The organism is Streptococcus sp. 400_SSPC (assembly GCF_001072745.1).
GTDB lineage: Bacteria > Bacillota > Bacilli > Lactobacillales > Streptococcaceae > Streptococcus > Streptococcus xiaochunlingii.
Genome location: NZ_JVIQ01000001.1, coordinates 1 through 42,844 on the forward strand (window position 1 = coordinate 1; position 42,844 = coordinate 42,844).

Below are 42,844 nucleotides of genomic sequence, written 5' to 3' on the forward strand. Positions count from 1 at the left end.
AACTTTCCTTAGGTGAGTACGGACGTTAGGTGAAATTATCCAGTGGATGATTTCAGCAATCCAAGAAGTTCCATGGCTAAATAAAGATACAAAGGGCGTCTGCGGATAAAGTCAAAATAGGAAGTTTGACGTAGAATCTTTCGATTCTAGGAGAATTTATCTTTTTGACACAATCCGCAGACCGTGTTCAATTAGTTTTGAGCCCCTTCGTTCTTTAATTTCTAGGCTCAGGCTAAAACAGTTCCCCAAACTGTGTTACTCTCAAAACTCCCGAGTGCCTGAAACAATTAGGTTTCATGCACTTTTCTCACATCGGAAAGTTTTAGATCTGCTTAAATGACTCAAAAAATAGAATCCTTTTTTGAAGAATCGTTTAGTTGTTTTCTGTAAAAAGTTTGTCTACATACTAAAGCAGGCTTTTTCTGATGAGACAGGAAGAAGAGGTAAATTAAATCGTCAGACTTTTTACAGATTATCTCTTTTCCGTTGAAATTCTATCTAAAGATAGGGATTTATGATAAAATAAAGTGTTACAACTAAAGGTATGAATAAAGGAAGACTATGCGCAAAGAAATATCCCCTGAATTATTTAATTATAATAAATATCCTGGACCGGAATTTCGTCTGGTTGGCAATCAAGTGCTAGCAGAACAATTGACATTTGAGCTAGTTGAGAACCAAAATGATGCCTTTGATGCGACGGTCTTTGGTCAGCGCTTTTCAGAGGTTTTAACCAAATTTGATTATATTGTCGGTGATTGGAGCAATGAACAGTTGCGTCTACGTGGCTTCTATAAGGACGACCGTCCGGTCACAGATACAGAGAAAATCAGTCGCTTGGAAGATTATTTATTAGAATACTGTAGCTATGGCTGTGCTTATTTTGTCCTGGAAAATGCAGAACCACGTCGAGCATCCTTTGACAAGAAATCTTCTCCAAAGCAACAGGAAGAGGGCAATCGTTCTGCTAAGCGTGGCGGTCGTCAAAATCGCCGCAATCGCTCCAAAAATCAGCCACGAGAACGTGAACAAGAGCAAAAACAAAAGGCTTCTCAACCAAAGAAAAAGAACCGTCAGCGGTCTAGAAAAAAAGATGCACAGGGTGAGCAAGAACGCCACTTTGTCATCCGTCAAAAGTAAAGAGAGAAAAGAGATAAGATGAAACCTTCAATTTATGGTCTGACTCGACAAGAACTGATCGAGTGGGCAGAAGAACATGGTGAAAAGAAATTCCGAGCAACCCAAATCTGGGAATGGCTTTATCGGAAACGCGTTCAGTCATTTGAAGAAATGACCAACCTATCGAAGGACTTGATCGAAACCTTGAATGACCAGTTCGTGATCAATCCTTTGAAACAACGGATCGTTCAAGAATCAGCAGATGGAACCGTCAAATACCTCTTTGAGTTGCCAGACGGCATGTTGATCGAGACGGTATTGATGCGCCAACATTATGGCTTGTCGGTCTGTGTCACCACTCAGGTAGGGTGCAACATCGGCTGTACCTTCTGTGCATCTGGTTTGATCAAGAAACAACGCGACTTGAACAGTGGGGAAATCGTTGCCCAAATCATGTTGGTTCAAAAATACTTTGACGAACGTGGACAAGATGAACGCGTCAGCCACATCGTTGTGATGGGAATTGGTGAGCCATTTGATAACTACAAGAATGTCTTGAGCTTTGTCCGTACGGTCAATGATGACAAGGGGCTGGCTATCGGTGCGCGCCACATTACCGTTTCAACGTCTGGCTTAGCCCATAAGATTCGTGATTTTGCTAATGAAGGGGTTCAGGTCAATTTGGCAGTATCCCTGCATGCTCCAAACAATGACTTGCGTTCTAGCATCATGAAAATCAACCGAGCTTTCCCAATTGAGAAACTGTTTGCGGCGATTGAGTACTATATCGAAACGACCAACCGCCGGGTGACCTTCGAGTACATCATGCTTAATGAAGTCAATGATGGTGTCGAACAAGCCTTGGAATTGGCAGAACTCCTTAAAAAGATCAAGAAGCTATCTTATGTCAACTTGATTCCTTACAACCCAGTTAGTGAGCATGACCAATATAGCCGGAGTCCAAGAGAGCGCGTGATGGCCTTCTATGACACCTTGAAGAAAAACGGAGTCAACTGTGTGGTTCGTCAAGAGCATGGTACGGATATCGATGCTGCTTGTGGACAATTGCGTTCCAATACGATGAAGAGAGATCGGGAGAAAGCCATTGTTGAAGAAGCTCAACCGTAACAACTGGCTGATAGAAGAAGGGCAATTAACAAAAAAAGGAAGACAACTGCTACTAGGTGGCAGTTTCTTCTATTTTGTCCTGCTCTGTCTCATGTGTTTTCTTCCCCAGCGGCCTGAACCAGGGATGGAAACACCTGGGATTCAACATTTTGGTCGTGTAGTCGTATTACTGATTCCCTTTAATTCTCTCATCAACCTAGGTCAAATGACCAGTCTGCTCCAGCTGATCAAGGTGTTTGTACAGAATATAGCCAATATCTTTCTCTTATCTCCTTTGGTCTTTCAACTGCTGTGGCTCTGGTCCTGGCTAGGCACTCGGAAACGCGTCCTTTGCTTTAGTCTAGGGATGAGTGTGTGGATTGAGCTTAGTCAGATCGTACTAGACCACTTGTTTGATTTCAATCGGGTGTTTGAGATAGATGATCTGTGGACCAATACTCTGGGAGGCTACCTGGCCTATTTGTGTTTTAAATGGCTGCAAGCTTCAATGGGGAAGGACAATCTATTTTAGTTTGGACTAAAATCCGAACGATTGAATACGATTTCAAATTTTGGGTTGACAAAGTCAGAAGCGGGAGCTATAATAGCTTCAAGACATCAGAAAAGTAGAGGTTTTTCTCACTTCCAGGGAGCTTGTGGTGATTGCGAACAAGCAGTGGTCAATCTTGAAATGGGCTGATGCGTTTATGATGATGAATTTGAAACAATAAAAATTCGGTGAGCACACCTTATCGTGCACCCTGTTGTTAGACAGGTCAGAGATGTAGGAGAAAGAATGTCTCCCTACAATTGAGGTGGCACCGCGGTATCGAATCGTCCTCACACAGATTTTTCTGTGTGAGGTTTTTTGTATCTCAAAGGAATCCAGTGAGACTGCAGCTCAAAGGGCCAGCGAGAGAAAAAATCATAAACAAGATTGAAAATATAGAAAAGAGGACACAATCATGACAGAAACAAAAGGCTATTTCGGACAATTTGGTGGATCTTTCGTACCAGAACCTATTCAAAACTTGCTGGATCAATTAGAGGCAACCTTTGAACAGTACAAAAATGACCCAGAATTTATCGCAGAATACAAACATTATTTGAAAGATTACTCTGGTCGGGAAACACCGCTCTACTTTGCGGAAAGTTTGACAGATCATTTAGGTGGGGCAAAAATTTATTTGAAGCGCGAAGATTTGAATCACCTAGGTTCGCATAAATTGAATAACGTCTTGGGGCAAATCCTCTTAGCCAAACGCATGGGCAAAACGCGCGTGATTGCTGAAACAGGAGCCGGTCAACACGGTGTGGCTACAGCGGCTGCAGCAGCTAAGTTCGGCATGGCCTGTGATGTCTACATGGGAGCAGAAGACGTGGAGCGTCAACGTCTCAATGTCTTCCGCATGGAAATGATGGGGGCAACCGTTCATGCGGTTGAAACAGGAACAAAAACCTTGAAAGACGCCGTAGATGCTGCGTTTGGAGCATGGATGGCGGATCTCGATGCCTTTTACGTTTTGGGTTCTGCTGTTGGTCCTCACCCTTACCCAACCATTGTGCATGAATTCCAAAAGGTGATCAGTGAAGAATCTAAACGCCAAATCTTGGAAAAAGAAGGTCGTTTGCCAGACTATGTGATTGCCTGTGTTGGTGGTGGATCCAATGCCATCGGTGCCTTCTCCCAATATGTAGGCGATGAGGAAGTCAAATTGGTCGGTGTTGAAGCAGCTGGTCATGGTTTGGACACAGACCAGCACGCAGCGACCATGACTAAGGGGACTGTAGGAGTTGTCGATGGGATGAAGACCTACGCTGTCTTTGGCGAAGATGGAAAAGTAGCGCCAGTGTACTCGATCTCTGCTGGTTTGGACTACCCAGGGGTTGGTCCAGAGCATGCCTTCTTTAAAGATTCTGGTCGTGTTGAATATGTAGCAGCGACAGATGATGAAGCGGTTCAAGCTCTTCTTCTACTCAGTAAGACAGAAGGGATCCTCCCAGCCATTGAAAGCTCACACGCGATTGCAGAAGCTGTCAAACGTGCTCCACAATTGGACAAGGACAAGATTATTATTATCAATGTCTCTGGACGTGGGGATAAGGACGTGGCTGCCATTGCAGATTATCTAGAAGCGAAAGCTACAAAATAAGAAATCTTATCTGCTTAAAATTGTAAAAAACAGTAAAGCATGATAACTCAGAAAAAGACAGGGAACAAAAGGAATCCGGTCTTTTTCTTTTTTAAAGAGAAAGGCAAGGAGACCAATGAGGGAAGCCCCTTGCATGACTAGGAGGACTTGGACGGCCGAGAGGGTCAAAGAAAAAGTAGCCAGCAAGAGAAAATCCCCTGCTCCAATGCCGATGGAGTAAACAGCTGACAGGACTCCTAAGAAGAGAAAGACTCCCATCAAGAGGGTAGGACTGGTGAAAAACAGGCAAAGAGCGTGGAGCACTAGCCAGAGGAGGAGCGGGTACTCCATGGATCGAAAATCATAGATGGCCAAAACGCAACTGCCAAGAAGAACCAGGAGATGAGGAATGGGAAGAAGACCCTGATAGCACAGTAAAAAAAGGAGACCACTCCAGGCTTCAAAGAGGGCATACCAATAAGGAAGAGAGCTCTGGCAGTAGCGGCAACGGAATCGAAAAAGGCATTGCGAAAGAATAGGAATCAAGTCTAGAAATCCCAAGGTCTGTTGACATTGGTCGCAATGGCTTCTTGGACGAATGATGGAGCTTTCTGGAAAACGGTCGATGACGAGACCTAAAAAGGAGGCCATACAGGCGCCGACTGTAAAAAAATAGAAGTTGATCATACTTATAGTATTCGTAAAAAAGATGACTAATGAGGATTAGAAATGAAACAATTTTCTAACTTTTCTTATTTGAGCATTTTCTCTTGCATTTCTTAATTAGAAGGATTATAATATAACTAAATTAGAATAATTCTAAAAAAGGAGAACTCATTTATGACAACAATCAAAAAAGAAGCAGCAAAAGATGTAGCAACATTTGCAACTATTAGCGAAGTAAGCAAGAGCTTAACCGATACAAAAGCGGTTTTGAATCAAGTGGTGGCAGACCTTTATGTCGCTCATATTGCCTTGCACCAAGTACATTGGTATATGCGTGGTCGTGGCTTCCTCGTATGGCATCCAAAAATGGATGAGTATATGGAAAGCTTGGATGCGACTCTTGATGAAGTAAGTGAACGCTTGATTACCTTGGGTGGTGCTCCGTACGCTAGCATGGTTGAGTTCTTGGAACATAGCAACATCCAAGAAGAAAAAGGTTCATTCGAACGCTCTATGGAAGAAAATTTTGGACGTGTCCTTTCTATCTTCCGCTACTTGGTAAGTCTTTATCAAAAAGCCTTGGATATCACAGATGCTGAAGGAGATGACGTGACCAACGATATCTTTGTTGGTGCAAAAGCTGAATTGGAAAAACATATCTGGATGATTGCCGCTGAATTAGGACAAGCACCAGGTTTATAATCTGAAATTAAACAAACGAGCCTTCCTTGCTTGGGAGGCTCGTTTTTGGGAGGAGATTTTTCCTGTAAATAAAACAGGGGCCATCTTGAAAATACTTGAAAGATTTGATAGAATAAGCACATGAAAACCCTGTACGATGTTCAACAATTTCTGAAAAAATTTGGAATCATTATTTATGTCGGAAAACGGCTTTACGACATTGAATTGATGAAGATTGAATTGAAAAGGATCTATGACGCTGGGCTGATGGAAAAATTGGATTATCTAGAAGCAGAAGCTGTCTTACGTAGAGAACACGCACAGGAATTACGTTATTTAGAAGAGGAGAAAGAAAAGTGAATGTAACAAGTGTTTTAGTATGGTTGATTGTTTTAGGGATGTTTGGCTGGATGGGCTACAATTACTTCCGTATCCGTCGTGCTGCAAAAATTGTGGACAATGTAGAGTTTGAAGAATTGATCCGCAAAGGCCAATTAGTGGACTTGCGTGATCCGAATGAATTCCACGCTAAGCATATTTTGGGAGCTCGGAACATTCCATCCAACCAATTAAAAGTGAGCTTGGCTGCCCTTCGCAAAGATAAGCCAGTCTTGCTCTATGAGAACAGTCGTGGGTCCCGTGTGACCAATGCGGCCCTCTTCTTGAAAAAACAGGGTTACAAAGATATCTATATCTTGTCCTATGGTTTGGATTCTTGGGATGGAAAGGTAAAAACGAACTAAGATTAAAACTCCAGAAGTATGAGCTTCTGGAGTTTTTTAGCGGGTTTCTTCTAAAAAAGAGCGAATCGCGTCACATTCAACTGATGTGAGGGGGCGATAATGCCCCTCTTTCAGCTCATCCTCTAAAGTAAAAGGCCCAAAGCGAACTCGTTTTAAAGTAGTGACTTTGACCCCAATGGATAAAAACATCTTTTTCACCTGATGAAATTTTCCTTCAGACAGGGTGACCAGGGCCTGGCTTTCGGTAAGGCTGGAGTTAAGGATTTTTAGTTTGGCAGGCTTGCATGTTGTCCCGTCTAAGAAGGTGATTCCTTCTTGAAATTCCTCTATATGAGCGGGTTCAAGAGGGCCGTTGACTGTTACCGCGTATTCTTTTTCAATATGGTATTGGGGATGAAGGAGTTGGAAACCTAGAGGTCCATTGTCTGTGAGTAGGAGGAGCCCGGTCGTATCCCGATCCAGTCGACCGATAGGATAGGTCTTGGGGGTCCGGTCTTCTGCTCGGAGGAGGTCCAATACTGTAGGATGTTGGGCATCCTTGGTAGCCGTCACTAGTCCTTGAGGTTTATGAAGAAGAAAATAGTGGTGGGAACAGTCGGTAAGAATCCGATCCTTCCAGCGAACTTCTTGGAGACCTGTATCGACATTTTGGGATAATTTTGTTGCAGCAAGTCCGTCGACTAGGATCTGCTTTTTGGCTAGGCACTGTTTGATTTCTTTGCGGGGAATTTGGTAGTGGGCCAGTAATTGATCTAATCTCATAAAAGACAGGATAGCATGAAATGGAGAGAATCACAAGTATTCGGAAAAAGGATGAAGAAAAGGGATAAAGAGGTGAAAGATTTTCATGAATAGAGTGGTTAGGAGTGGGAATGAGAAAGAAGGTTTTCGAAAGAAAGCATGAAAACATTTACACTTACTTGAGTTAAGTCATTTGCTTAAAATTGTGGTATAATCGTTCAGTTAGAAAATAAATTTTTGAATACAATAGAGGAAATCATGACAAAATTAAGAGAAGATATCCGTAATATCGCGATTATCGCCCACGTCGACCACGGTAAAACAACCCTCGTTGACGAATTGTTGAAACAATCTGAAACTCTTGACGCGCGTACAGAGTTGGCAGAGCGTGCAATGGACTCAAACGATATCGAAAAAGAGCGTGGAATCACCATCCTTGCGAAAAATACAGCCGTTGCTTACAACGGGACTCGTATCAACATCATGGACACACCAGGACACGCGGACTTCGGTGGAGAAGTTGAGCGGATCATGAAAATGGTTGATGGTGTTGTTTTGGTAGTAGATGCCTACGAAGGAACCATGCCACAGACTCGTTTCGTATTGAAAAAAGCCTTGGAACAAGACCTTGTGCCGATCGTTGTAGTTAACAAAATCGATAAGCCATCTGCTCGTCCAGCAGAAGTAGTAGACGAAGTCTTGGAACTCTTCATCGAGCTTGGTGCGGATGATGACCAACTTGACTTCCCAGTTGTTTATGCGTCAGCGATCAACGGAACATCTTCCTTGTCAGATGATCCAGCAGATCAAGAAAAGACCATGGCGCCAATATTTGACACCATTATCGACCACATCCCAGCTCCAGTTGATAACTCAGATGAGCCCCTTCAATTCCAAGTGTCTCTTCTTGACTACAATGACTTCGTAGGACGTATCGGTATTGGACGTGTCTTCCGTGGTAGTGTGAAAGTTGGGGACCAAGTAACCCTTTCTAAACTTGATGGTACAACCAAGAACTTCCGTGTCACAAAACTCTTCGGTTTCTTTGGTTTGGAACGTCGTGAAATCCAAGAAGCCAAGGCTGGTGACTTGATTGCCGTATCAGGTATGGAAGATATCTTCGTTGGTGAAACCATCACTCCTACAGACGCAGTTGAAGCTCTTCCAGTTCTTCATATCGATGAGCCAACCCTTCAAATGACCTTCTTAGTTAACAACTCACCTTTTGCTGGTCGTGAAGGGAAATGGGTGACTTCACGTAAGGTCGAAGAGCGCCTTCAAGCAGAATTGCAAACAGACGTATCTCTTCGTGTAGATCCAACGGACTCACCAGATAAATGGACCGTTTCAGGACGTGGGGAATTGCACTTGTCAATCTTGATCGAAACCATGCGCCGTGAAGGCTATGAGCTTCAAGTATCTCGTCCAGAAGTTATCGTAAAAGAAATTGATGGTGTGAAGTGCGAGCCATTTGAGCGTGTGCAAATCGATACTCCGGAAGAATACCAAGGGTCTGTCATCCAAAGCCTTTCTGAACGTAAGGGTGAAATGTTGGATATGATTGCAACAGGTAATGGTCAAACTCGTTTGGTCTTCCTAGTTCCTGCGCGTGGTTTGATTGGATATTCAACTGAATTCTTGTCAATGACTCGTGGATACGGGATCATGAACCATACCTTCGACCAATACTTGCCATTGATTCCAGGTGAAATTGGCGGTCGTCACCGTGGTGCCCTTGTTTCTATCGATGCTGGTAAGGCAACAACCTACTCTATCATGTCTATCGAAGAACGTGGTACTATCTTTGTCAACCCTGGTACTGAGGTTTACGAAGGAATGATCATCGGTGAAAACTCTCGTGAAAATGACTTGACTGTTAACATCACGAAGGCTAAACAAATGACCAACGTTCGCTCCGCTACTAAGGACCAAACAGCGGTTATCAAGACTCCTCGTATCTTGACGCTTGAAGAATCACTCGAGTTCTTGAACGACGATGAGTACATGGAAGTAACGCCTGAATCAATCCGTCTACGTAAACAAATCTTGAATAAGGCAGAACGCGAAAAAGCAAACAAAAAGAAAAAATCAGCTGCAGCTGAATAAAAAATAAGAAAGGAGTGACAAAATGGTTTATTTAATTATAGGTATTTTGATCCTCCTTTTTTACCTTTTTGCAGCTCCAAAGAGCATCAGAGGAACTCTGAATGTAGTTACCCTAGTCGTATTGCTGGTCTCTTTGGTCATTCTACTTTGCTTAGCGATTTTCCAAATTTTCCAAATGCCTTCAGAATTTTTTGTGGGCGCCTTCCTTGCTTTTGTAGGCTACCTGGCCCTCGTTGATATTTCGCGATTGCCGACCAAGTCTTCTAAACGCTTGGATAAATCAGAATAAACTGGAGATCTTGTCTCCATAAAAAAGAGTTGTTGTGATAGAAAATCATGGCGACTCTTTTTTATGAAAGATGCTGAAGCGGTCATTTTTATACGTGTTGCTTCTTTTGCTGTCTTAAGGCTTTTTAATTTGTCTAAAAAAGGGTAAAATAGAAGGTGAACAAATTGGAGAGAAAAAAGCTATGAACGTCATTGAAACATTTAAAAATAAAAAAGTCCTTGTTTTAGGATTGGCTAAGTCTGGAGAATCTGCAGCGCGACTACTCGATCGCTTAGGAGCTATCGTAACGGTGAATGATGGCAAAGCCTTTGAAGAAAATCCTGCAGCCCAAAGTTTACTGGAAGAAGGAATCAAAGTCGTGACAGGAGGACATCCTCTGGAACTCTTGGATGAAGACTTTGCAGTGATGGTGAAGAATCCTGGAATTCCTTACACGAATCCTATGGTTGAACGGGCCCTTGAAAAAGGCATCCCTGTTTTGACCGAAGTTGAATTGGCCTACCTCATTTCAGAAGCGCCAATCATCGGAATCACTGGTTCAAACGGAAAAACAACCACCACTACCATGATTGGAGAAGTATTAACTGCCGCTGGACAAAACGGTCTCTTGTCTGGAAATATTGGTTTTCCAGCTAGTCAAGTCGCTCAAACAGCGACAGCTAAAGACACATTGGTGATGGAATTGTCTTCTTTCCAATTGATGGGGATTGAAGCCTTCCATCCAGAAATTGCAGTCATTACCAATCTGATGCCGACCCACTTGGATTACCATGGATCTTTCGAAGGCTATGTAGCTGCAAAATGGGCAATCCAAAAGAATATGACTACCAAGGATTTTGTGGTACTAAACTTTAACCAAGATCTAGCCAAAGACTTGGCGCAGCAAACAGAGGCTACTGTGGTGCCATTTTCAACCCAAGAAAAGGTAGACGGAGCATATTTAGAGGACGGTGTCCTTTACTTCCGAGGTGAAGCCGTCATGCGAGCAGACCAAATTGGAGTACCAGGCAGCCACAATGTAGAAAATGCTTTAGCTACCATTGCAGTGGCCAAACTTCGTGGTGTTGACAATCAAACTATCCAAGAAATCTTATCAGCCTTTGGCGGGGTGAAGCACCGCTTGCAGTATGTAGCTGAGATTGAAGGGGTGAAATTCTACAATGATAGTAAGTCTACCAACATCTTAGCAACCCAAAAAGCCTTGTCTGGCTTTGATAACGCTCATGTCATATTAATCGCTGGTGGCTTGGACCGAGGCAATGAGTTTGACGAATTGGTGCCAGATATTACTGGTCTTAAAAAGATGGTCATCCTTGGAGAGTCTGCTGAACGGGTGAAACGAGCAGCGGATCAAGCGGGTGTGGCTTATCTAGATGCGACGGATGTGGCAGATGCAACGCGCAAAGCCTTTGAAATAGCTGAGCCAGGTGATATCGTCTTGCTTAGTCCAGCCAATGCCAGCTGGGATATGTACGCGAATTTCGAAGTACGGGGCGATGAGTTCCTTAAAACAGTAGAAGAGTTGAAAAAATAATATGAAAAAAATAGTATTTACAGGGGGAGGTACAGTTGGGCATGTGACCTTGAACCTTCTCCTCATCCCTCGCTTCATCGAGGACGGTTGGGAAGTTCATTATATTGGGGACAAGAAGGGGATTGAACACCAAGAGATTTTGAAGTCTGGCTTGGACATCCATTTCCATTCGATTGCAACGGGCAAGTTGCGCCGTTATTTTTCTTGGCAAAATATGTTGGATATTTTCAAGGTCTTCTGGGGGATTCTCCAATCGATTTGGATCATGCTTCGTGTACGGCCGCAGGTTTTGTTTTCTAAAGGAGGCTTCGTTTCAGTTCCTCCGGTAGTGGCTGCGCGACTTTGCTTCGTTCCTGTATTGGTCCACGAATCTGACCGTTCCATGGGCTTGGCCAATAAAATTGCCTATAAGTTTGCAACGAAAATGTTCACAACCTTTGAACAGCCAAAAAGCCTAGTGAAAGCCCAACATGTGGGAGCTGTGACCAAGGTTCGTCAGGAACAACTTCCAATCCCACAAGAATTGGAAGCAGTATTTGCTCAATTTGATCCACAGTTGCCAACCCTTCTCTTTGTGGGTGGTTCTGCTGGTGCACGAGTGTTCAATGAGTTTGTCACAAAAAATCGAGAAACCTTGCTAGCAAGATACAATGTCATTAATTTGACAGGGGACTCCTCTTTGAATGAACAAGCACCTCATCTTTATCGCGTGGACTACGTGACGGATCACTATCTTCCTTTGCTCCAAAAGGCAGACCTAGTAGTGACTCGTGGAGGTGCCAATACGATTTTTGAACTCTTGGCCATGAATAAGCTCCATATCATCGTTCCCCTAGGGAAAGAGGCTAGTCGGGGAGATCAGATTGAAAATGCTCAATACTTTGTGGAAAAAGGCTATGCAGAAACCATCGCTGAGCCAGATTTGAGCATGGATCGTTTGCAAGAAACGATGGATAAAATATTCCAAGGGGCAGAAAGCTATCATCAAGCGATGAAGGATTCGAATGAATTGCTTTCCTTGGATGAATTTTATAACCTAGTCCATCAAGAAATTAATAAAAGGAAAAAATGACGGATAAGAAGAACCAAAAAACTCCTAAGGAAGTCACGAAGCTCTCTGAATGGCAGAGACGGAACCAGGAGTATCAAAAGAAAAAACAAATAGAAGAGCAAGAAGAAAAAGAAAAGAAGGCACAAGAAGAGAAGGAAAGACAGGAACTTCTGAATCAAAAAATTCCTTCTGAAGATCCAGAAGCAGGTGGGCAAGATGGCGAGTCTGCAGAAGTAGAGGAAGATGAGAACGTAGCTGGTGTAGCTGAGGAGGGATTGCAAGAAACACTTCCTGACGGAATAGACGAAGAGAATGAAGAAGAAAAAATCATCTACCTAACAGAGCCTTCAGAAGATAGATTCGAAGAAGAGGAACTAGCGAAGAAGGCCAAAAAGGAAGGTCAGATTGCGAGACGTCACATCTATCGAGCTATTCCTGTTTTGGTGATCAGTACCTTGATTGCAGTCTTTTCTGTCTATCTTTTAACACCCTTAGCTAAGCAAAAAATCATCGAATTCTCAGGGAATAAAAATGCGGATCAGACTTTGTTGTTTGAAAAGAGTCAGATCCAAGATCGGGATTATACCTTGACAACTTTTTTGAATCGGGATCGCTATCTTGCCAATATGAAGGCAGCGAGTCCGTGGGTCAAAGATATTTCGATGACTTATGCCTTCCCTACGACTTTTAAGGTTCAGGTTGAGGAACACCAGGTCTTTGGTTACTATGTGACGGAGGAAGATCATTATCCTATTTTAGAAAATGGGGAAGTGGTAGAGACACCAGTTGTTGCTGATCAGCTTCCCAAGGCTTACCTGACTGTTCGTTTTTCTGATCGTGAATTGGTCCGACAATTTGTGAAACAACTGGGGAAAATACCATCTTCTGTGCGCGATGAAATTGAGTCAGTGGACTTGACACCGAGCAAGGTGACTAAGGATTTAGTGACGCTGACCATGAAGGATGGCACAAAGGTTTTAGTGCCTGTATCTCAGATCAAGCGTAAATTGCCTTATTACAATCAAATTCGCAAGCTAATTGAAGATGACAGTGTCATTGACATGGAAGCAGGTATATACAGTTACAATGCAGAAACAATGGCTACTTTAGCTCAGGAAAAGAAAGAAAAAGAAGAAGGGGAAGGGAACAAAACAGAAGAAGCTGATGCTAACTCGACAGATTCTGATGAGAGTGCAGTCGTAACCGAGCAACACGAAGAAGTTCCCGCTGAGTAAACCCTCATAAATTATCTGAAATAAATAAAGAAAATATGCCCACTATGGGCATTTTTGTGTTATAATGAAATTTGGATAGTTCTAACTAAAATGGAGCTATTAATTGACGTATAGGAAAACAAAAGAGAGAGGACTGGTGTAATGGCTAGAAACGGCTTTTTTACAGGTTTAGATATCGGTACTAGTTCAATAAAAGTATTGGTGGCAGAACATGTCAATGGAGAAATGAATGTAATTGGAGTCAGCAATGCGAAAAGTGCTGGCGTCAAAGATGGAATTATTGTTGATATTGAGGCTGCTTCTAATGCGATTAAAAGTGCAGTAAGCCAAGCAGAAGAAAAAGCAGGAATTTCAATCAATCTTGTGAACGTTGGGTTGCCAGCGAACCTTCTTCAAATTGAAGCAACTCAAGGAATGATTCCTGTAACCAGTGATTCAAAAGAAATTACGGATGCAGATGTTGAAAATGTTGTCAGATCTGCTTTGACAAAGAGTATGACTCCAGACCGTGAAGTCATTACCTTTATTCCAGAAGAGTTCACAGTTGATGGTTTCCAAGGAATCCGCGATCCACGTGGAATGATGGGAATCCGTTTGGAAATGCGTGGTCTCTTGTATACTGGTCCTAGAACTGTCCTCCATAATTTACGGAAAACAGTTGAACGTGCTGGTTTGCAAGTTGAGAACATCATTATTTCACCACTTGCAATGATTAAGTCTGTATTGAACGAAGGAGAACGTGAGTTTGGTGCGACCGTCATTGATTTAGGTGGAGGTCAAACGACAGTAGCTTCTGTTCGGAATCAAGAGCTTCAATTTACAAATATCTACCAAGAAGGTGGCGATTACGTTACTAAAGATATTTCTAAAGTATTGAAGACTTCTCAAAAATTAGCAGAAGGCTTGAAGTTCAACTATGGAGAAGCTTATGTTCCATCAGTTGGCGACGAAGTCTTCCATGTTGAGGTGATTGGTGAAGTAGAACCTGTCCAAGTATCTGAAAAATATTTGGCAGAAATTATTTCAGCTCGGATCAAACACATCTTCGACCAAATTAAACAAGATCTTGAAAGAAGACATTTGCTTGATTTGCCTGGAGGAATTGTCATCATCGGTGGTGGCGCTATTCTCCCTGGTATTGAAGAATTGGCGCAAGAAGTCTTTGGTGTAAATGTGAAATTGTACGTTCCAAATCAAATTGGAATCCGCAATCCAGCTTTTGCCCACGTGATTAGCTTGTCTGAATATGCAGGAAACCTTACAGATGTAGATATTCTTGCTCAGGCTGCTGTACATGGGGACCAACGTCTTCGTCAGCAACCAATTCAGTTTGAACGACCAGTACAGCAACCAGTTGTTCCGGAAGAAATTGAACCATTAGTAAACGTCGAGCAACAACATCCGGTTGAAGAACAAAATAGAGAAGAGAAAACTAGCCTTACAAACCGAATGAAGAATTTAATCGGTAATATGTTTGATTAAGGAGTGTAAGCATTTATGACATTTTCATTTGACACAGCAGCGACACAAGGCGCAGTTATTAAAGTAATCGGTGTCGGAGGTGGTGGTGGCAATGCCATCAACCGCATGATTGACGAAGGAGTTGCTGGTGTAGAATTCATCGCAGCAAACACAGACGTACAAGCACTTTCAAGTGCAAAAGCAGAAACAGTTATCCAATTGGGTCCTAAATTGACTCGTGGTTTGGGTGCTGGAGGTCAACCTGAGGTTGGTCGCAAAGCCGCAGAAGAAAGTGAAGAAGTATTGACAGAAGCTTTGCAAGGTGCAGACATGGTCTTTATCACTGCAGGAATGGGTGGAGGATCTGGTACAGGTGCTGCACCAGTTATCGCTCGTATTGCTAAAGCTGTTGGTGCTTTGACAGTAGCCGTTGTGACACGTCCTTTTGGATTTGAAGGAACTAAACGCGGAAACTTTGCGATCGAAGGGATCAATGAACTTCGCGAGCATGTGGATACTTTGTTGATCATTTCTAACAACAACTTGTTAGAAATTGTAGATAAGAAAACACCACTTCTTGAAGCATTGAGTGAAGCAGATAATGTCCTTCGACAAGGGGTTCAAGGGATCACTGACTTGATCACAAGCCCAGGCTTGATTAACCTTGACTTCGCTGACGTGAAGACTGTTATGGAAAATAAAGGAAATGCCTTGATGGGTATTGGTGTAGGTAATGGTGAAGAGCGTGTCATTGAAGCAGCTCGTAAAGCTATCTACTCACCACTCCTTGAAACAACCATTGACGGTGCTGAAGACGTGATCGTCAACGTTACTGGTGGTTTGGATATGACCTTGATTGAAGCAGAAGAAGCTTCTGAAATTGTTAACCAAGCAGCTGGTCATGGCGTAAACATTTGGCTTGGTACATCTATTGATGAATCAATGAAAGATGAAATCCGCGTAACGGTTGTCGCAACTGGTGTTCGTCAGGACAAAGTTGAAAGAGTTAGTGGAATTGCATCTCATGCACCAAGTTCAGCACGTTACTATCAAACTGGACCACGTGAACAACGTCCACAAAATCCACAGTTTGATCGTGACTTCGATTTGAAGGAAGAGATCGAAATGCCTACTCCTCAATCACGTGCCAAACAAGAAACACCTCGTGGATCTGCGTTTGGAGATTGGGACATTCGTCGTGAAAACATTGTACGTCAGTCTGATACTAGCGCTGGTCGTCAAGTTGAACGCTATGTGGATTCTTCTTCAGAAGATGATGAGTTGGAAACACCACCATTTTTCCGTAATCGTTAAGAATGAATCTGATTGAAAATAAAGAGCGTATATTCTCGCAGGTTGCACAAGCAATGGAAACAGCAAACCGCACGGATCAGGTGAATGTAATTGCTGTTACTAAGTATGTTGGTATCGACCAAGCTAAGGCTCTGGTTGATACAGGAGTCCGTCATATCGGTGAAAACCGTGTTGATAAATTTCTAGAAAAATACCAAGCTCTAAAAGATGAGGAACTGATCTGGCATTTGATCGGTAGTCTCCAACGTCGTAAAGTAAAAGAAGTTATCAATTTTGTAGATTACTTCCATGCTTTAGATTCTATGAAGCTTGCCCAAGAAATTCAAAAAAGGGCGAGTCACCCAATTAAATGTTTTATACAAGTCAATATTTCTGGAGAAGAAAGCAAGCATGGATTTGCTCCTGAAGAGCTAGATGCGGTTCTTCCTGAACTAGAAGGCTTGGATAACCTACGGATTGTTGGCTTAATGACGATGGCTCCTTTTGAGGCAAGTCAGGACGAGTTGCAAGCCATATTTGCAGCAACTCACCAACTTCAAAAAGAATTACAAAAGAAACAGTTGAAAAATATGTCCTTTACAGAGTTAAGCATGGGAATGAGTCGTGATTATGATCTGGCGATTGCTAACGGTGCGACTTTTGTGCGAATTGGGACCTCGTTTTTCAAATAGGAAAGAATTATGTCATTTAAAGATAGATTTGATCGATTGATTGATTATTTTACTGAAGATGGAGATGAGTACGATGTGCAAGAAGCGCCTGCTCAAGCAGTCGGTGCTAGCCAACCTGTACCATCATCTAAACCAGTACAACCATCATCAAAACCACGTCAAAAAGCTATGGTAGCTGCCAAGGAGCAGAAATCTACTCCTGTTGCAGTAAGTCGTCCACAAGTAGCTTCTACAGCAGTGGTTGAATCAGCTTCATCTCAAAAATCATCTTCTGAAAATATTACTCGACTTCATCAACGGCAACAAGAGTTGGCAAAAAATCGTTCTGCTGCAGATGAGAAGATTACGATTGATGTACGCTACCCTCGTAAATATGAAGAAGCAACTGAAATTGTTGACTTGTTGTTGGCAAACGAAAGTATTCTTATCGATTTCCAATACATGACAGAAGTTCAAGCAAGAAGATGTTTGGATTATTTGGATGGTGCTCGCTATGTATTAGCCGGGAATCTACGTCGTGTTGCAAGTACTATGTACTTATTAACACCAATCAATGTCGTTGTGAACATTGAAGATATTCGCCTTCCAAATGATGTCGAAGTTGCTGAGTACGACTTTGATATGAAACGAAATCGTTAATATGTTTGTCCTACAATTAGTTAGAAATTTCTTTCAGGTTTTTGAGCTAGTACTAATCATCTATGCTTTGCTTAGTTGGTTTCCAAATGCATCAGAATCGGCTTTAGCTAAAATGGTTCAACGGATCGTCGAACCATTTTTGAGCCTATTTAGAAAGATTCCTTTGCAATTTGGTGGGTTAGACTTTACAGTCATGTTTGCCTTACTTGCTCTATCCGTAGTGGAACGATTTGTCCTTCAATTTTTGGTGCAGTTCATATGACCAAGGGATTTTATCAACACTATAGTCCAGAAGACCACGTCTTTATCGATCGAGTTCTAGAATTAGTAGCTCGGGTGGAGCAACAGTATAGTTTTGAACTGACATCCTTTTTAAATCCACATCAGGTTGATATTTTACGACAAATTGGTGCCCACCACGGTTTGCAGGTGTTTTCAAGTGCAGAAATCTATCCTACAGAATATGCACGAGTGATTCTAGCTCCTAGCTACTATCAGTTAGAGGCATCTGATTTTGAAATTAGCCTGTTAGAAGTTCTCTATCCGGATAAGTTTTATCGGTTAAGTCACTCTCAAGTTTTGGGTTCGCTTCTCCATCAATTAGGCATAGAAAGAAAGTCTTTTGGAGATATTCTAGTTGGACAAGGGAAGATTCATATCTATGTGGATCAACGTTTCTCCTCCTATTTCAAAGAGAATCTTAAGAAGATCGCAAAAGTATCTGTCAAGATTCGTGAGGTTGACTGTAGAGAACGGATCAGCGTAGACGAACCATCCAAACTTAAAGACCTATTGGTTACTAGTGTTCGACTTGATAAACTAGTAGCTTCTACCTTTAAGCTTGCTCGGTCTGTAGCTGTTCAATTAGTTCAGTCTGGCCAGGTAAAGGTAAACTATGCCACAATTGACAATCCTAGTCGGATGATCCAAGTAGCAGATTTAATTAGTGTTCGAAAGTATGGCCGATTTAAAATACTATCAGAAAATGGCCTATCAAAAAGTGGAAAATACAAATTAACGGTTGAAGTATTTTCCAGTAGAAAATAAGGAGGAACTATGGCACTTACAGCTTTAGAAATCAAAGATAAACGCTTTTATGTAAAATTTAGAGGCTACGATGCTAAAGAAGTTGAAGAGTTTCAAGACATGGTCTACCGAGACTATGAAAAATTAGTTCGTGAAAATCATGAATTGGAAACAAAAATTAGTGCGTTGGAAGAGCGCTTGAACTACTTTGACGAAATGAAAGACTCTTTGAGTCAATCAGTATTGATCGCTCAAGATACAGCAGAACGTGTAAAACATGCGGCAAATGAACGCTCAGAAACAATTGTTCGTCAAGCGGAGCAAGATGCTCACCATTTAGTTGAAGAAGCAAAAGCAAAAGCAAATGAAATTCTCCGTCATGCTACAGACAATGCCAAAAAAGTTGCTGTAGAAACGGAAGAATTGAAGAACAAGACACGCGTCTTCCACCAACGTTTGAAATCAACTATCGAAAGTCAATTGAGCATTATTGATACGCCAGAATGGGATGAAATTCTTCGCCCAACTGCTATGTATATCCAAACAAGTGATGAAGCATTTCGTGAAATTGTTGAGAAAGCTTTGGGTGAATCTGTTCATCATTATTCAGAAGATGCTAACATTGATTTGACACGTCAATTTACTTCAGCTGAAATTGAAGAATTGCAAAAACGTATTGAGGCAGCTAACTTAGAGTTAGGCGCAACTCAAGCTTTTCAAGGATTGAATGAAAAAGTGAAAGAAGCATTGGAAGAAGCAGAAAAAAATCATGAAGATCAAGATTCTATTGATGTTGTCTTAGAAACTCCTGAAGTTGATGATATCGATGCTCCAGAAGAAGGACAACGTGAATCTGTTTCAATCTTATAATCTGTAAAAACAGTGACCTTATCAAATAGTTTTAGCGAGCAGGTGATGGTGGAAGACTTGCACTTCCTTTGTTAAGGTTGATCCTTTTACAAATTTTAGTGGTGAAATTAGTAACCACTAACGCTGGTCAGCGTTAGCGACAAAAGAGGAGAAAGAGAGTACTCTCTTTCTTGAATGAAGGTGGTACCACGACTTGTCGTCCTTTTTGGCGAGGTCGTGGTCTTTTATTTTGTAGAATTATTTTTTTAGAGGAGACACCATGAAACTCAAAGAAACACTGAATTTAGGGAAGACAGAGTTCCCGATGCGGGCTGGTCTGCCTACAAAAGAGCCAGTTTGGCAAAAAGAATGGGAAGAAGCAAAGCTTTATCAACGCCGTCAAGAATTGAACCAAGGAAAACCACATTTCACCTTGCATGATGGCCCTCCGTATGCCAACGGAAATATCCACGTAGGACACGCTATGAACAAGATCTCAAAAGATATCATTGTTCGTTCTAAGTCTATGTCAGGTTTTTATGCACCGTATATCCCAGGTTGGGATACTCACGGTTTGCCAATCGAGCAAGTCTTGGCCAAACAAGGTGTCAAACGCAAAGAAATGGACTTGGTTGAGTACTTGAAACTTTGCCGCGACTACGCTCTTTCTCAAGTAGATAAACAACGTGAAGACTTCAAACGTTTGGGTGTTTCAGGTGACTGGGAAAATCCTTATGTAACTTTGACGCCTGACTATGAAGCAGCGCAAATCCGTGTCTTTGGTGAAATGGCTAACAAAGGCTATATCTACCGTGGAGCGAAGCCAGTTTACTGGTCTTGGTCTTCTGAGTCAGCTCTTGCTGAAGCGGAAATTGAATACCATGATTTGGTTTCAACATCTCTTTACTATGCCAACAAGGTCAAAGATGGTAAAGGTGTCCTTGATACAGATACTTACATCGTTGTTTGGACAACAACTCCATTTACCATCACAGCTTCTCGCGGGTTGACTGTTGGTGCTGATATTGATTATGTCTTGGTGCAACCAGCTGGCGAAGCTCGTAAGTTTGTGGTCGCTTCAGAATTGTTAAATAGCCTGTCTGAAAAATTTGGCTGGGTGGATGTTCAAGTGTTGGCAACTTACCGTGGTCAAGAATTGAACCACATCGTGACAGAGCACCCATGGGATACTGCAGTAGATGAACTTGTTATCCTGGGTGATCACGTTACAACAGACTCCGGTACTGGTATCGTCCATACAGCCCCTGGTTTTGGTGAGGATGACTACAATGTCGGTGTTGCCAATGGTCTCGAAGTTGCTGTAACTGTCAACGAACGCGGTATCATGATGGCCAACGCGGGTGAGGAATTCGAAGGTCAATTCTATGACAAGGTTATTCCAACAGTTATTGAAAAACTTGGTAGCTTGCTCCTTGCTCAAGAAGAAATCTCTCACTCCTACCCATTTGACTGGCGTACGAAAAAACCAATCATCTGGCGTGCTGTGCCACAATGGTTTGCTTCAGTATCTAAATTCCGTCAAGAAATCTTGGACGAAATTGAAAAAGTCAAGTTCCACTCAGAGTGGGGTAAAGTCCGTCTGTACAACATGATCCGTGACCGTGGCGATTGGGTTATCTCTCGTCAACGTGCTTGGGGTGTCCCACTCCCAATCTTCTACGCTGAAGATGGCACACCAATCATGACAGCTGAAACCATCGAGCATGTGGCTCAACTCTTTGAAGAACATGGTTCCATCATCTGGTGGGAACGGGATGCCAATGACCTCTTGCCAGAAGGATTTACCCATCCAGGTTCACCAAATGGTGAGTTCAAGAAAGAAACAGACATCATGGATGTATGGTTCGACTCAGGTTCGTCTTGGAATGGAGTTGTGGTCAACCGTCCAGAACTCAAATACCCAGCTGACCTCTATTTAGAAGGTTCAGACCAATACCGTGGTTGGTTCAACTCATCTCTTATCACATCTGTGGCGAACCATGGTGTCGCACCATACAAGCAAATCTTGTCACAAGGTTTTGCCCTTGACGGTAAAGGTGAGAAGATGTCTAAATCTCTTGGAAACACTATTGCTCCAAGCGATGTTGAAAAACAATTTGGTGCAGAAATCTTGCGTCTCTGGGTTACCAGTGTAGACTCAAGCAACGACGTGCGTATCTCTATGGATATCTTGAGCCAAGTTTCTGAAACTTACCGCAAGATCCGTAACACGCTTCGTTTCTTGATTGCCAACACATCTGACTTTAACCCAGCTGAGGATGAAGTCGCTTACGAAGAACTTCGTCCCGTTGACAAGTATATGACCATCCGTTTTAACCAGCTTGTCAAGACCATTCGTGATGCTTATGCAGACTTTGAATTCTTGACAATCTATAAAGCCCTAGTGAACTTTATCAACGTTGATTTGTCTGCCTTCTACCTTGACTTTGCCAAAGATGTTGTTTACATCGAAGGAGCTAAGTCACTTGAACGCCGTCAAATGCAAACAGTCTTTTATGATATCCTTGTGAAAATCACCAAACTCTTGACACCGATCCTTCCTCACACAGCAGAGGAAATCTGGTCTTATCTTGAGTTTGAAGCGGAAGAATTCGTTCAATTGTCAGAATTACCGGAAGCTCAAACATTTGCCAACCAAGAAGAAATATTGGATACCTGGTCAGCCTTCATGGACTTCCGTGGCCAAGCTCAAAAAGCCTTGGAAGAAGCGCGTAATGAAAAAGTGATCGGTAAATCTCTTGAAGCTCACTTGACCGTTTATCCAAATGAAGTTGTGAAGACTCTTCTTGGGGCAGTAGATAGTAATGTTGCTCAACTCTTGATTGTCTCAGAATTGACCATCGCTGAAGGACCAGCTCCAGAAGCTGCTGTGGCCTTTGAAGATGTAGCTTTCACAGTTGACCGTGCAGCTGGTGAAGTTTGTGACCGTTGTCGTCGTATCGATCCAACAACGGCTGAGCGTCGCTACCATGCAAACATCTGTGATCACTGTGCAATCATTATAGAAGAAAACTTTGCAGACGCAGTTGCAGAAGGTTTTGAAGCCAAATAAAAGATATCAAAAGAAGTTCCGATTTGGAACTTCTTTTTTGGTGGCTAGAATAGTGTATCATGTCCATCGTCAGGGCAATAAAAAAGTAAGGTAGAAACACCTTACTTAGCAATTGGGAAAGAAATTTCAATTAGTTTATCAGAGTAGAGGGTCTTAATAGCAGATTGGTCAATGATTTGAAGATCAATCTTGCGTTTTAAAAAGAACTCACGAATTTTTTCAACTTCTGTTTCACGAATGGCACGGTGTTTGTTACTAATCAGCAATTCGTAATGAGTAGGAGCTTTGGTAAAGATAACGTCGGTGTTACCGGCTGAATAGACCTCAACAAGGGTAGCATCGGTACTTTCTAATTGACTTTTGACCAGAGTAGCATGACTATTTGTTGTATTCATAAGCTTCATGTGAGATCCTCCTAAGCTCTTTCTCCGTTTATTATAGCACTTTTTTTTATTTTGTGAAAGAAGTCGCTTACAATTTTTGGGCAGATTTCCACATTTTGATTCCCCATTTATGGCTTCCTCTTTTTAACTTTTCAATGGCTTCGTCAATCGGGAACCAGGCAATGTTATTGAAATCCTCTAGAGGTTTTTGAGTTTCTACAAAGTCAGTTACTTCATAGATATAAGCAGGGTTATAGTAGTGGGTGTCGCGGTGACTGGAGTAAAAGTACTCATCTGCTTGGCCATAATACTCGCCGATCGTCGCAGTAAAGCCCAATTCTTCAATCAGTTCGCGCTCTAGTGCCAAGAAATGATCTTCTCCTGCCTCGATTTCACCACCTGGTAGGAACCAAGCTCCATTAGGTGCTTGGACTAGGATGATTTTATCCTTGGCTGGATTTGGAATCACCGCATAGACTCCATAACGATTGACATAGTCAACATTTTCTTCTTTTGTTCCAAAAGTTGCAACAGTCATAATGATACTCGCTTCTTATTTTTTTATCATTATAACATAGATGGACATAAAAAGCAGTAGGAGATAAAAATAAGAGAGATTCCTGGTAGCTACTAGGAATCTCTCTGTGGATTGCGATTATTCTGTTCCTTTTTCTGCCTCGTTAGCAGGTTTGTTCTTTCCTTTAATGCAAATCTTTCCATTGCTGGTCATGACAGCCTTCAGATCTTTTTCACTAGGATTTTCTAAGTAGTAATCTGTAATGGCATCTTCGATATAGTCTTGAATGGTACGACGAAGTGGACGAGCTCCCATTTTTGGATCGTAGCCCAAATCAACCAATTTTTCCTTGACTTTATCGGTAACATCGAGGTGGATATCATTGTGGGCTAGGCGTTGATTGACATCATCGAGCATAAGAGTAACAATTTGAAGGAGGTTTTCTTTAGACAAGGATTTAAATTCAATAATACCATCAAACCGGTTCATGAATTCTGGACTAAAGAAGTTTCCAAGTTCACCTAGGATAGAATTGGTACGTCCTTCACGAGCTGCCCCAAAACCAACGTTAGCCTCCGCTTTTCCAGTTCCCGCATTGGAAGTCATGATGATGATGGTATCTTTGAAGCTCACTGTTCGTCCTTGACCATCTGTCAAGCGACCATCATCCAAGACTTGGAGGAACATATGCATGACATCAGGATGGGCCTTTTCTACCTCATCCAAGAGAATGAGAGAGTAAGGGTTGCGACGCACCTTTTCAGTCAGCTGGCCAGCTTCTTCGTAACCAACATATCCTGGAGGGGCGCCGACCAGTTTAGCAACAGCATGTTTCTCCATGTATTCGCTCATATCAAAGCGAATCATACTGTCAGCAGAACCGAAGAGTTCGATAGCCAATTGTTTGGACAACTCTGTCTTCCCGACACCGGTTGGTCCAACAAAGAGGAAGCTACCGATTGGACGGTTGGGCGTTCCAAGTCCTATCCGGTTGCGACGGATGGCCTTAGCAATTTTTTCAACAGCCTCATCTTGGCCGATGACATGAGCTTTCAAATCAGCTGCCAAATTGATCAATTGGGATTGTTCTTTTTCTTTCAAATCGCCGACTGGAATATTGGTCTTTTGCTCAACGATGTGTTCGATGGTCTTTCCGCTAATAACTGGCGTATCTTGATCAGTGACCTGTTGCCCTTGCATTTCTTTGTACTTAGCGATTTGGTCACGGAAGTAGGCAGCTTTTTCGAAATCTTCATCACGCGTCGCCTGGGCTTTGAGATTTTCAGCTTCAATTAAGCGTTGGTCAATGACCTTTGGATCAACGAAATTGAGGGTTAAATTCATCTTAGAGCCAGCTTCATCCAAGAGGTCAATGGCCTTGTCGGGCAAGAAGCGGTCTTGGATATAGCGATTGGAGAGGAGTGTTGCAGCTTCGATGGCACCATCTGTGTAGTGGACGTGGTGGTAGTCCTCATATTTCTTTTGAATCCCTTTGAGGATGGTGATAGTTTCTTCAACCGTTGGCTCATCGACCTTAACGGGTTGCATCCGGCGTTCAAGTGCTGCATCCTTCTCGATAATCCGGTATTCATTAAGTGTTGTCGCACCGACTAATTGCAATTCGCCACGAGCGAGGGCTGGTTTGAGGATATTTCCAGCATCCATGTTGCCGTCTCCAGCAGATCCAGCACCGACGATTTCATGAATTTCGTCGATGAATAAAATCACATCTTCACGGCGACGGATTTCCTCCATTAATTGTTGCATACGCTCTTCAAATTGGCCTCGGATCCCAGTTCCTTGAACAAGACTAACAACGTCTAAGCGAATAACTTGCTTGCCTTGCAATTTATGAGGGACATCCCCATCGACAATCTTTTGAGCTAGCCCTTCTACGACAGCAGTTTTTCCGACACCAGGTTCACCGATCAAGACAGGGTTGTTTTTGGTACGACGGTTGAGAATTTCGATGACACGGAGAATCTCTTCATCACGACCAATGACCGGATCGATATCGCCGCGACGAGCAATTTCTGTGACATTGATTCCGAACTCTTCTAAGAGGCCTTTTGGTTGTTGTTTGGCTTGGGCTCTATTCGGTCCTAAAGAACGACCGTTCCCATTTGAACTGTAGCCATTTCCGCCTCCATAGCCCCCTCCAGATTGAGTTGGTGGCGTTTGAGGTTCTTGGGGGGATTGGAAGTTGCCCAGTTGATTGAAGAAATCTTCAAAAGGATCCCGCCCTCCGCGATTTTGTTGGTTTAATCCTGCCAGGAGACTATTGTTAGGATCCGTTTTCATAATTTGATAGCAGTTCTGGCAAAGGTCTACTTGTTGTTGGTGGCCATTCACATTTGTATAAAGATGAATGGTTGAATCGTTGATTTTACAGTTTTGACAAAGCATTCTCTTACCTCTTTCTCTAGGGTAAAAAGTGTAAAAACTATTGGTCAGAAATAGTCAAACTTTTATAGTTTCATTATAGCAGTATTCTAAAAGTTTGCAAGAATTTAGTATGAAGTCCGGTTTTAGGCATGGAATAAAGAGGAAAATAGCGGAAAAGTTGATTTTTATTGGAATTTCCTCCTTCTTTTATGATAAAATAGGAGAGTAGAAAGTAAATAGGAGAATCAAAATGGAATCACATTTGGTACGAATTATCAGCCGTTTGGAAGCAATGACAAAAGACGGTGGAAACTTAAAACGTAATTTTGAACGTGAAGGAGTTGTAGTCGCTGAAGTGGCCTACAACCATGATGAAGAAAATGGATCAGTATTTACTCTTCGTGATGTAGAAGCGCGTGAGACCTATACATTCGATAGCATTGACTTAATTGCAATGGAAATCTACGAATTGTTGTACTAAGAAGTATCAATCAAGAGTCTAGATCATCTAGTCTCTTTTTTGTTGGAAGAAAATGGTTATAGTTTCTTCTTATAACCTTGTCTAATCAAGAAGTGTTAGGAGCAGGTTCACAAATCTGATATAATAGAGAAGATATTGAATAGAAAAGAGATTGAGATGACACATGTGATTGATGGGAAGGCCTTGGCAGTAAAATTGCAAGGGGAATTAGCAGAAAAAACTGCTTGCTTAAAGGCCGAAACTGGTCAGGTTCCAGGCTTAGTAGTGATTTTGGTGGGAGAAAACCCAGCTAGCCAGGTTTATGTCCGCAATAAAGAACGGTCAGCTTTGGCAGCAGGATTTCGAAGTGAAGTGGTTCGACTGCCAGAAAGTATTTCCCAGGAGGACTTGTTGGCCCTCATTGACCGCTATAATCAGGATCCGCTTTGGCATGGAATTTTAGTCCAGTTGCCTCTACCAGCCCATATCGACGATGAGGCAGTTTTGTTAGCCATTGATCCTGCTAAGGATGTCGATGGCTTCCATCCTCTCAATATGGGACATCTTTGGGCAGGAAATCCGATCATGGTTCCCTCTACACCAGCAGGGATCATGGAAATGTTTCGGGAATACGATATTGATGTGGAAGGGAAAAATGCAGTCGTCATTGGTCGTTCTAATATTGTTGGAAAACCGATGGCCCAGCTTCTTCTGGCAAAAAATGCGACGGTGACCTTGACCCATTCGCGGACTCATCATTTGGCAAAAATCGCAAGAAAAGCCGATATCTTAGTGGTGGCAATAGGTCGTGCAAAATTTGTTACAGCTGACTTTGTTAAAGAGGGAGCTGTCGTTATTGATGTCGGTATGAACCGTGACGAAAATGGGAAGCTCTGTGGAGATGTGGACTATGAACAGGTAGCTCCTCTAGCGAGCTACATCACTCCAGTACCAGGTGGCGTTGGTCCTATGACGATTACCATGCTCATGTCTCAGACCTATGAGGCAGCTGTTCGGGCCTTGAAAAAATAAACAAGCTTGGATGAAGTCGGGACAGTGTTTGTAGCTGTAGAATGATTAGAATGATTTTTAAGGTAGGAACTTCGCTTCCTGCCTTTTTTTAGCCTAAACGTGGTAAAATAGAGAGAGAAAGAAGGAAAGCGTATGTTAAGAGTTGACCAAAACTTGCTGCAACAAGTTATCCTTAGCCGTCAGTCAGACTCCTATAAGGGAGACTATGGGCGTCTACTCTTGGTGGGAGGGACCTATCCCTATGGAGGTGCGATTATCATGGCAGCCCTCGCAGCGGTTCATAGTGGAGCGGGTCTCGTCACGGTTGCGACAGACCGCGAGAATATCCCTGCCCTCCATAGTCAGCTACCTGAAGCCATGGCTTTTGCTGTGACGGACCAAGAATTATTGGCTGAGCAAATCGCAAAAGCAGGCGTCATTTTATTGGGACCAGGACTCAATGCCAATGAGCTAGGGGTACACCTTGTAGAACTTGTTTTTGAAAGAGTTCAACCTCATCAAGTACTCATTCTAGATGGTGGAGCCATTAGCCTCTATACTCGCTTAGGACTTTCTCTTCCTCCAGCTCAACTGGTCTTTACTCCGCATCAAAAAGAATGGGAGGCCATGTCAGGTCTAGCAATCGCAGACCAAGGGGAAGAAGCAACAAGGCAGTCTCTGTCCCAACTTCCTCCAGCAAGTATTCTGGTCCAAAAGGGTCCCCAGACCAAGATTTGGCAACAAGGGCAAGCCGATTATTACCAACTATCGGTTGGAGGCCCCTATCAAGCAACGGGTGGTATGGGCGATACTTTAGCAGGCATGATTGCAGGTTTTGCGGGACAATTTCCACAAGTTGGTCTCTATGAGCGCGTGGTAGTTGCCAGTCACCTTCACTCAGCTATTGCAGAAGACTTGAGCAAGAATGCCTATGTGGTTTTACCGACAGCGATTAGTCGAGAAATTCCAAAATGGATGAGGGAAATTTGCCTTTTCAAAGGCCAATAAACAATCAAGTCTCAGATGATGAAATCTGGGGCTTTTTCCGTAGGTAGAATCAGCTTTTTCCGCTTATTTTTGGTATAATTTATACTAGAATTTTCCGTGTGAAAGGGGATCTATGTCAGAGTATTTATCGGTATCCAGTCTGACCAAATACCTCAAGTTAAAATTTGATAAGGACCCCTATCTGGAGCGGGTCTATTTGACAGGTCAGGTCTCGAATTTCCGTAAGCGTCCCAATCACCAGTATTTTTCTTTAAAGGATGAAAAAGCTGTGATCCAGGCGACTGTCTGGGCAGGGATTTATAAGAGTTTCGGCTTTGAGCTAGAAGAAGGCATGAAGATCAATGTCATCGGTCGGATCCAACTCTATGAACCAAGTGGCAGTTATTCCATTGTCATCGAAAAGGCGGAGCCAGATGGCGTCGGCGCTTTAGCTATACAGTTTGAGCAGTTGAAAAAGAAACTCCAGGAAGAAGGCCTTTTTCAAGAGAAATTTAAACAGGCCATTCCTCAGTTCTCCAAGAAAATCGGGGTTATTACCAGTCAGAGTGGGGCCGTTATTCGCGATATTATCACCACTGTTTCGCGGCGCTTTCCGGGCGTGGAGATTCTCCTTTTTCCAACCAAGGTACAAGGAGAGGGAGCTGCCCAAGAAATTGTCGCCAATATCCAAAAGGCCAATGATCGGACGGACCTAGATGTCTTGATCATCGGTCGTGGTGGTGGCTCCATCGAGGACCTATGGGCCTTTAATGAAGAGCCAGTTGTGCGGGCTATTTTTGAGTCTAGAATTCCCATTATTTCCAGTGTGGGGCATGAGACAGATACTACTCTAGCAGACTTTGTCGCAGATCGCCGGGCAGCAACTCCTACAGCTGCGGCTGAGTTGGCAACGCCTGTGACCAAGTTGGACCTGCTCAATCATTTGCAGAAGCAGGAAGGGCGGATGGCCACCGCTATGCGTAACCGCCTGGTCTATCATCGAGAACGCCTGCAAAAACTAAGCCAATCGGTCATCTTCCGTCAGCCAGAGCGGCTGTATGATTCTTATCTGCAAAAGCTGGATCAGATTCAGTTACGATTGAAACAGGCTGTGTCAGAGTCGGTTACCAGAAATAGCCGCCAGTTACAAGAACTCCGTCATCGATTGGCCTCTCAAACACCACAGCATCAGCTCGAGCGTTATCGAGACCAGATTCTCCAGATGGAGCGGTTGCTGACCTTGAAAATCAAGGAGCTCTATCAGACAAAAGCAGCAGATGCCAAGCGCCTATCGGAAGCTCTCTTGATGCTGGATACCAGTCGCATCGTGGCTAGAGGCTACGCCTTGGTACAGGCTGGAAATCAGGTTTTGGATAGCGTGGATACAATCAAAGAAAAGGATGCCTTGACGCTAGTCATGCGGGATGGGCAAGTAGAAGTAGAGGTAAAGCATGTCGAAAGAAAAGAAATTTGAAGAAAATTTAGCTGATTTGGAAGCTATTGTCCAAAAGTTGGAAAGTGGGCAAGTGCCCCTCGAAGAGGCCATCTCAGAGTTTCAGAAAGGAATGAAGCTATCAAAAGACTTGCAAGAAACACTTGATCAGGCTGAAAAGACCTTGGTCAAGGTGATGCAAGCAGATGGCTCAGAAACGGAACTAGTATGATTCTAGAAGAAAAACTGCAAGGGGTCGAAAAAGCGATAGAAGGCTTCTACGAGGCTAAACAAATCGCTCCCCGCTTGGTAGAATCCATCCTTTATTCAGTCCATGCAGGGGGGAAACGGATTCGACCTTTGCTCTTATTGGAGTTGTTGGAGGCCTTTCATGCTCCAATCCTTGAAGCTCATTTTCAGGTGGCAGCTGCTCTTGAAATGATTCATACGGGAAGCTTGATCCATGATGATTTACCAGCCATGGATAATGATGATTATCGTCGTGGTCAATTGACCAACCATAAAAAGTTTGGGGAAGACCTAGCCATCTTAGCAGGAGACTCGCTCTTCTTAGATGCCTTTGGCTGTGTGGCAGAGGCAGACCTTCCAGCTTCTATCAGGGTGCAACTGATTGCCCTGTTATCGGATGCTTCAGGGACAGCTGGGATGGTGGCAGGCCAAGTCTTGGATATGGAAGGGGAAGGGGCGAGCCTGACCTTGGACCAGTTGCAAGTCATCCATGCCAATAAGACGGGGCGACTGCTCGCCTATCCATTCCAAGCAACAGGGATCCTCTTAGAGCTTGAGCCAGCTATCGCGACTCTCTTAGAGGAAATTGGCCTCCATTTAGGCTTGGCCTTCCAGATTCGGGATGATATTTTGGATGTGACTGCTGATTTTGCCTCCTTAGGGAAAACCCCTCAGAAGGACTTGCAAGCTGAAAAATCGACCTATCCTGCCCTCCTCGGTCTAGATGGAGCTCAGGCTTATTTGGACCGGGAGTTGGATGCCTGTGAGGACTTGCTCGATCGCATCTCACAGCAGGTAGACTTCGATGGGACTGGAATCAAGAAGATAATAGAAAGACTTAGAATTCATGGCGAAGGAAAGAGTTGACGTACTGGCCTACAAGCAGGGACTTTTTGAAACCCGGGAGCAGGCCAAACGCGGTGTGATGGCTGGTCTGGTCGTTGCGGTCCATAATGGCGAGCGCTTCGATAAACCAGGCGAAAAAATTGACGAAGCGACAGAATTAAAACTCAAGGGTGAAAAACTCAAATATGTCAGTCGTGGTGGTCTCAAGTTAGAAAAGGCCTTGGACCTTTTTGAGATTGATCTGCAGGATAAGGTCACACTGGATATCGGGGCTTCGACAGGAGGCTTTACGGATGTCATGCTCCAAAATGGGGCTGCCTTGGTCTATGCAGTGGATGTAGGGACCAATCAGTTGGCATGGAAGCTTCGTCAGGATCCTCGTGTCATCTCGATGGAGCAGTTCAACTTCCGCTATGCGACGTCTGAGGATTTTGAGCAAACCCCAAGCTTTGCTAGCATTGATGTTAGTTTTATTTCCCTCAACCTCATCTTGCCAGCCCTCCATGGGATTTTACAAGAGGGAGGCCAGGTGGTTGCTCTTGTCAAACCCCAGTTTGAAGCTGGTCGGGAGCAGATTGGGAAAAATGGGATTATCAAGGATGCCAAGGTCCATCTGTCCGTCCTGGAACAGGTTCAAGGCTTTGCCTTAGAACATGGCTTCTCCGTCTTGGGAGTGGATTATTCACCGATCCAAGGGGGCCATGGCAATATTGAATTTTTACTTTATCTAGAAAAAAATACTGGGCAAGATCGTCTTCAACTGCAAGAGTTTGCGGCAGTTGTCGAAAAAGCCCACACTGACTTTAAACATGAATAGTAAACAAAACCGATTAGAAAAAATACGCCGCTTTATCCGAGAAAATAAAGTGGGTACTCAGGATACCATTGTCGAACATCTGAGGGAAGCTGGAATTTCTGCGACACAAGCGACTGTTTCCCGCGATATCAAAGAGTTGGGGATTATTAAAACGCCTTTAAAAGGTTCTGCCTATGTCTACGAATTGCCACGCGTCCAACATAGTGGAAAATTAGCAGAAAATAATCTTCAATCCTTTGAACGCATGGGGAGCTTTTTGAACCTCAAGCTTGTCCCAGGGACAGCCTATCTAGTCAAGCGGCATCTACAAGAAGATTTTGATGACATCATCTTTAGCATGATTTCAGACGACAATAGTATTTTGATTGTGGCCCGCTCGGAAGAAAAGGCTCAGTTTATCGAACAACGATTGATGGAATGGTAGGAGAGAGATGCTATTAGAAATTTCAATTAAGAACTTTGCCATCATTGAGGAAATCGCTCTGAATTTTGAGACAGGGATGACGGTTTTAACCGGTGAAACTGGAGCAGGAAAATCCATCATTATCGATGCCATGAATATGATGCTGGGGAGCCGGGCGACGACCGATGTTATCCGCCACGGAGCTCCTAAGGCTGAGATTGAAGGCCTCTTTGCCATTGACGAAAATCCTGCCCTTCAGCAGTTATTTGAGGAACAGGGCTTAGAATGGGCAGAGGAGTTGATTATTCGCAGGGAAATTTTCCAGAATGGTCGGAGTGTCAGCCGGATCAATGGGCAGATGGTTAACCTCTCCGTTCTCAAGGCCGTTGGCCAGCATTTGGTAGATATTCATGGCCAGCACGATCAGGAAGAACTGATGCGGGCTCCCTTGCATATCGCTATGCTGGATAGCTTTGGGGAGGATACTTTTTTTGCGACTAAGAAGGCCTATAGAGAGACCTTTGAGAATTATAAGTCCTTGCGCAAGCAGGTCTTGCAGATCCAAAAAAATAACCAGGAAAACCAAGCTCGGATCGAGATGCTGGAATACCAAATTTCGGAAATCGAGGCGGCAGCCCTGTCCCTGGATGAAGATGTCCAGTTAGAGCAAGAACGGCAACGTCTGCTCAATCATAAGATGATTGCAGATACCCTAAGTAATGCTTATACCATGCTAGATGCAGAAGACTTCTCCAGTCTTAGCAATGTGCGGTCGGCTATGAATGATTTGCAAAGCATCGAAGAGTACGATCCAGACTACAAGACCTTATCTGATCAACTGGCTGAGACCTACTATACTCTGGAGGATTTGACCAAGCGCTTGGAGGATCTGGTAGATGGATTGGACTTTGACGGTAACCGCTTGATGCAGGTGGAAGCTCGACTAGACCTGATCCATTCAATTACTCGTAAATATGGTGGTCAGGTAAAGGATGTCCTTGATTACCTAGAGCAAATTAGCAAGGAGTATAGCCTATTAACAGGAGGAGGAACCTCTTCTGAAGACTTGGAAAAAGAACTCAAGTCTATGGAAGGACAGTTGGTTGCCTTGGCTAAAGAACTGAGTCAAGGGCGTCATGCCTTGGCCCAAGAGCTGGAAGCTGAGATCCAGCAGGAATTGGCGGATCTCTACATGGAAAAAGCTCGTTTCCAAGTGCGTTTTACCCCATCTAAGTTTAATCGGGAAGGAAACGAAACGGTTGAGTTTTATATTTCAACCAACCCTGGAGAGGACTTTAAACCTTTGGTAAAAGTAGCATCAGGTGGGGAGTTGTCCCGTCTTATGTTGGCCATCAAGTCAGCCTTTTCACGTAAAGAAGGCAAGACCAGTATTGTCTTTGACGAGGTGGATACAGGGGTATCTGGTCGGGTGGCGCAGGCCATTGCTTCGAAGATTTATAAGATTGGACGTTATGGTCAGGTGCTAGCCATCTCTCATTTACCTCAGGTCATTGCAGTAGCCGATTACCAATTCTTTATCGAAAAGGTGAGCGATGAATTTTCAACGGTTTCGACCGTTCGCTTGCTCAGTCATGAAGAACGGGTCGAAGAAGTCGCTAAGATGCTAGCTGGTGAAGATGTGACAGAAGCAGCCCGTATGCAGGCAGAGCAATTGCTAAAACGGCCGTCCTAAGAAGAAAGGAACCGATATGAAAAGCTATTTCGTAGTGGGAGACATTCATGGAAAAGCTGGTATGCTAGAGGAACTGATGACCCATTGGGATGGTCAGTCCCAGCTGGTTTTTCTCGGAGATCTGATAGACCGTGGGGAAGATAGTCGTAAGGTTATCGAACTGGTCAAAGATGTTGTCGAACAGCAAGGGGCCATCTGCCTCTCTGGGAACCACGAATACATGTTTCTAGCCTGGATCGATGACCCGACCGAGCGCTATGACCATTACCGACGAAATGGTGGGGACACGACCATCAACTCTCTACTTGGTCGTCCTCTCACGGCTCCAGTAGATGGCGTGGCGGATGCTCGGCGCGTGCAAGAGACTTGTGGGGATCTCGTCGCTTTCATCCGTTCGCTTCCTTTTGTCTATGAAACAGAACACTATATTTTTGTGCATGCTGGGCTTGACTTGACCTTGCCTGATTGGCATGAAACGTCGGATTACCAAAAGGTCTGGATTCGCCAACCCTTCCATGAAGCTTTGAATCAGACAGGAAAGACCATTGTTTTCGGCCATACCCCGGTTCACTATCTCTTGGATCAAAAGATTGGAACCAAGGAGCTCTGGGTGACCAAAGATGGGAAGATTGGCATGGATGGCGGGGCTGTATATGGTGGCGTCCTCCATGGCATTCTCTTTGATGAAAGTGGAATGAAGGCCGATGTTGCCTTGGTCAATGATGGCTTTGCAGCTATCGATGATTAAGTAAAAAGGACTTTGTCCCACAAAAGCCTAGAAAATTTGATATAATAGAGTGGATATATCTAAGAAAAGATTGTAGGAATGTTATGTCACAAGTAAAAATTGTTACAGACTCATCCGTAACGATTGAGCCTGAAGTTGTTGAAAAATATGGAATTACCATCGTTCCCCTCTCTGTTATGGTGGACGGTGTCCTCTATTCAGATGCGGAATTAACAGAAGGACAATTCCTTCAGTTGATGAAGTCCAGTAAGAACCTTCCAAAGACCAGTCAACCTCCAGTAGGTGTGTTTGCGGAAGCCTTCGAAGGTTTGGCGGAAGAAGGGGCGCAAATTATTGCGATCCATATGTCCCATGCCTTATCTGGTACAGTGGAAGCTGCACGTCAAGGCGCTACCTTAGCCAATGCAGATGTCACGGTGATCGATAGTAGCTTTACGGACCAAGCCATGAAGTTCCAAGTGGTGGAAGCAACGAAACTGGCTCAAGAAGGAGCTAGCGTAGAGGAAATTGTAGCCCACATTGAAGAGGTCAAGCAAAAATCTAGACTCTACATTGGGGTTTCTACTCTGGAAAACCTGGTGAAAGGAGGCCGGATTGGCCGCGTAACTGGTTTATTGAGTTCCCTTTTGAACATTCGGGTTGTCATGGAAATGAAGAATGATGAACTGCAACCGATTGTCAAAGGACGCGGACAGAAGACCTTTAAAAAATGGTTGGACGAGTTGATACAAGACCTATCTGGTAAAGAAATCGCTGAGATAGGGATTTCCTATGCTGGTGGACCTGACTTTGCTAACCAAATGAAGGCGCAATTACAGCCTTTGGTTGCAACTCCGATCTCTGTTTTGGAGACAGGTTCAATCATTCAAACCCACACTGGGGAAGATGCCTGGGCAGTTCTTGTCCGATTTGCATAGAAGCCCGTCAATAAAGGAATTTATTCCTAGATAAATGTTGATAAAAACAAGTTTAGTACTTGACCTAAAAGCATTTTTTAGATATGATAGAGATGTTAAGGGTAAAACCTAAAAAAATTTGGAGGATTTGTTAAATGGCTAACAAACAAGATTTGATCGCAAAAGTGGCAGAAGCTACAGAATTGACTAAAAAAGACTCAGCAGCAGCAGTTGACGCTGTATTTGCAGCTGTTTCAGAATACCTTTCAAAAGGTGAAAAAGTTCAATTGATCGGTTTCGGTAACTTTGAAGTTCGTGAACGTGCAGCTCGTAAAGGTCGCAACCCACAAACTGGTAAAGAAATCAAAATCGCTGCTTCTAAAGTTCCAGCATTCAAAGCTGGTAAAGCTCTTAAAGACGCAGTCAAATAATTGTGATTTAAAAAGCCTGTTGTATCAAGCATTTTAGCTTGTGCGACAGGCTTTTTTGTATCCGAGGGGCAAAGTATTATAAATTATCCAGCAAATCCAGAATGTTGTCATCCATCTTCTTCGTCACATGCGTGTAAATTTTGTTAGTGGTACGAGAATCAGATTGTCCCAAAGGCTCAACATTCGTCAAGAATCTGACTATATTGCGCATCTGTTGTCTTGATTCGCATCAGAACTAATTCTATATGACTATCAAGCAGTTATTGGGGAGACCGTTACTCGTTTCAACTTCTCTGTATAAGGATCGTTGTATCTTTCAAAAAATTTATATTTCCCATTTTTGAGTTTTTCAATCCACATTGTTCATTACCTCTCCAATATGAGGCCTATTCTTCATGTTCCTGCAGTTCATTCAAAGCATCTTGGATATCTTTTTTTGTTTTAAAAGGATTATTTTTGATGTTTACGATATACATGAAAATCGTCAAAATCAGAAGAAAGAATCCAATAGCTAGATTTATCGTGAAATACAAGAGAGTACAGAACGCAAGCAAACCCACTGGAAAATACCAAGAAGAAGCAGGGTGAATTTTTCTACCTTTTTGTGTGTAAATAGCTTGTTCTTGTTTTTTTGATTGACTTTTTTTCATGCTTCCGAAAGCATCTACAGTTGTTTTATTGTAAACTTTATTGTATAAAGCACGTTTTGGATTCTTGATAATTCCAGTGCCTTTCTGTCCGTATGTGGGGATGACTGCTTTTTTCATTTGCCTTTTCCATTTTGAAGTAGTTCTGGCTTTTAGACTTTTTGAAAGGCTTGGTTTTCTAACTCCTATTTTCATATAGTTCTCCCTTCTAGCCATCTTTCGAGGTGGCTTTCTTATTTGTTTTCTAAAATTTGAATCTTTTCAGTGAGATCATTTATCTTTGCGACATCACTATTTAAATTATTGATGTAATAATTAACCTCGTTACTAATATCGATGTGATTATTGTACCCACTAATGTTTTGGAAGTAATTGATAATATTTCTACAAAAACGAGCATGCTCATTGTAGTAGGCAAGTTCTGAAATCAAAATATTTAATTCAAATTTTTGTTTATCCCATCTAGGAAAATCAACATCAAGATTAACGGGAAAGTTCTTGACAGAGTGAATTTCCCATAGAGCATGATATTTACCAGCTATCTGTTTTCCTTCTTCGCTCGGTTTCGTTCGCTCTCCATCATCTAGTAACAAACCTTTGTTTTTGAATTCTTTTGTCAACTTTTCTGCATCTATGTTATAGTCAGAGAAAAAGTATTTCGGGATAGATATTGATGATTTTCTACCTGTTTTAGTATTCCCCCACCAGACAAGTAGAAGCAGTTCTCTCAACTTATAACCTTCTGGTGTCTGATAATTGTCGGTATAACGAGGAGAATCGAAAGACCGATCCCAAAAATCTTGCATTGTTGGCCTACTCAAAAGCAGGTTGACATATTCTCTTGTATAGTAATCTGGGCCAGTAGAAATAGTCGTCTTAACATTCATTCTTTCTGGCAAGATTCTTTTCTTTTTCTTTTTGAAGAGAAAATCAAAAAATCCCATATCATTTCTCACTTTCTTCTCTATACACATCTACAACTTTGCCAATGAAACTAAAATCACTGTTTGAATTAATCGTTATTTCTTTGTATTTCTTGTTAAAGCTTCTTAAATAAGCTTTGTCCTTTTCGATAATGAGCTGCTTGATATAAGCCTCTCCCTCGTAGTCAAACACTTCAACTGTTTCACTTGGAAGCTCTATCGCCAATTTAACATACATATAATCCCTAAATTTGTAATCTGGTTCCAACGAATCTCCGTAAATAGGCGTAACGAAGTCATCGTCCACCTTCATAGACAACTGAATTGTCTCTCTATCTGTACTTCGTTGTGTAGATAGTTCTCTAACAACCACAGTTCGAGGAGGAATCATGGAAACATTTATTAGATCAGTTCTGATATCTTTAATAGTGATATACACTCTGATGCATTACTACATTTATAAAGTAAATGAACTATACAAGAAATATATGGATTTCGAAACATCAAGTGTTAAGAAATTTGCTGAAGACATCATAAACAAACTTCCAAAAAATTCATCCCAAGGGGAGTGATAGAAAAACACATTTTTTCAAAACTAATATCTGGATGGTATTGAAGAACTTGTTGAACAGTGAAGTTATTTCTGATGAAATCATAGTCTGAATCAATTGTGGAATATTTATCATCTTCAATTTTTAACAGACCTAGTCGCTCTAAGTTCGTTAAAGATGAAGATAATTCATTAATCCCTTCAGTGCCATTTATAAAGTAAATGATTGGGAATACTATTTTGTAGCCACTATCGGATCTTATAACAGCTTTCATGATAGGGATTGGGGATCCTGCTAGGGGATTCTGTCCTTTTAAAAATTGGAGAATACGTGCATCCGTTACGTCTAGTTGCTTGATAATTTCAACGAAAGATGGGTGTATAATCGAGTTCTTTCGATTATCAAATGAACTAGCTAATATTTTAGCGAACATAGAACGCAACTCTTCTTCTTCAATATAATATTTAGATGCTTCCAATGCAGGGCCTAATATTTTTAGAGGAGGTTCTTGGACATTCTCTGGTGGGATAGTTGCTACTTCTTGAAGTGTGCTATTTCTGAGATTCTCGACATCAATTTCGTTTTTTGCACGCAATAACGCTGCTTGATTAGAAACGTCGTGGCCATAATTGACATACCACCAATCTTGAAATGTTTGAATAGGCCCAGCAAATACACCGGCTGAAGTAGCTCCTCCTAAAAATCCTGTAAAAAGAGGAAGGAAGTCTTTAAGTTGGTTAGGGTCCATAATTTTTCTTTCTTCATATATTGACTAAAACTGTAAGATACATTGGTCAAGATATATTATACGATAATAAACATTGTATGTCAATATATTGTATTCCTTAAAATTGTTTTGATTTTTGTTACACAATATATAGTATAACAGGGAGAGCGATAATGGAAATTATACAAATAAAGTTAGATAAGGATTAGAGGCCATGCTTTGGGAAAAAATTTCAGAAAATTGGACAGTTTATAAACTTTGTTTAAAAGCAGATATCGGACCTGCTGGAATCTATCGTTTTTTTGTTTTGGAGTCCTTTCTAGACAGGGCCTATAAATAGGAGTATAATAGAAAAAAGTGAGAAATGGAGGGTGGACCATGAGATGGATTGTTGGAATCTTTGTTCTGCTCATGATTAAGCCAATTATTTATCTATTGAAAGGTCTCTGGTTTATGGTGGAACTCTTCTTTATGTTCCTCTTTGTTAAAATTTTACTAGGAACTATGAGATGGATCTTTAGTTGGGGAAGTTAAGATTAGATATAAAAAAGTGTGGGAGTAAAGGAGCTTGATTCGAGCTAATTTAATCCTGCACTTTTTCTTATTTACAAACATTCTAATTAGGCAAAATGTGGTATTCGTGATATAATAGTTTTAAAGAAGAGACAGAAAGGGGAAAGACCATGCTAGCTTGTTTAACGCTCGATTCCGTTCAACAAGAAAAAGTGGAAGATGTATTGCAACACTTGCGTAAAAAATCTGTACGGATTACAGAGACGCGTCGGGCTGTCCTTTCCTATCTTGTCAAAAGTCAGGAACATCCAAGTGCAGATGCCATCTATCAGGACTTGAAACCAGCCTTTCCCAATATGAGCCTGGCAACCGTTTATAACAATCTCAAGGTCCTCATTGAAGAAGGTTTTGTCTCTGAAATTAAAGTTCGTAATGATACCACGACCTACTTTGACTTTATGGGACACGATCATTTGAATTTGATTTGTGAGTCTTGTGGGAAGATTGATGATATTGATATCGAAGTTCCAGACGTGAGAGCAGAAGCGAGAGAAAAAAGTGGCTACGTCATTACCAAGTGCCAAACCACAGTTTATGGCCTTTGTCCGGAATGCCAGAAGCAATTGTAGGCAAACCTCTTTTTAGAGGTTTTTTTGTTTAGTCTTGTTTGTGGAAAGAGGGTGGAAGAGGCAGGATTTAGAACCTGGTGAGAGCGACTTGTAAATGTCCATGAAAAAGAATTGATAAAATTTTCACGAAATCTTCGATCTAGCTCTGTTAAGACTAGATTTTTCCCTCAAAATCTAGTAGAATAGAATAGATAAACGAGGGTAACCTCGGAAAATAAAAGGAGATCCATCTAATGGTAAAATTGGTTTTTGCTCGCCACGGTGAGTCTGAATGGAACAAAGCTAACCTTTTCACTGGTTGGGCTGATGTTGATTTGTCTGAAAAAGGTACACAACAAGCGATCGACGCTGGTAAATTGATCAAAGAAGCTGGTATCGAATTTGACCAAGCTTACACTTCAGTATTGAAACGTGCGATCAAAACAACTAACTTGGCTCTTGAAGCTTCTGACCAATTATGGGTTCCAGTTGAAAAATCATGGCGCTTGAACGAACGTCACTACGGTGGTTTGACTGGTAAAAACAAAGCTGAAGCTGCAGAACAATTTGGTGATGAGCAAGTTCACATCTGGCGTCGTTCATACGATGTATTGCCTCCAAACATGGATCGCGATGATGAGCACTCAGCACACACTGACCGTCGTTACGCTTCACTTGACGACTCAGTAATTCCAGATGCTGAAAACTTGAAAGTAACTTTGGAACGTGCCCTTCCATTCTGGGAAGATAAAATCGCTCCAGCTCTTAAAGATGGTAAAAATGTATTCGTAGGAGCACACGGTAACTCAATCCGTGCCCTTGTGAAACACATCAAAGGTTTGTCAGACGACGAAATCATGGATGTGGAAATCCCTAACTTCCCACCATTGGTATTCGAATTTGACGAAAAATTGAACGTAGTTTCTGAATACTATCTTGGAAAGTAAGATAGCAGGATTCGTTATCAATCATAGAAAGCTGACTTCAGTCAGCTTTTTTGTTTGTCCGTCGCAGACCTAGCTGTTTTTTGGTTTTCAGGGACTCCTAAAAATGATATAATGAAGTGTTATTACATAAGGTTTCATTAGCCTTGAAAGGAAAAGAAAATGACAAAATCATTCTACATCACAACCCCTATCTATTACCCATCTGGTAAATTGCATATTGGTTCAGCTTATACAACGATCGCCTGTGACGTTTTGGCGCGTTACAAACGCATGATGAACTACGATGTTTTCTACCTGACTGGTCTCGATGAGCATGGGCAAAAGATCCAGCAGAAAGCGGAAGAAGCTGGCATTACACCGCAAGCTTATGTAGATGGGATGGCGGTTGGAGTGAAAGAACTCTGGCAATTACTCGATATCTCATATGATAAATTCATCCGTACGACAGACGACTACCATGAAAAAGTAGTGGCTCAGGTTTTTGAACGCTTGCTGGCGCAAGACGACATCTACCTAGGTGAGTACTCTGGCTGGTATTCAGTCTCTGATGAAGAGTTCTTTACAGAAAGCCAATTGGCTGAGGTATACCGTGATGAGAATGGCAAGGTCATCGGTGGGGTAGCCCCATCAGGACACGAAGTAGAATGGGTTTCTGAAGAATCTTATTTCCTTCGTCTCAGCAAATACCAAGACCGTTTGGTTGAATTTTTCAAATCCCAACCTGATTTCATCACCCCAGATGGTCGTCTCAATGAAATGTTGAAAAACTTCATCGAGCCAGGTTTGGAAGACTTAGCGGTATCTCGGACCACCTTTACCTGGGGTGTGCCAGTTCCATCTAATCCAAAACATGTGGTCTATGTATGGATTGATGCTCTTCTCAACTATGTGACAGCTCTTGGCTACGGTCAAGAAAATCATGAAAACTTTGACAAATTCTGGAACGGCACCGTCTTCCACATGGTTGGAAAAGACATCCTTCGTTTCCACTCCATCTACTGGCCAATCCTTCTCATGATGTTGGATGTTAAATTGCCAGAACGTTTGATTGCCCATGGTTGGTTTGTCATGAAAGACGGCAAGATGTCTAAGTCTAAAGGGAATGTCATCTACCCAGAAATGTTGGTGGAACGCTTCGGCTTGGATCCGCTTCGTTACTACCTCATGCGTAGCCTTCCAGTTGGTTCTGATGGGACCTTCACCCCAGAAGACTACGTGGCTCGTATCAACTATGAATTGGCCAATGACCTTGGAAACCTCCTCAACCGGACGGTAGCCATGATCAATAAATACTTTGGTGGTCAAGTTCCTGCTTATGTCGAAAATGTTACCGCATTTGATGCTGATTTGGCTAAGGTAGTTGAAGAAAACATCGCAGAATACCACAAGCAAATGAACGCGGTTGATTACCCACGCGCTTTGGAAGCCGTATGGAGCATCATCTCTCGTACCAACAAGTACATCGATGAGACAGCTCCTTGGGTCCTCGCTAAAGAAGATGGCGACAAGGAACAATTGGCAGCGGTCATGGCTCACTTAGCGGCTAGTCTTCGTGTCGTGGCTCACTTGATCCAACCATTCATGATGAACACCTCAAATGCCATCATGGAACAACTTGGCTTGGGCTTGGACTTCGATCTTGAAAACTTGACTTTAGCAGGCTTCCCTGAAAATGTCACAGTGGTGGCCAAAGGAACTCCAATCTTCCCACGTCTTGACATGGAAGAAGAAATTGCCTACATCCAATCTCAAATGACTGCAGGCAAACCACAAGAAAAAGAATGGATTCCAGAAGAAGTGGAACTCAAGTCTGAAAAAGACGAGATCAAATTTGAAGACTTTGACAAGGTTGAAATCCGTGTCGCAGAAGTCAAAGAAGTGGAACGCGTCGAAGGATCAGACAAACTGCTTCGCTTCCGCCTTGACGCTGGTGACGGTGAAGATCGTCAAATCCTCTCTGGTATCGCTCAATTCTATCCAAATGAACAAGAATTGGTCGGCAAGAAACTTCAAATCGTGGCCAACCTCAAACCACGTAAGATGATGAAGAAATATGTCAGCCAAGGCATGATTCTTTCCGCGGAACACGGAGATCAATTAACAGTCTTAACAGTTGATCCATCTGTACCAAATGGAAGCATCATCGGCTAAACGATAGACAAAGAAAAAATCATCTAAAAAACTTTCCTTAGGTGAGTACGGACGTCAGCGAACTTCGAAGAAGTTCCATGAC

At 42.6% G+C, this 42,844-nt stretch carries 45 protein-coding genes, 1 pseudogene and 2 other annotated features; of the genes and pseudogenes, 36 read left to right on the forward strand and 10 right to left on the reverse strand.

Going from position 1 to position 42,844, the window contains the following annotated elements; all coding sequences use genetic code 11:
- The first annotated feature begins 561 nt into the window (after positions 1-561).
- The 4 genes from ADH49_RS00005 (at position 562) to trpB (ending at position 4,379) form a co-directional block, all read left to right on the forward strand.
- Positions 562-1,140 carry a YutD family protein gene (locus ADH49_RS00005; protein ID WP_048687726.1) on the forward strand — a complete coding sequence of 193 codons (579 nt, stop codon included), beginning with the start codon at positions 562-564 and terminating at the stop codon, positions 1,138-1,140.
- Between the two features lie 18 nt (positions 1,141-1,158).
- Positions 1,159-2,247: a 23S rRNA (adenine(2503)-C(2))-methyltransferase RlmN gene (rlmN, locus tag ADH49_RS00010; protein ID WP_048687731.1), complete on the forward strand. Its 1,089-nt coding sequence runs from the start codon at positions 1,159-1,161 to the stop codon at positions 2,245-2,247.
- Positions 2,225-2,758, forward strand: coding sequence for a VanZ family protein (locus ADH49_RS00015; RefSeq protein WP_192831856.1), 534 nt, complete (start codon positions 2,225-2,227; stop codon positions 2,756-2,758). The genes rlmN and ADH49_RS00015 overlap by 23 nt, the downstream gene beginning before the upstream one ends.
- A gap of 77 nt (positions 2,759-2,835) precedes the next feature.
- Positions 2,836-3,071, forward strand: a binding site (T-box leader).
- Positions 3,072-3,191: 120 nt separating this feature from the next.
- Entirely contained in the window at positions 3,192-4,379 is a 1,188-nt protein-coding gene (trpB, locus tag ADH49_RS00020) for a tryptophan synthase subunit beta (protein ID WP_048687733.1), read from the forward strand.
- A gap of 6 nt (positions 4,380-4,385) precedes the next feature.
- Here the strand turns inward: trpB and ADH49_RS00025 are convergent, their stop codons facing one another.
- Complete coding sequence (locus ADH49_RS00025) at positions 4,386-5,045, reverse strand: prepilin peptidase (RefSeq protein ID WP_048687735.1); 660 nt, start codon at positions 5,043-5,045, stop codon at positions 4,386-4,388.
- A 153-nt stretch (positions 5,046-5,198) separates the two neighbouring features.
- On the opposite strand from ADH49_RS00025, the gene ADH49_RS00030 reads away from it, so the two are divergent.
- From ADH49_RS00030 to ADH49_RS00040, 3 genes are all read left to right on the forward strand, one after another.
- Entirely contained in the window at positions 5,199-5,726 is a 528-nt protein-coding gene (locus ADH49_RS00030) for a Dps family protein (protein WP_048687737.1), read from the forward strand.
- A gap of 120 nt (positions 5,727-5,846) precedes the next feature.
- A complete protein-coding gene (locus ADH49_RS00035) occupies positions 5,847-6,065 on the forward strand; it encodes a YqgQ family protein (protein ID WP_006596794.1) in 219 nt (72 codons plus the stop codon).
- Between the two features lie 38 nt (positions 6,066-6,103).
- Positions 6,104-6,448 (forward strand): rhodanese-like domain-containing protein, encoded by a 345-nt coding sequence (locus ADH49_RS00040; RefSeq protein WP_048687808.1) that lies wholly within the window; start codon positions 6,104-6,106, stop codon positions 6,446-6,448.
- Between the two features lie 36 nt (positions 6,449-6,484).
- Here ADH49_RS00040 and ADH49_RS00045 read toward each other — a convergent pair whose 3' ends face one another.
- Positions 6,485-7,210, reverse strand: a complete 726-nt coding sequence (locus tag ADH49_RS00045) for a pseudouridine synthase (RefSeq protein WP_048687741.1) — start codon at positions 7,208-7,210, stop codon at positions 6,485-6,487.
- A 237-nt stretch (positions 7,211-7,447) separates the two neighbouring features.
- Here ADH49_RS00045 and typA point away from each other — a divergent pair, with 237 nt between their 5' ends.
- The 13 genes from typA to ileS all read left to right on the forward strand — a co-directional run bounded on the left by typA (position 7,448) and on the right by ileS (position 22,437).
- Positions 7,448-9,295 (forward strand): translational GTPase TypA, encoded by a 1,848-nt coding sequence (typA, locus tag ADH49_RS00050; protein ID WP_048687743.1) that lies wholly within the window; start codon positions 7,448-7,450, stop codon positions 9,293-9,295.
- Between the two features lie 22 nt (positions 9,296-9,317).
- Positions 9,318-9,584, forward strand: coding sequence for a DUF3165 family protein (locus ADH49_RS00055; RefSeq protein WP_048687744.1), 267 nt, complete (start codon positions 9,318-9,320; stop codon positions 9,582-9,584).
- Between the two features lie 181 nt (positions 9,585-9,765).
- On the forward strand, positions 9,766-11,118 hold the full coding sequence (murD, locus tag ADH49_RS00060) for a UDP-N-acetylmuramoyl-L-alanine--D-glutamate ligase (protein WP_048687745.1): 1,353 nt from the start codon (positions 9,766-9,768) through the stop codon (positions 11,116-11,118).
- A gap of 1 nt (position 11,119) precedes the next feature.
- Entirely contained in the window at positions 11,120-12,190 is a 1,071-nt protein-coding gene (locus ADH49_RS00065) for a UDP-N-acetylglucosamine--N-acetylmuramyl-(pentapeptide) pyrophosphoryl-undecaprenol N-acetylglucosamine transferase (RefSeq protein ID WP_048687746.1), read from the forward strand.
- Complete coding sequence (locus tag ADH49_RS00070; protein ID WP_048687748.1) at positions 12,187-13,404, forward strand: cell division protein FtsQ/DivIB; 1,218 nt, start codon at positions 12,187-12,189, stop codon at positions 13,402-13,404. Before ADH49_RS00065 ends, ADH49_RS00070 begins: the two co-directional genes overlap by 4 nt.
- 141 nt (positions 13,405-13,545) lie before the next feature.
- The gene (gene ftsA, locus ADH49_RS00075) at positions 13,546-14,886 is read left to right on the forward strand and encodes a cell division protein FtsA (protein ID WP_048687751.1); all 1,341 of its coding nucleotides are present in this window, start codon (positions 13,546-13,548) and stop codon (positions 14,884-14,886) included.
- 15 nt (positions 14,887-14,901) lie between these two features.
- Positions 14,902-16,179: a cell division protein FtsZ gene (gene ftsZ / locus ADH49_RS00080; RefSeq protein WP_048687753.1), complete on the forward strand. Its 1,278-nt coding sequence runs from the start codon at positions 14,902-14,904 to the stop codon at positions 16,177-16,179.
- Between the two features lie 2 nt (positions 16,180-16,181).
- Positions 16,182-16,850: a YggS family pyridoxal phosphate-dependent enzyme gene (locus ADH49_RS00085; RefSeq protein WP_048687755.1), complete on the forward strand. Its 669-nt coding sequence runs from the start codon at positions 16,182-16,184 to the stop codon at positions 16,848-16,850.
- A 9-nt stretch (positions 16,851-16,859) separates the two neighbouring features.
- The gene (locus tag ADH49_RS00090; RefSeq protein ID WP_048687756.1) at positions 16,860-17,489 is read left to right on the forward strand and encodes a cell division protein SepF; all 630 of its coding nucleotides are present in this window, start codon (positions 16,860-16,862) and stop codon (positions 17,487-17,489) included.
- 1 nt (position 17,490) lies between these two features.
- Positions 17,491-17,751 carry a YggT family protein gene (locus ADH49_RS00095; RefSeq protein ID WP_006596781.1) on the forward strand — a complete coding sequence of 87 codons (261 nt, stop codon included), beginning with the start codon at positions 17,491-17,493 and terminating at the stop codon, positions 17,749-17,751.
- Complete coding sequence (locus tag ADH49_RS00100) at positions 17,748-18,536, forward strand: RNA-binding protein (protein WP_048687758.1); 789 nt, start codon at positions 17,748-17,750, stop codon at positions 18,534-18,536. The genes ADH49_RS00095 and ADH49_RS00100 overlap by 4 nt, the downstream gene beginning before the upstream one ends.
- A gap of 9 nt (positions 18,537-18,545) precedes the next feature.
- On the forward strand, positions 18,546-19,385 hold the full coding sequence (locus tag ADH49_RS00105) for a DivIVA domain-containing protein (RefSeq protein ID WP_048687760.1): 840 nt from the start codon (positions 18,546-18,548) through the stop codon (positions 19,383-19,385).
- Positions 19,376-19,592, forward strand: a binding site (T-box leader). Its footprint overlaps the gene before it by 10 nt.
- A 52-nt stretch (positions 19,593-19,644) precedes the next feature.
- Positions 19,645-22,437 carry an isoleucine--tRNA ligase gene (ileS, locus tag ADH49_RS00110; RefSeq protein WP_048687761.1) on the forward strand — a complete coding sequence of 931 codons (2,793 nt, stop codon included), beginning with the start codon at positions 19,645-19,647 and terminating at the stop codon, positions 22,435-22,437.
- Positions 22,438-22,538: 101 nt separating this feature from the next.
- Here the strand turns inward: ileS and ADH49_RS00115 are convergent, their stop codons facing one another.
- From ADH49_RS00115 to ADH49_RS00125, 3 genes are all read right to left on the reverse strand, one after another.
- Positions 22,539-22,841 (reverse strand): DUF1827 family protein, encoded by a 303-nt coding sequence (locus ADH49_RS00115; protein WP_006596776.1) that lies wholly within the window; start codon positions 22,839-22,841, stop codon positions 22,539-22,541.
- A gap of 67 nt (positions 22,842-22,908) precedes the next feature.
- Positions 22,909-23,358: an NUDIX hydrolase gene (locus ADH49_RS00120; protein WP_048687763.1), complete on the reverse strand. Its 450-nt coding sequence runs from the start codon at positions 23,356-23,358 to the stop codon at positions 22,909-22,911.
- Positions 23,359-23,475: 117 nt separating this feature from the next.
- Positions 23,476-25,743 carry an ATP-dependent Clp protease ATP-binding subunit gene (locus tag ADH49_RS00125; protein ID WP_048687765.1) on the reverse strand — a complete coding sequence of 756 codons (2,268 nt, stop codon included), beginning with the start codon at positions 25,741-25,743 and terminating at the stop codon, positions 23,476-23,478.
- A gap of 229 nt (positions 25,744-25,972) precedes the next feature.
- Between ADH49_RS00125 and ADH49_RS00130 the strand changes: the two genes are divergently transcribed.
- From ADH49_RS00130 to ADH49_RS00185, 12 genes are all read left to right on the forward strand, one after another.
- Positions 25,973-26,203 (forward strand): DUF1797 family protein, encoded by a 231-nt coding sequence (locus ADH49_RS00130; RefSeq protein WP_048687767.1) that lies wholly within the window; start codon positions 25,973-25,975, stop codon positions 26,201-26,203.
- Between the two features lie 156 nt (positions 26,204-26,359).
- On the forward strand, positions 26,360-27,214 hold the full coding sequence (locus tag ADH49_RS00135; protein ID WP_048687769.1) for a bifunctional methylenetetrahydrofolate dehydrogenase/methenyltetrahydrofolate cyclohydrolase: 855 nt from the start codon (positions 26,360-26,362) through the stop codon (positions 27,212-27,214).
- A gap of 132 nt (positions 27,215-27,346) precedes the next feature.
- The gene (locus tag ADH49_RS00140; protein ID WP_048687771.1) at positions 27,347-28,201 is read left to right on the forward strand and encodes an NAD(P)H-hydrate dehydratase; all 855 of its coding nucleotides are present in this window, start codon (positions 27,347-27,349) and stop codon (positions 28,199-28,201) included.
- A gap of 112 nt (positions 28,202-28,313) precedes the next feature.
- A complete protein-coding gene (xseA, locus tag ADH49_RS00145) occupies positions 28,314-29,654 on the forward strand; it encodes an exodeoxyribonuclease VII large subunit (RefSeq protein WP_048687773.1) in 1,341 nt (446 codons plus the stop codon).
- Entirely contained in the window at positions 29,632-29,844 is a 213-nt protein-coding gene (locus ADH49_RS00150) for an exodeoxyribonuclease VII small subunit (RefSeq protein WP_006596769.1), read from the forward strand. Before xseA ends, ADH49_RS00150 begins: the two co-directional genes overlap by 23 nt.
- The gene (locus tag ADH49_RS00155) at positions 29,841-30,728 is read left to right on the forward strand and encodes a polyprenyl synthetase family protein (RefSeq protein WP_048687776.1); all 888 of its coding nucleotides are present in this window, start codon (positions 29,841-29,843) and stop codon (positions 30,726-30,728) included. The genes ADH49_RS00150 and ADH49_RS00155 overlap by 4 nt, the downstream gene beginning before the upstream one ends.
- Positions 30,709-31,524 (forward strand): TlyA family RNA methyltransferase, encoded by an 816-nt coding sequence (locus ADH49_RS00160; RefSeq protein WP_048687779.1) that lies wholly within the window; start codon positions 30,709-30,711, stop codon positions 31,522-31,524. Before ADH49_RS00155 ends, ADH49_RS00160 begins: the two co-directional genes overlap by 20 nt.
- Positions 31,517-31,948 carry an arginine repressor gene (locus tag ADH49_RS00165; protein WP_048687780.1) on the forward strand — a complete coding sequence of 144 codons (432 nt, stop codon included), beginning with the start codon at positions 31,517-31,519 and terminating at the stop codon, positions 31,946-31,948. The genes ADH49_RS00160 and ADH49_RS00165 overlap by 8 nt, the downstream gene beginning before the upstream one ends.
- 7 nt (positions 31,949-31,955) lie before the next feature.
- Positions 31,956-33,620 (forward strand): DNA repair protein RecN, encoded by a 1,665-nt coding sequence (recN, locus tag ADH49_RS00170; protein WP_048687782.1) that lies wholly within the window; start codon positions 31,956-31,958, stop codon positions 33,618-33,620.
- A 16-nt stretch (positions 33,621-33,636) separates the two neighbouring features.
- Positions 33,637-34,368, forward strand: a complete 732-nt coding sequence (locus ADH49_RS00175) for a metallophosphoesterase (RefSeq protein ID WP_048687784.1) — start codon at positions 33,637-33,639, stop codon at positions 34,366-34,368.
- An 83-nt stretch (positions 34,369-34,451) separates the two neighbouring features.
- Positions 34,452-35,285 (forward strand): DegV family protein, encoded by an 834-nt coding sequence (locus ADH49_RS00180; protein WP_048687786.1) that lies wholly within the window; start codon positions 34,452-34,454, stop codon positions 35,283-35,285.
- 134 nt (positions 35,286-35,419) lie between these two features.
- On the forward strand, positions 35,420-35,695 hold the full coding sequence (locus ADH49_RS00185) for an HU family DNA-binding protein (protein ID WP_006596762.1): 276 nt from the start codon (positions 35,420-35,422) through the stop codon (positions 35,693-35,695).
- Positions 35,696-35,962: 267 nt separating this feature from the next.
- Here the strand turns inward: ADH49_RS00185 and ADH49_RS10295 are convergent.
- The 5 genes and pseudogenes from ADH49_RS10295 to ADH49_RS00215 all read right to left on the reverse strand — a co-directional run.
- Positions 35,963-36,055 (reverse strand): annotated as a pseudogene (locus ADH49_RS10295) (integrase); the annotation flags it as partial.
- Positions 36,056-36,081: 26 nt separating this feature from the next.
- Positions 36,082-36,537 (reverse strand): hypothetical protein, encoded by a 456-nt coding sequence (locus ADH49_RS09855; protein WP_152904144.1) that lies wholly within the window; start codon positions 36,535-36,537, stop codon positions 36,082-36,084.
- 38 nt (positions 36,538-36,575) lie between these two features.
- The gene (locus ADH49_RS00200; RefSeq protein ID WP_048687789.1) at positions 36,576-37,286 is read right to left on the reverse strand and encodes a hypothetical protein; all 711 of its coding nucleotides are present in this window, start codon (positions 37,284-37,286) and stop codon (positions 36,576-36,578) included.
- A 1-nt stretch (position 37,287) separates the two neighbouring features.
- Positions 37,288-37,656: a S24 family peptidase gene (locus ADH49_RS00205; protein ID WP_082161843.1), complete on the reverse strand. Its 369-nt coding sequence runs from the start codon at positions 37,654-37,656 to the stop codon at positions 37,288-37,290.
- 140 nt (positions 37,657-37,796) lie between these two features.
- A complete protein-coding gene (locus ADH49_RS00215) occupies positions 37,797-38,564 on the reverse strand; it encodes a DUF4393 domain-containing protein (RefSeq protein WP_048687793.1) in 768 nt (255 codons plus the stop codon).
- A 357-nt stretch (positions 38,565-38,921) separates the two neighbouring features.
- On the opposite strand from ADH49_RS00215, the gene ADH49_RS10230 reads away from it, so the two are divergent.
- The 4 genes from ADH49_RS10230 (at position 38,922) to metG (ending at position 42,762) form a co-directional block, all read left to right on the forward strand.
- The gene (locus ADH49_RS10230; protein ID WP_192831476.1) at positions 38,922-39,077 is read left to right on the forward strand and encodes a hypothetical protein; all 156 of its coding nucleotides are present in this window, start codon (positions 38,922-38,924) and stop codon (positions 39,075-39,077) included.
- Between the two features lie 149 nt (positions 39,078-39,226).
- Positions 39,227-39,685 carry a Fur family transcriptional regulator gene (locus tag ADH49_RS00220; protein ID WP_048687796.1) on the forward strand — a complete coding sequence of 153 codons (459 nt, stop codon included), beginning with the start codon at positions 39,227-39,229 and terminating at the stop codon, positions 39,683-39,685.
- A gap of 233 nt (positions 39,686-39,918) precedes the next feature.
- Entirely contained in the window at positions 39,919-40,611 is a 693-nt protein-coding gene (locus ADH49_RS00225; RefSeq protein ID WP_000240129.1) for a phosphoglycerate mutase, read from the forward strand.
- Positions 40,612-40,770: 159 nt separating this feature from the next.
- Positions 40,771-42,762 (forward strand): methionine--tRNA ligase, encoded by a 1,992-nt coding sequence (gene metG, locus ADH49_RS00230; RefSeq protein ID WP_048687799.1) that lies wholly within the window; start codon positions 40,771-40,773, stop codon positions 42,760-42,762.
- The last annotated feature ends 82 nt before the right edge of the window (positions 42,763-42,844 follow it).

Excerpts from the sequence above, each read along its gene's own strand:
- ADH49_RS00005 (WP_048687726.1), top strand. The coding sequence starts at position 562 with ATGCGCAAAGAAATATCCCCTGAATTATTTAATTATAATAAATATCCT.
- rlmN (WP_048687731.1), top strand. The coding sequence starts at position 1,159 with ATGAAACCTTCAATTTATGGTCTGACTCGACAAGAACTGATCGAGTGG.
- trpB (WP_048687733.1), top strand. The coding sequence starts at position 3,192 with ATGACAGAAACAAAAGGCTATTTCGGACAATTTGGTGGATCTTTCGTA.
- ADH49_RS00025 (WP_048687735.1), bottom strand. The coding sequence starts at position 5,045 with ATGATCAACTTCTATTTTTTTACAGTCGGCGCCTGTATGGCCTCCTTT.
- ADH49_RS00030 (WP_048687737.1), top strand. The coding sequence starts at position 5,199 with ATGACAACAATCAAAAAAGAAGCAGCAAAAGATGTAGCAACATTTGCA.
- ADH49_RS00035 (WP_006596794.1), top strand. The coding sequence starts at position 5,847 with ATGAAAACCCTGTACGATGTTCAACAATTTCTGAAAAAATTTGGAATC.
- ADH49_RS00040 (WP_048687808.1), top strand. The coding sequence starts at position 6,104 with ATGTTTGGCTGGATGGGCTACAATTACTTCCGTATCCGTCGTGCTGCA.
- ADH49_RS00045 (WP_048687741.1), bottom strand. The coding sequence starts at position 7,210 with ATGAGATTAGATCAATTACTGGCCCACTACCAAATTCCCCGCAAAGAA.
- typA (WP_048687743.1), top strand. The coding sequence starts at position 7,448 with ATGACAAAATTAAGAGAAGATATCCGTAATATCGCGATTATCGCCCAC.
- ADH49_RS00055 (WP_048687744.1), top strand. The coding sequence starts at position 9,318 with ATGGTTTATTTAATTATAGGTATTTTGATCCTCCTTTTTTACCTTTTT.
- murD (WP_048687745.1), top strand. The coding sequence starts at position 9,766 with ATGAACGTCATTGAAACATTTAAAAATAAAAAAGTCCTTGTTTTAGGA.
- ADH49_RS00065 (WP_048687746.1), top strand. The coding sequence starts at position 11,120 with ATGAAAAAAATAGTATTTACAGGGGGAGGTACAGTTGGGCATGTGACC.
- ADH49_RS00070 (WP_048687748.1), top strand. The coding sequence starts at position 12,187 with ATGACGGATAAGAAGAACCAAAAAACTCCTAAGGAAGTCACGAAGCTC.
- ftsA (WP_048687751.1), top strand. The coding sequence starts at position 13,546 with ATGGCTAGAAACGGCTTTTTTACAGGTTTAGATATCGGTACTAGTTCA.
- ftsZ (WP_048687753.1), top strand. The coding sequence starts at position 14,902 with ATGACATTTTCATTTGACACAGCAGCGACACAAGGCGCAGTTATTAAA.
- ADH49_RS00085 (WP_048687755.1), top strand. The coding sequence starts at position 16,182 with ATGAATCTGATTGAAAATAAAGAGCGTATATTCTCGCAGGTTGCACAA.
- ADH49_RS00090 (WP_048687756.1), top strand. The coding sequence starts at position 16,860 with ATGTCATTTAAAGATAGATTTGATCGATTGATTGATTATTTTACTGAA.
- ADH49_RS00095 (WP_006596781.1), top strand. The coding sequence starts at position 17,491 with ATGTTTGTCCTACAATTAGTTAGAAATTTCTTTCAGGTTTTTGAGCTA.
- ADH49_RS00100 (WP_048687758.1), top strand. The coding sequence starts at position 17,748 with ATGACCAAGGGATTTTATCAACACTATAGTCCAGAAGACCACGTCTTT.
- ADH49_RS00105 (WP_048687760.1), top strand. The coding sequence starts at position 18,546 with ATGGCACTTACAGCTTTAGAAATCAAAGATAAACGCTTTTATGTAAAA.
- ileS (WP_048687761.1), top strand. The coding sequence starts at position 19,645 with ATGAAACTCAAAGAAACACTGAATTTAGGGAAGACAGAGTTCCCGATG.
- ADH49_RS00115 (WP_006596776.1), bottom strand. The coding sequence starts at position 22,841 with ATGAAGCTTATGAATACAACAAATAGTCATGCTACTCTGGTCAAAAGT.
- ADH49_RS00120 (WP_048687763.1), bottom strand. The coding sequence starts at position 23,358 with ATGACTGTTGCAACTTTTGGAACAAAAGAAGAAAATGTTGACTATGTC.
- ADH49_RS00125 (WP_048687765.1), bottom strand. The coding sequence starts at position 25,743 with ATGCTTTGTCAAAACTGTAAAATCAACGATTCAACCATTCATCTTTAT.
- ADH49_RS00130 (WP_048687767.1), top strand. The coding sequence starts at position 25,973 with ATGGAATCACATTTGGTACGAATTATCAGCCGTTTGGAAGCAATGACA.
- ADH49_RS00135 (WP_048687769.1), top strand. The coding sequence starts at position 26,360 with ATGACACATGTGATTGATGGGAAGGCCTTGGCAGTAAAATTGCAAGGG.
- ADH49_RS00140 (WP_048687771.1), top strand. The coding sequence starts at position 27,347 with ATGTTAAGAGTTGACCAAAACTTGCTGCAACAAGTTATCCTTAGCCGT.
- xseA (WP_048687773.1), top strand. The coding sequence starts at position 28,314 with ATGTCAGAGTATTTATCGGTATCCAGTCTGACCAAATACCTCAAGTTA.
- ADH49_RS00150 (WP_006596769.1), top strand. The coding sequence starts at position 29,632 with ATGTCGAAAGAAAAGAAATTTGAAGAAAATTTAGCTGATTTGGAAGCT.
- ADH49_RS00155 (WP_048687776.1), top strand. The coding sequence starts at position 29,841 with ATGATTCTAGAAGAAAAACTGCAAGGGGTCGAAAAAGCGATAGAAGGC.
- ADH49_RS00160 (WP_048687779.1), top strand. The coding sequence starts at position 30,709 with ATGGCGAAGGAAAGAGTTGACGTACTGGCCTACAAGCAGGGACTTTTT.
- ADH49_RS00165 (WP_048687780.1), top strand. The coding sequence starts at position 31,517 with ATGAATAGTAAACAAAACCGATTAGAAAAAATACGCCGCTTTATCCGA.
- recN (WP_048687782.1), top strand. The coding sequence starts at position 31,956 with ATGCTATTAGAAATTTCAATTAAGAACTTTGCCATCATTGAGGAAATC.
- ADH49_RS00175 (WP_048687784.1), top strand. The coding sequence starts at position 33,637 with ATGAAAAGCTATTTCGTAGTGGGAGACATTCATGGAAAAGCTGGTATG.
- ADH49_RS00180 (WP_048687786.1), top strand. The coding sequence starts at position 34,452 with ATGTCACAAGTAAAAATTGTTACAGACTCATCCGTAACGATTGAGCCT.
- ADH49_RS00185 (WP_006596762.1), top strand. The coding sequence starts at position 35,420 with ATGGCTAACAAACAAGATTTGATCGCAAAAGTGGCAGAAGCTACAGAA.
- ADH49_RS09855 (WP_152904144.1), bottom strand. The coding sequence starts at position 36,537 with ATGAAAATAGGAGTTAGAAAACCAAGCCTTTCAAAAAGTCTAAAAGCC.
- ADH49_RS00200 (WP_048687789.1), bottom strand. The coding sequence starts at position 37,286 with ATGGGATTTTTTGATTTTCTCTTCAAAAAGAAAAAGAAAAGAATCTTG.
- ADH49_RS00205 (WP_082161843.1), bottom strand. The coding sequence starts at position 37,656 with ATGATTCCTCCTCGAACTGTGGTTGTTAGAGAACTATCTACACAACGA.
- ADH49_RS00215 (WP_048687793.1), bottom strand. The coding sequence starts at position 38,564 with ATGGACCCTAACCAACTTAAAGACTTCCTTCCTCTTTTTACAGGATTT.
- ADH49_RS10230 (WP_192831476.1), top strand. The coding sequence starts at position 38,922 with ATGAGATGGATTGTTGGAATCTTTGTTCTGCTCATGATTAAGCCAATT.
- ADH49_RS00220 (WP_048687796.1), top strand. The coding sequence starts at position 39,227 with ATGCTAGCTTGTTTAACGCTCGATTCCGTTCAACAAGAAAAAGTGGAA.
- ADH49_RS00225 (WP_000240129.1), top strand. The coding sequence starts at position 39,919 with ATGGTAAAATTGGTTTTTGCTCGCCACGGTGAGTCTGAATGGAACAAA.
- metG (WP_048687799.1), top strand. The coding sequence starts at position 40,771 with ATGACAAAATCATTCTACATCACAACCCCTATCTATTACCCATCTGGT.